We start from the raw sequence: 57,450 nt of genomic DNA, 5'->3' as shown, positions 1-57,450 counted from the left end.
ATTCGGTCGCCGCGCGTTCGGCGGCGCCGAGCCAGTCCTCCTTGACCATGCCGTTCAGGACGTAGTTCCAGCGGGCGAGGGCGGCGCCCTTGTTCTCGGGGTGGACGACCACGTCGTACGCGCTGGGGGCGTTCAGCAGCGAGGCGAGATAGGCCCCCTCGGCGGTGGTGAGCTCCTCGACGTTCTTGCTGTAGTACGCCTGGGCGGCGGCCTGGATGCCGTAGGCGTTGCGGCCGAAGTAGCTGGTGTTGAGGTAGCCCTCGAAGATCTCGTCCTTGCTCTCCTCGCGGTTGAGCTTGACCGCGATGAAGAACTCCTTGGCCTTGCGGACGACGGTCTGTTCCTGGCCGAGGTAGTAGTTCTTGACGTACTGCTGCGTGATGGTCGAGCCGCCCTGCTTGCCCTTCCCGGTGAGCGTGTTCCAGGCGGCGCGGATCATCGCCTTCACGTCCACGGCCCGCTCGGAGTAGAAGTCGCGGTCCTCGGCGGCGAGCACGGCGTGCTGGACGGTGAGGGGGACCTGTGAGAGCTGGATGTTCTCCCGGTTGACCTCGCCGTCGCGGGCGATGACGCTGCCGTCCTTGTAGAGGTAGACATTGGACTGCGCGGTGGCGCTCGCGTTGGCGGCCGGGATGTCGACGATCTGGTACCCGGCGACGAAGCCGCCGACGAGCAGCAGGGCGATGCCGAGTACGGTGCCGAGGACCATGCGCCAGGTGGGGATGATGCGGCGCCAGCCGGTCCTCTTGGGGCGCTTCGTGCGCCCCTTCCTGCCCTTCGCGCCCGGCGCACCACTGCCGTCGGCGCCCTCACCGGGCGTGGCCGCGGCGGCTGTGTGGTCGCGCGGGGCCCAGTTCTGCGGGTCGTCGTTCATGTCGGTGGTGACTCCTCGGGCGCGGTCGGTTCTCCCAATAGTGCCCGTTTCGCCAGGAAACCATCGGATCATCCTTCAGGAGGGGGCACGGGAAAAGCGGTCGCGTCCCTCGCCCGCGCTCCACTAGGGTCGTGCGCTTTGGTGCCGGAGCCCGGTGGCGGCGGGGAATGGGGGAGACGTGCGGCTCTACGCGGTGGTGGCGGCCGGTGGTTTCCGGCGCCATGCCACCTACCGGATGGCGACGGCGGCGGGTGTGTTCACCAACACCGTCTTCGGTTTCATCATGGCGTACGTCTATGTGGCGCTGTGGGACGAGCGCCCGCAGCTCGGCGGCTACGACACCTCGCAGGCGCTGACCTACGTGTGGCTGGGACAGGCGCTGCTCATGACCTGCTCCATGATGGGCGGCGGCTTCGAGGACGAGCTGATGGAGCGCATCCGTACCGGCGACATCGCCGTCGACCTGTACCGGCCCGCCGACCTCCAGCTGTGGTGGCTGGCGGGTGACGTGGGCCGGGCGGCGTTCCATCTGCTGGGGCGCGGCATCGTCCCGATGGCACTGGGCGCGCTCGCCTTCGATCTGGCCCTGCCCTCCTCGCCGTGGACCTGGCTGGCGTTCCTCGTCTCGGTGGCGCTCGGTGTGGTGGTCAGCTTCGCCGTGCGCTTCCTGGTCGCGCTGTCGGCGTTCTGGCTGATGGACGGGGCGGGCGCGATGCAGGTCGCCTGGCTGATGGGGCTGTTCTTCTCGGGGATGCTGCTGCCGCTGAACCTGTTCCCCGGGGTGCTGGGCGAGGTGGCGCGGGCGTTGCCCTGGTCCTCGCTGCTCCAGGTGCCCGCCGATGTGTTCCTCGGCAAGCACCAGGGGTGGGAGCTGCTGCGGGCGTACGCCTTCCAGGCCGGCTGGGCGGTGGCCCTGCTGGGCGCGGGCCGGCTGGTACAGACCGTGGCGACCAGGAGGGTGGTGGTTCAGGGTGGCTGATACGGCGGTGGCCGAGGATTCCGGGACGGAGCCGGACGGGGCCGCGTGGCGGGAGACGCGGGAGGCGTTCCCGGGCGGGTCCTCGACCGGCTTCGCGGGGCGGGCCCGGGTGGTGGCCGACGGACTCCGGGCGTACGGGCTGATCGTGGCGATGTGGCTGCGCTCGACGATGGCGTACCGCGCCTCGTTCGTGATGACGACGTTCGGGAACTTCGCGGTGACGGCGTTCGACTTCGTCGCCCTCATGATGATGTTCTCGCACATCGACGCGCTGGGCGGCTACTCGCTGCCCGAGATCGCCCTGCTGTACGGATCGGCGGCGACCGCGTTCGGGCTGGCCGATCTGACACTGGGGTCGATGGACCGGCTGGGCAGGCGGGTGCGGGACGGGACGCTGGACATCCTGCTGGTGCGCCCGGTCCCGGTACTGGCCCAGGTGGCGGCGGACCGGTTCGCGCTGCGCCGGCTGGGGCGGGTCACCCAGGGGCTGCTGGTGCTCGGGTACGCGCTGGTGTCGCTGGACATCGCGTGGACGCCGCTGAAGGTGGTGATGCTGCCACTGATGGTGCTGAGCGGGGCGGCGATCTTCGGTGCGGTGTTCGCGGCGGGGGCGGCGTTCCAGTTCTTCGCGCAGGACGCCTCCGAGGTGCAGAACTCCTTCACGTACGGGGGGACCACGCTGCTCCAGTACCCGCCGACGGTCTTCGCGAAGGACCTGGTGCGCGGGGTCACGTTCGTGGTGCCGCTGGCCTTCGTCAGCTGGCTGCCCGCGCTGTATGTGCTGGGCCGGGAGTACCCGCTGGACCTGCCGCGCTGGGTGGCGTTCCTGCCACCGGTGGTGGCGGCGCTGTGCTGGGTACTGGCCGGGCTGGCGTGGCGGGCGGGGCTGCGCGCGTACCGCAGCACGGGCAGCTGAGAGGCCGGATCCGGGGGATCAGGACACCGAGGGACTGAGGGACCGAAGGGCCGAGGGAGAGACGGAGCATGGGTACGGACACGGACACGGGCACGGGGAAGGACACGCGCAGCGGCGGCGACGCGGACTTCATCGCACTCGACGGCGTCGAGAAGGTCTTCGACGTACGCCGCAGAACGGGCTTCCTGCGCCGGGAGCGGCGCGAGGTCAGGGCGGTCGACGGGATCAGCTTCCGTGTGTCGCGCGGCGAGATGGTCGGGTACATCGGCCCGAACGGGGCCGGCAAGTCGACCACGATCAAGATGCTGACGGGGATCCTCACGCCGAGCGGGGGCAGCCTGCGGGTCGCGGGCATCGACCCGTCCCGGGAGCGTACGCGGCTGGCGCACCGGATCGGCGTGGTGTTCGGGCAGCGCACCACGCTGTGGTGGGACCTGCCGCTGCGGGACTCGTACCGGCTGATGCACCGGATGTACCGCATCCCGGACCGGCGCTTCCGGGAGAACCTGGACCGCTGTGTCGAACTCCTCGATCTGGGCGAGCTGTTGGAGGTTCCGGTACGTCAGCTCTCGCTGGGGCAGCGGATGCGCGGGGACATCGCCGCGGCGCTGCTGCACGATCCCGAGGTGCTGTACCTGGACGAGCCGACGATCGGCCTCGATGTGATCTCCAAGGCCAAGGTCCGGCAGTTCCTGCGGGATCTGAACGCCGAGCGGTCCACCACCGTGCTGCTGACCACGCACGATCTGACCGATATCGAGCAGCTGTGCAAGCGGGTCATGGTGATCGACCACGGCCGGCTGATGTATGACGGGGCGCTCGCCGGACTCCATGAGGTGGGCGAGAGCGAGCGGACACTCGTGGTCGATCTGGCACGTGAACTCCCGCCGATCGAGCTGGACTCGGGCTCGGCGGAGGGCGATGGGGCGGGCGAGGGCGCGGGTTCCGTCCCGGGAGTGCGGGTGGTGAAGGTGGAGGGGCCGCGGCAGTGGCTGACCTTCCCCGCGTCGATGTCGGCCGCCCCGCTGGTGGCGCGGATCGCGGAGCGGTATCCGCTGGTCGACCTGTCGGTGCGGGAGCCCGACATCGAGGCCGTGATCGCGAAGATGTACGCGTCGGCCCCCTGAGCGCCGCTGCGGGGCGCGTGCGTGCGGGGCGTGCGCGCGGGGCGCGCGGGCGGTGAGGTGGCGGGGCGGTGAGGTGGCCGGGCGCGGCGCGCGGGTGGTGTGGGCCGCTGTGCTGTGACGGGAGCGGATGCTTTCAATAGGCTGCGCGGTATGACAAGTGAACTTCCGGAAATGCGTGCCTCCGACGCCGAACGTGAGCGCATCGCCGAGACTCTGCGCGAGGCGGTGGCCGAGGGACGGCTGGAGATGGAGGAGTTCGAGCAGCGCCTCGACGCGGCCTTCAAGGCCCGTACGCATGGGGAGTTGGAGCCGTTGGTCCGGGATCTCCCGGCGCCGGGCACCGTCGTGGCACCCGTCGGCGCGGCCTCGTCCGCGCGGCCGGGTACGTCGCGGAACTGGCCGTCCCGGGTCGGGGGTCCCGCGACGTCGAACGGGGCCTTCGCGTTCTGGGGCGGGTTCAACCGCAAGGGGCGCTGGACGGTGGGCCGGAAGTTCACCGCGTTCGCGATGTGGGGCGGTGGCGAGATCGATCTGCGCGAGGCGAACTTCGAGGACCGCGAGGTCGTGATCCGTTGCTTCACGATCATGGGCGGACTGCATGTGACGGCGCCGCCGGAGCTGAACGTCGAGGTCAAGGGCATCGGCATCATGGGCGGCTTCGGCGAGGGCTCGAACGAGGGGGGCGAACCGGATGCGGACGCCCCGCGGGTGCGGATCACGGGGTTCGCGCTGATGGGCGGCGTCGGTGTGGAGCGCAAGCGGACGAAGGCGGAGCGGCAGCGGCTGAAGGACGCGGAACTGGCGCGGCAGCGGGAGCTGGACCGGGACCGGGGCGCGGACGGGGGCGGCCGCAAGGAGCTGGGCTGAGCGCCCCCGCCCCGCTCCGGCGGGGGGCAGTGCGTCAGAACGCGTCGGACCTCGGGGTTCCTACCAGGGCCTTGAGGTCGATGTGACGGCCCAGGGTGCGGTAGCCGTCGTCGTTGAGGTGCAGATGGTCGCCGGAGTCGAACGACGGCAGGAGGCGGTTGGGCGCGTACGGGTCCCGCACCGCCCGGTCGAAGTCGACGTACGCGTCGAAGACCCCGCCCGCCCTGATGTGTTCGTTGACGGCCAGCCGTACGGCGTTGCGCGCGGGGGACCAGGTCCGGTACCCCTCGTACGGTGTCAGCGTCGCCCCGACGACCCGTAGCCCGCGGGCGTGCGCCCGCTCCGTGAGGGCGCGTAGGCCGTCCACGACGCGCTGCGGGTCCGTCTCCTGCGGGGCCTGCTGCACGTCGTTGATGCCGAGCGCGACGAACACGGTCTTCGCCCCGGCCACCGACAGCACGTCCCGCTCGAAGCGGCCGGTCCCGCCCTGGCCGCCGCTCCGGGCGAGTCCGTCGCGCAGCAGCCGGTTCCCCGCTATGCCCTGGTTGGCGACGCCGTACGTGCCGCGCAGCCGGTCGCTCAGGACGTCGGTCCAGCGGGCGTTGGCGTCGGTGGTGGAGCCGCTGCCCGCGGTGAGCGAGTCACCGAGCACGACGACCGCGCCGGCGGCGGACTCGTTGCGGACGTCGACGGCGGTGAGGTAGCGCCACCGGGTGGTGCTCCAGGTGCCGTGTTCGTCGGCCAGGTAGGACGTCTGGTGCGCGTTCGGATGGAACGTGACGGGCCCGCCCCCGTGCGGGGTGCGCAGGGTGACCAGCAGGTCGGCGTCCGGGGTGACGGGCACCACGACCGGGTCGCTGATGACCTGTCCGCCCGCGGCGATGGTGACGGTGGGGGCGCCCTTGAAGGTGACCGGGCGGGTGTTGACCGTGGCCTGGTCGACGACGAGGGGGGCCGCGCCGAAGAGGTTGGAGAGGGTGATGCGTGCGGCGTCACCACCGACGCTGGTGTGCACGGTGTTACGGATGGTGCGCCCGGGGAAGCCATGCCCGGTGCCCGGTTCGGCGCTGACGGCGGCTCCGGTCCAGGTGGCGACCCAGGTGCCGGTGGAGTTGGCCGGGGCGGCGGGGTTGCGTGCCGCCGCGTGCGTCTCGGCGCCGGTGAGCGGTGCCGGGCGGGGGCCGGAGAACAGTGTCGTACCGAACGCCGCGGCGGCGGCGAGTGCGGCGGTGCCCGCGACAAGGGCGGTGAGCAGGGCATACCCCTGGCGCCTGGGCATGTGCGGTGTGTCTCCTTGTGCTGATCGGGCTGGTCCCATGATGCGACAGGCCGCGGGGAACTCGACGTGCGGCCCGGGAGTAGGTGAGGTAAGGACAATGCGTACGGCACGGGGGAGATGCGTACGCGGACGGGTGGAGCGGATGGAACGGGCCGGAGCCGGAGAGCAGGACGCGGTGCAGAAGTCAGTGGAGGGTCCACAGGGCCCGGGTGCCTCGGAGGACCCGTCGGAACCGGCGCCCCCGACCGGGCAGGGCGGTTCGTCCGGGCCGGGCGGGCACGGCGGTTCGGGCGGGCACGGCGGGCCGGGCACCGCGTCCGGCGGTGCGTCCGGGGACGGTCCGGGCGGTGCGCCGGGGTCCGGGCGCCGGGCGTCCACGCCGCTCGCCTCGTTCGCGTACACCGCCGCCGACGAGGAGAAGCGGCGCGGAGTACGCCGTATGAAGACCACAGCGACCGGCCTCCTTCTGCTCGTCGCGCTCGTGTACGTCCTCGCCACATGGGCGAAGAACGCGGGGGTGGGCGGCTGGCCGGGCTACGTCGCGGCGGCTGCCGAGGCGGGAATGGTGGGCGCGCTGGCGGACTGGTTCGCCGTCACGGCGCTCTTCCGGCGCCCGCTCGGCCTGCCCATCCCCCACACCGCCATCATCCCCACCAAGAAGGATCAGCTCGGAGCGTCACTTGGTTCCTTCGTCGGGGAAAACTTTCTCTCCCCGGGGGTCGTTCGTGACCGAATTCACGCTCTCGGAGTCGGCCGGCGGCTCGGCGCCTGGCTGGCGGAGCCGGAGCACGCGGACCGTGTCACCGCCGAACTGGCGACCGCGCTGCGCGGGGCCCTGACCGTCCTGCGGGACTCCGACGTCCAGGCGGTGGTCGGCGAGGCGATCACCCGGCGGGCGGACGCGGCGGAGGTCGGCCCCGGACTCGGCAAGATGCTGGAGAAGGTCGTCTCGGACGGCGGCCACCGCAGGGTCGTGGACCTCGTCTGCGCGCGGGCGCACGACTGGCTGGTCGAGCACGGCGACTCGGTGATGGACGCGGTGCAGGGCGGTGCCCCGGGGTGGACACCCCGGTTCGTGGACAAGCGGGTGGGCGAGCGGGTCTACAAGGAACTGCTGCGCTTCGTCACGGAGATGCGGGACATGCCCGGCCATCCGGCGCGCGGCTCGATCGACACGTTCCTGACGGACTTCGCGGCCGACCTCCAGTCCGACTCCGACACCCGGGCCCGGGTGGAGCGGCTGAAGTCGGAGATCCTGGGCCGTCGTGAGGTCCAGGACGTCATCGCGTCGGCCTGGTCCTCCGTCCGCACGATGATCATCGCGGCGGCGGAGGACGAGCAGAGCGAGCTGCGGCTGCGGGCCCGTGCCTCGCTGATGTCGCTGGGCGCCCGGCTGGCGACGGACGAGCGCCTCCAGGCCAAGGTGGACGGCTGGCTGGAGGACGCGGCGGCGTACGTCGTCACGACGTACCGCGCGGAGATCACCTCACTGATCAGCGACACGGTGGCGGGCTGGGACGCGGACCAGACCTCGAAGAAGATCGAGGCGCACATCGGCCGTGACCTCCAGTTCATCCGGATCAACGGCACGGTGGTCGGCGCGCTGGCGGGGCTGGTGATCTATTCGGTGTCGCGCGCGGTGGGGGCGTAGGCGATCGGGGCGTAGGGGCGTGTCCGCGCGGACGCGGGCCGGGGCCGGCGCGGGGCGGAGATGAGCGGCGCGGAGACGAGCAAGGCGGAGGACGAGCAAGGCGGAGGACGAGCAGGGCCGCGCGGACACGCGGGGCGGACATGAGTGGGCCGGGCGCGCGTTCTGCGCCCGGCCCACTCATGTCCGCGGCCGCTCCGTTTCGGCGGTTCCTCGTCCGGCGGCTCTTCGTCAGGCGGCGCGGCGGGTGACCGCCCACGACGCGGCGGCCACGCCGCCCGCGACGGCGAACACGGCGGGCCAGGCGCCGACCTTCTTGGCGAGCGGGTGCGATCCGGCGAACGCGGCGACGTAGGCGACGGTCAGCCCGGCGGCCGCACGCGGTCCCGCCTGCCGGTTCCACTCGTACGCGGCGAGCGACCCGGCGGCGGCGAGGGCGACCCCGCCCAGCGGGCGCTTCTTGGTCCAGCGGGCGACGCCGTAACCCCCGACGAGTCCGCTCGCCGCCACTGCCGCTGCCGGAACCTTCGCCATTGCCGCCACCTTCGCTCTCGTCTTCTCGACTCTCGCCACCGAGGCCGTCGTCAGGTCTCGCCACCGAGGCTAACGCGCTGCCTCGGACACAACCCGTGCGCAGGGGGTGCACAAGCGTTTACCCTGGAGGTGAACGCTTGTGCACCCCTCTCGCTCGCGCACCTCTGCCCTCTCCAGCCCCAACCGAACCAGCCCAGCCCAGCGCGGACCGAACAGGCCCAGTCCGAACCGCCTCAGACCTTGACCGGCCCGGCCCAGACCGGCCCGGCCCAGACCGGCCCAGACCGGCCCAGACCGGCCCAGACCGGAAGCACCCCCGACCCTCCCCGCCGGACGCCGTACGGAGATCGCATGCCCGCGGACCCACCAGCAACAGCCGCCCCCCACCCCCGCTTCGCCGTGGGCGTCCTGGCCTTCTGCGGGGTCGTCGTCGCGGTCATGCAGACGATCGTCGTCCCGCTCCTCCCGCACATTCCGGAGCTCACCGGTGCCACGCCCGCCGCCGCGAGCTGGCTGGTCACCGTGACACTGCTGACGGGTGCGGTGTTCACGCCGGTGCTCGGCCGGGTCGGTGACATGTACGGCAAGCGGCGCGTGCTGGTGGCCTCGCTCGGGGTGCTGGTCCTCGGCTCGGTGCTGTGCGCGGTCAGCTCGCACATCGGCGTACTGATCACCGGCCGGGCGCTGCAGGGCGCGGCGCTCGCCGTCGTCCCGCTGGGCATCAGCATCCTGCGGGACGAACTGCCTCCGGAGCGCGTGCTGTCCGCCGTCGCGCTGATGAGTTCGACGCTCGGCATCGGCGCGGCCGTGGGCCTGCCGGTCGCGGCGCTCGTCATGGAGAACTTCGACTGGCACACCATGTTCTGGGTCTCGGGCGTCATCGGCGTCATCGACATCGTGCTGGTGCTCCGGCTCGTACCGGAATCACCGCTCCGCTCCCGCGGCCGGTTCGACGCCGTGGGGGCGCTCGGACTGTCGGCGGCCCTGGTCAGCCTGCTGCTCGCGGTCACCCAGGGGGCGGACTGGGGGTGGACCTCGGCGCGTACGACCGGGCTGCTGGCCACCGCCGTGGTCGTCGGCCTGTTCTGGGGGGCGTACGAGCTCCGCGTCGGCAACCCGATGGTCGACCTGCGGGTCTCGGCCCGCCCGGCCGTCCTGCTCACCAACGTCGCGGCGCTGCTCATCGGCTTCGCGTTCTACGCCAACTCCCTGGTCACGGCGCAGATGGTGCAGGAGCCGAAGGCGACGGGGTACGGGCTCGGCGCCTCGCTCGTCGTCAGCGGGCTGTGCCTGCTGCCCGGGGGCCTGGCGATGGTGGCGCTGTCGCCCGTGTCGGCGCGGATCTCCGCCGCGTACGGACCCAAGGTCAGCCTGCTGCTGGCCGCCGCGATCATGACCGTCGGATACGGGGTGCGGTACTTCACGAGCCACAGTCTGTGGCTCATCATCGCGGGCGCGACGGTCGTCGCCTCGGGCACCGCCATCGCGTACTCGGCGCTGCCCGCGCTGGTGATGCGCGGGGTCCCGGTGAGCGAGACGGGGGCGGCCAACGGTCTGAACACGCTGATGAGGTCGATCGGGCAGGCGTTCTGCAGTGCGACGGTCGCCGCCGTCCTCGCCGGCCTCACCTTCGAGGTGGGCGGCGCCACGGCACCCACGCTCCAGGCGTACCAGCTGGTCTTCCTCATCGCGGCGGGCGCCTCCCTGCTCGCCCTCGCCGTCACGCTCTGCCTGCCGGGGCCGGGCGGCCGGGGGAAGACGGGTACGGTCGGAACGACCCGCGAGAACCGGAAGGCCGGTGCGCGGACGATCCCGATCCAGGAGGGCGCATGACCGGCGGCCGGTCCACGGAGGACACACGGGCGGGGGCTCCCGGCTCCGATTCCGGCACGGGCAAGGACGCGATCCTGCGGGCCGCGCGGCGGGCGTTCACCCAGCGCCCGTACGCGGAGGTGACCATCAGGGCGGTCGCGGCCGATGCCGGGGTCAGCCCGTCCCTGGTGGTCAAGCACTTCGGGCGGAAGGAAGACCTCTTCAACACGGTGGCCGACTTCGGGCCCGCCGCCGAGGAGCTGTTCGACGCCCCGCTGGAGGGGCTCGGCCGCCATATGGTGCTCGCGCTCGTACGCCACCGGCGGGAGCGGCAGCGGGACCCGCTGCTCCGGGTCGTCTTCTCCCTCGGCAACACCGACGAGCGCTCCCTTCTGCGCGACCGCTTCCACGAACAGATCACCCAGCACCTCGCCGCCCGACTCCCCGGTCGCGAACGCACCCTGCGCGCCGAACTGATCGCGGGCCATCTCCTCGGCCTGGGCGCCACGCTCAGCCTCCACCGTGAGGGCGCGGGTTCCACGGCCACCGCCGAACACCTGGCGGACCTGTACGCTCCGGCGCTCCAGACCCTGGTCACGGGCACGGCCGGTTGACGGGCGAGGACGGTGACGGGCGAGGACCGGAAACAGGCCGTCCGGCGGCTTCGTTAGGGTGACCGGTATGAAGGATCAGCCCACCGATCTCGACGTCTCCGCCCTCGCGGACACCCTCGCCGCCTGGGCCGTGGCCCCCGCGTCGCTCACCTACACGCCTGTCGGGTTCGGCGATCACCACTGGACCGCGCTCGACGCCGACGGGCGGCGCTGGTTCGTGACGGTGGCGGACCTGGCGCACAAGCCGTACTGCGGCGAGGGCGTGGAAGCGGCCTGGGAAGGGCTGCGGCGCGCGATGGACACGGCCGCCTCCCTGAGCGCGGAGGCGGGCCTGGACTTCGTCGTCGCGCCGCTTCGGACGTCCGGGGCCGGGACGGGAGCGGGAACAGGGCCGGGGACAGGGCCGGGAACAGCGTCGGGCGCGGAGGCAGGGATGGGCGCGGGGCCGGGGTCGGAAGCAGGTGCGGGGGCAGGTGCGGGGGAGACCGTGCGCCGGCTCGGGGACAGGTACGCGGTGAGCGTCTTCCCTCATCTGGACCTGCCCGCAGGACACTTCGGGCAGGTGCTGCCACCGGAGCGCCGCCGCACGCTTGTGGAACGGCTGGCGGCACTGCACCGTACGCCGCCGCCGGACGCAACGCCCGTACACCGGCCGGGACTTCCGGATCGCGCCCCGCTGGACGCGGCGCTCCGCGCGCCTCACGACGCCTTCACGCCGGAGCACGGCCCGTACGCCGAACGCTGCCGCGCGCTCCTGGCGGACAGTGCCGTGCGGCTCCGGCTCCGGCAGCGGCTCGCCGAGTTCGACGAGCGGACCGAGCGGCTGATCAGGCGGGCGCCCGCCACGGTCGTGACGCATGGCGAACCGCACCCCGGGAACGTCATGGACCCGGGCGGCCGGACCCTGCTGCTCGACTGGGACACCGTCGCCCTTGCGGTGCCCGAACGGGATCTCTGGCTCTGTGCCCCGGACCCTGACGACCTCGCCCGCTACGAGGAGCTGACCGGCCATCACCCGGACCGGGAACTGCTCGCCCACTACGCGCTCCGCTGGGACTTCGACGATGTGGCCGCCTGCCTCGACGTGTTCCGCGCACCGCACGCGGCGACGGAGGACGCGGAGCAGGCGTGGCAGGGGCTGACGGGAGCCGTGGAGCGCCTGAGCCGCGGCTGAGGAGCCGCCAACCACTGAGCCACCGCTGAGCCGCCGCTGAGCCGCACCTGAGCCGCACCTGAGCCGCCACTGAGCCGCGGCTGTGGCGCCCACCGAGCTGCGGCCGTCCGGGGTGCTCCGCGGCTGAACGTCGGTGAGCACCCCGGACGGCTCAGGCCGTGTAGCCGTCCGGGCGGACCAGGAGCGTGTCCCTCCGGTCGCTCGCCCAGTGGACGACGGCCGTGCGCTCGTCACCCGGTTCCGTCCGCCCGCGCGGCAGGACCCGTACGAACTTCCCGGCGCGCAGGGCCTCGTACATCCGTCCCTCCTGGAGCCGGATGTCGGGGACCCGCCTGACTCCCGGTCCGTACGCGTAGCCGATCCCGCTCAGCCTCCCGAGCAGGCGCCGGGTGGCGGCGGCGGGCAGCCGGCCGACGGTGAGGGCGGCGACGGTACGCAGCGCGCGCCAGGCGGGGGTGTGCGCCATCGCGAAGCGCAGCATGCCGCCGCTGCTGCGGATCACGTCCCGGCCGATCGGGTGCCGCTCCGCGTGATAGGTGTCCAACAGCCCATCCGCTTCCTGGCCGTTGATGACGGCGGCGAGCTTCCAGCCCAGGTTGGCGGCGTCCTGGAGGCCGGTGTTCATGCCCTGGCCGCCCACGGGCGAGTGGGTGTGCGCGGCGTCCCCCGCGAGCAGCACGCGGCCGACCCGGTACCGGGGGACCTGTCGCTCGTCGCTGTGGAACCGGGACGTCCAACGGACGTCGTGCATACCGAAGTCGGTGCCGAAGACCTGCTCGACGACGGCGCGCACCTCGGCCAGGTCGACGGGCTCGTCCTCGGCGGCGTCGGCGTGGGCACGGAGCCAGCCGCCCACGCGCCAGTAGCCGTCGCCGAACGGGGCGGCGAAGGCGACGGCCTGCCCCGAACCGCTGACCGCCACCGCGCGGGCCGGCTCCTCGGTCAGCCTGACGTCGGCGAGCACGATCGACTTGATCACGGAGTGACCGGGGAAGGGCAGCCCGATCGCCTCCCGGACGGCGCTGTGGATGCCGTCCGCGCCCACCACGTAGGCGGAGCGAAGGGTTTCGGCGGTTCCGTCCTGACCGGCGAACTCGACGGTGACGCCCTCGTCGTCCTGCGAGACTCCGGTGACCCGCGCCCCGTGCCGGAAGGTGACCCCGTGCTCGACCGCGCGGCGCAGCAGGAGCTTCTCCACCTCGAACTGCGGTGTGGCCAGCAGGTACGGGAAACGGGTGCGGAGCCTGGAGAGGTCGAGGGCGAGCGAGCCGAAGAACCGTAGTTCGGTGACCTTGCGCCCGGTCGTGACGAGCTCGTCGGCGAGGCCCCTCGCGTCGAGCTGTTCCATGGTGCGGGCGTGCACGGCGAAGGCGCGGGTCAGGTTGCTGATGCCCGCGGGGCGCTTCTCGATGACGGTGACGGGCACGCCCGCGGCGGCGAGGTCGCCGGCGAGCAGCAGTCCTGTGGGTCCTGATCCAACGATGGTGACGGTGCCGTTCATGGTGGCCTCCCGTGGTCAACGCCAGTTGGTCAACGCTTGTGGGTCAACGACTGTGGGTCAACGCTTGTTGTCAACGGTAGAACGCTGCCCCGGGGCTGTCAACGCTTGTTGGCCTACAGCTGTTGGCCTCCGCTTGTTGGCCTTCGTCCGTTGGCCTACGGTTGTTGACATGACGCGAGACGTGAAGCAGGACCCGACGCCGGAACCGCGGTCCCGCCGCTCCGACACCACCCGCGCGAGCATTCTCACCGCGGCACTCGAACGCTTCGCGGCCGATGGATACGAACGAGCCACGATCAGGGCGATCGCCAAGGACGCGCGTATCGATCCGTCGATGGTGATGCGCTACTACGGCAACAAGGAGCAGCTCTTCGAGGCCGCCTGCACGGTCGACCTGCGCCTTCCCGATCTGTTGACGGTCCCCGAGGCGGAGGTGGGCCGCACGCTCGTGGGCCACTTCGTCGACCTCTGGGAGCAGAACGGCGCCCTGACCGCGCTGCTCAGGGTCGGCGTCACCAATCAGGCAGGCGCGGAGCGCATGCAGGAGATCTTCAAGCAGCAGCTGCTGCCGCTGGCCGCCCGGATCTGCCCCGCCCCGACCACGGCCCCCGTACGCGCCGCCCTGGTCGCCTCCCAGATGCTCGGGATGGCCCTGACCCGCTATGTGCTGCGGTTCCCGGTCACCGCCGCCATGACCCGTGACGAGATCACGGACTGGCTGGCCCCGACGGTCCAGCGCTACCTGACCGCCGAAAGCCCGGCCACCGTGCCACCGGCCGCCGCGACCCCGACCGCCGCGACCCCGGCCGCCGCGACCCCGGCCGCCGCGACCCCGGCCGCCGCGACCCCGGCCGCCGCGACCCCGGCCGCCGTGCCACCGTCCCCCGTACCGCCGAGTACCCACTGACGCGGCCGCACGACCCCGGGCTCAGGCCAGGGCGTTGAGGGCCACCTCGGCGGCACCGGCGATGAGGGCGTCGTCGCGCTCCGCGTCACGCGTGTCACGCCGGGAGAGAACGGCGATGGTGATCGGCGCGGCGTCGGGGGGCCAGACGACGGCGATGTCGTTACGGGTGCCGTAGCCGCCGGTACCCGTCTTGTCGCCGACCTGCCAGCCGTCCGGGGCGCCGGCGCGGATGGTCCGGTCGCCGGTGGTGTTGCGCTTGAGCCAGTCGGTCAGCAGGGCGCGCTTGTCGGGGGAGAGGGCGTCGTCCAGGACGTAGGCGCGCAGATCGGTGGCGAGGGCGCGCGCGGTGCTGGTGTCGCGGAGGTCACCGGGCACGGCGTCGCTCAGCTCGACCTCGTAGCGGTCGCAGCGGGTGACGCGGTCACCGAGGGCGGCGAGCGCGTTCTGCAGCCCGCGGGGGCCGCCGAGTTCACGGAAGAGGAGGTTGGCCGCACCGTTGTCGCTGTACCGGATGGCGGCGTCGCACAGCTCCCGCAGGGTCAGTCCGGCGCCGACGTGCCGTTCGGTGACCGGCGAGTGTCCGACGGGGACCTCGCGCCCGTACCGTACGCGCCGGTCGAGCTGCTTGAGGGAGATCCTGTCCATGACGGCCGCGGCGAGCAGGGCCTTGCAGGTCGAGGCGTAGGCGAAGCGCTCGTCGGGCCGGTGGGTGACGTACCGGCCGGTGCCGGTGTCGAGCGCGTAGACGCCCAGCCGGGCATCGTACGTGCGCTCAAGTGCGCGGAAATCACGCTCGGTTCGACGCCCGGCCGGCCGCTCCGGGCTGCCGGAGCCCGACCCCGACCCGGTTCCGGAGCCGGAGCCGGTTCCGGAAGGAGTCGCGGCCTTCGGTCTGCCGCTGTCCGTCCCGCACCCGGCGAGGGGGAGCGCGGCGAGTCCCGTCAGGGAGGTGAGTGCGGTGCGGCGGGGAACGCGGGTACGCATGGTGGGCGGACTTCCGTTCGTTCGTCGGGCCCATCGGCGGGAGCGTGCGAGGAGCATGACCGGAGACCGTCACAGCGGGCAGGACGGGACGAGAGACGGCGGGCATGACCGGAGGAAAGACCGCGGGCAGGACCGGAAGCTCGCACCCTTCCGCTCCCCACGCCCACGGACCTGCGGACCTGCGGACCTACGGTGCAGGGGGAGCGTCAGCGGCAGAGGCCGCCGCGTCCACCAGTGCATCGAGCGTGGCCGCCAGCTGCCGGCGGATCTCCGGATCGGTGCTGATCCCGTCCGCGCCGACGGTGTTCCGGTCGAGCGAGACCCGTACGCAGGCCGCGTCCACGACGGCCCCACCCGTGTAACCGAGCACGCTGCGGAGTGTCGCCGATGCGCCCTCCCCCCGGCCGGGCGCGGCGGCGTTCAGCCAGGCGACGGGCTTGTCACCGATCTCGGTGCCGCCGACGGTCCAGTCGAGGAGGTTCTTGAACGACCCGGGCAGCGTCCCCGCGTACTCCGGCGTACAGATCAGCAGCGCGTCGGCGGCATCGATCGCGGCCCGCATCTCCGTCACCGGCTTCGGCAGTGGATCGGTGTCGTCGTCGGGGTTGAAGTGGGGCAGCTCCCCCAGGCCCTCGTAGAAGACCGTGCGTACGGAGGCGGGGGCCACGTCCCCGGCGGTGCGCAGCACGGTCTCGTTGGAGGACCCGGCCCGCAGGCTGCCGGACAGCAGAAGGACTACGCGTGAGGTAGGCATGTCCTCAGAACTCCGGACGGCACCGGACTTGTTCCGTCAGCTCTGCGTGAGAAACGCGGCAGACCGGCACGGGTCGCACACCAGGACGTATCCGCAGCCTCCGCCGAAGTTGGCGGCGGTCGCGTTTTCGTTGCCCTCCTCCAGATGCCCGACGAACGTCATGAGCTGCCCGCAGCCGGGGCACGCGGGCCACTGGTCCTCGTAGAGCCAGTCCGCCTCACCGCCCAGCGACCCCAGCACCAGGCGCCCCCTGCCGCTGCGCAGGCGGTACTGCTCGCGCGCGTCGTTGTACGTGTCCTCGTCGACGGTCTCCAGCTTGATCGCCGAGACCGCGCCCAGCAGGGTATCGCCCTCGGCCGGGACGGCTGCCGGTACCAGCCCCTCGCGCGGGAACAGAAAGGCCCGATTGCCTCCCTCGAAGGCCTCCCACTCCTCGCACAGGCCGGGGTCGTTCTCGCACTGGAACACGGACACCACCCCCTGTTCGACCGGCAGGTGCGCCAGGAACTTCATCGCGCCCTCGCAGGTATCGCAGTGCGGCCACGAGAAGTCCGCGGGGACGAGAGGTATCCCTCCGGTGCGCGGCTCGTCCGCCGTCTCGTCGGTCGTGCCGTTGTAGATCATCAGTGTCTGTGCCATGGGGCAGGAGCATACGGAGGGAGTGTGACAACGGACCTGTGGGCTACGGACTCGTGGCCATGGACCTGCGATACCGGTCCACGCGATACCGGTCCACGCGATACCGGTCCCGGGGCACCGGTCCACGCGACACCGGTCCTGCGACACCGGTCCTGGGCACCGGTTCTGTGATCCCTCAGGCGGGCACCGGCTCGATCCGCGACGCCCGCTTCCCGGCCCGGTCCAGGCTCAGGCGCACCAGCATGACGACCAGTGCGGCGACGGCGAACCCGGCTCCCGCCCAGGGCAGTTGGCGCGTACCGGCGGAGGAGATGACCCATCCGCCGACCGCGGTGCCGAGGGTGATGCCGAGATTGGAGAAGGAGATGAAGAGGCTGTTGCCGAACTCGGGGACGTCGCGCGCGTCGCGGCCCAGCCAGCTCTGGGTGACGATGAGCCCGCCGGAGTGCACGGCTCCCCAGACCAGCACGCCCACGACCATCGGGGCGAACCGTGGCCCGATCGCGTACACGAGTACGTAGACGAGCAGGCAGAGGACCGGATAGGCGAGCGCGGTACGGGTGAGGTTCCTCTGGAGCAGGCTGCCGAAGGCGAAGTTGCCGAGGAACATCACGATGCCGAAGGCCATCAGCATGGCGCTGACCCACGAGCCGTTCATGCCGGTGACCTCGCCCAGGTACTCCGCGAAGTAGCCGTAGACGGAGAACATCGACGCGAAGACGAACACGACCGACGTGATGGTCAGCCACATCCGGGACTGCTTGAGGACGCTCAACTGGGTTCCGTACGAGACGCGTTGTCCGACCGGCATGTCCGGGAGCAGGCGCAGGATCCCGAGGAACGCGATCAGATTGACGAGCGCGGCGAACCAGAAGGACGTGGAGAGCGACAGGTGCTCGGCGAGGTACGAGGTCAGCGGCACCCCGAAGGCGAACCCGACGGTGACGCCGGCGAAGACGGTCGTCGTCGCCCGCGTGGCGGCCTTGGATCCGTCCGGGTCCTCCGTGTCGGCCGTGCCCTCGCTGTCCTTGCTCATGGCCATGCGGGCGGCGGTGGCCAGCGCGACCGAGAAGAAGACCGGATGGAAGATGGCCGGGATGATGCGGAAGGCGAGCATCACCTCGTACTGGGTGGTGAGGGCGTACACGGCGTTGGAGAGGGCGAACACCGCGATCGCGGCGGCGAGCACCTTCTTGCGGTTGATCCCGGAGGCGAGCAGTGTCGTGAAGGGCCCGGTCACCGCGATGACCAGGGCGAACGCCCCGACGAGCCAGCCGGCGGTGGAGGGCTGGACGCCGAGCTCGGCGGAGAGCTGGGGGAGCACACCGACGATGCCCATCTCGGTGGTGATGATGCCGAACACGCCCAGGGCGAGCACCAGGACGGCGGCGGAGGTCTTTCTCATCACGGCCTTTCTTTAAATCTAGAAAAGTAGATATATGGAGTCGCCGGAGCGCCTCCTGGGTGCGCGGGGGCGCAGGGGTGCGGAGCGCGGCGGTCGGGCGTGGGTGTACGGGCCGGGGGCGGGGCGCTGGGAGCGGGGGTGCTACAGCTCGTCGCGTACGTGGGCGGCGAACTCGGCGATCACCGGCTCGTTGCGCCGGTAGTACGTCCACTTGCCGACGCGCTCCGAGGTGAGGAGGCCCGCGTCCCTGAGGGTCTGGAGGTAGCCGGACACCACGGACTGGGCGAGCCCGGCCCGCTTCTGGATGTCGCCCACGCACACGCCGATGTGGAAGCCCAGCCCCTGTTGTGTGTAGGAGTCCTCGTCGAAGTACTTCTCGGGGTCCTTCAGCCACTGCATGAACTGCAGCCGGGAAGGATTGGCGAGGGCCTTGTGCACGGCCAGGGGGTCCATGGGGCGCCTCTCTGCGAGTCCTCGGATCTTCGAATCTTCGAATCTTCATGAGCCCATCGGCCTCACGCTATGTATCTAGCTTTCTCGATATGTAGGAGCAAGTCAAATCGCGTGTACGAGGACAATGGGCGGACCGGCGGCAGGCCCCCAGGGAACGGCTGCACCGCCTGACCGCCGCCATCGACCGGGTACACACCACGGGAGGAACGTTTGGCACGCACGGCTCACCACTTCCCCCCGTCGCAGACGAGGAAGACGTTCGACGAACGCTTCGGCGGCCCGTGGCACCGCGTCGTCGTACGCGACCTGCGCTACAGCGCCCGGAGCCTCGCCGAGGCGGCGGACGAGTGCCGCAGACCGCGGCCCCGGGCGGTGCGCCGCCACGTTCAGGTGTACAGCTTCCCCCGCCACAACCGCGATGCGAGCGTGGGTCGTTGGTCGGCCCAGGAGGAGCGCCGGGCGAGACAGCGGCTGCGCTCGCAGGTGGGACGGCTGCGGCGCCTGGTCAACTCCGGTCCGGACGGCGGCATCGGCGTGGACATGGCGGACCTGGTGGAGATCCCACCGGCGAATCACCGGCACGGCTCGCTCCGGCTGGCGTAAGTCCCGCTCGTGTGGTGGGAGATGAGGCCGGTGCGGTACGGTGACGGGGTAATCACCCTCTGTGCGTACGTAGGCGCATGGAGCGGCCCCCGGTGGTGCTGTAACACCACGCGAGGGCCTACACCACCAGTGCCACTGCGAGGCAACCGGAAATGCTGCGTCATGTTATCGCGCCCTCTTCGGGCTATACGAAGGCATCGAACAACGTCGTGCGTACGCGGCGGATGAGCAGCGATGCGAAGATCCTTCTCCTGTATGTCCAGGGCCTGCCCGAGTCCGCCAGGAACCGCCCTTTGAGCGAGCTGGCCAACCGGCTGGACATGACGGGCCGTTCGTACCAGCGGGCGAAGAGGCAGCTGATCGAGAACGGTTTCGTGCACGAGTGGAGGAGCCAGATCGAGGGCGGCCGCTGGACCACCGAGCAACTGTTCACGAACATCCCGCTGACGAGCGCCGAGGCAGCGACCCTGAGAGAGGGTCCCTCCACGTTCCCGCCACCGAGTGAGCAGTCTCCGACGGTCGGTCGGCCGACCCCTCGGCAGACTGCTGGCTATCAACCGGTAGAAGACGACAGAGATAAGACCACTCCCCACCCACCCTCCGAAGCGGATCCGGACCCGCAGCCCACCGCACAGGCTCCGTACCCCCCGAATCCCTCCCCGGGCTCTTCCCCGGCCCCACCCGAGACACGCTCATCCCCGAACCAGGCGATCTCCCCCTCGCCGAACCCGGCCCAACTGGCCCTGGCCGAACGCATCCTGCTCTCCCTGCGCCACACCCGCCGCGAACTGCACCTGGGAGTCCGCGAGGCACGCGACCTGGCGCTGGAGGCGGTGAAGTGGCTGGAACGCGGCCTGGGCGAGGCCGACCTTCGCCAGGCGTTACTGGCCGAACGCCCGGAGGGCGGCGTCCGCTCGGCGGTCGGCTTCCTCCGCTACCGCCTGACCCAGAAGTGCCCGGAACCCGCTCCCGTACCCGTACCCCGCCCCGCTTCCGCTCCCTCCCCGGCCTCCTCCCCGGCCCCCTCCCCGGTCCGCGACCTGATCGCCTGCGCGGGCTCGGGCTGGGGCTCCGACTCGGGCTCCGAATCCAGCTCAGGCTCCGGCGAGGAGCACGTCTTCCGCCCCCTGGGCGACGAAACGGAATGCGCCGAGTGCCGCCGGGCCACGGCGTACGAGAACTGGCTCCAGGACACCGGCACCCACTACTTCCCCGAAGGCACCCCCTGGCGCGAACGCTTCGCCACGGTCAGAGCCGCAGAAGGCCTCGCACCAGCGGCGTTGGGGGGCGCGTGACATGGAGCCCTCCCGTCGCGGAGTCCTGGGCGCCGGTCTCTTCTCCGTGGCACTGACGATTCCCGGGTGGCCTGACGTGATCGGCCGGGCGGAAGCAGCCCAGTCCGGGCGTCTCTCGCGCATAGGGATGAGTGAAGTCGACATGGTCGTCGCCATGACCGAGCGGGTCTCGGACCTGGACGATCAGTTCGGCGGCCGTCATGCCCGCCCGATGGCGGCATCGTTCATGGTCAACACGGTGGCGGCCTACTTGCGTGCTGACGCTCCCACTCCGGTCCGGCAGGCGATGCTCTCCGCGGCTTCGGATCTCCTCTATCTGACCGGCTACATGGCTGTCGACGAAGGCCTCCACGGCCTTGCACAGCGGTACTACATCAAGGCGCTCGAACTGGCCGGTGCGGCTGAGGACCATCTCACCTACTGCACCACCCTGCGCGGAATGAGTGTGCAAGCTGTGGACCTTGGCCATGGAACGAAGGCCATGCAGCTGGCCGATGCCGCCGCTGCCGCGTCTCCGCAGGCCGGACCGAGGATGCGTGCCTTTCTCGCCGGACAGCAGGCTCACGCAGCCGCTCAGACAGGTGACCGTGTCAGCGCGATGCGATTCATCCGTGAAGCGGAAACGGCCATGGACCGTGCGGAGTCCCGCAGCGCGCCGTTCGGTTCGTACGACCCCTCATCCCTCAACTACCACATCAGTCAGGTGCGTTATGGGCTCGGCGACGTCTCCGGCGCCGTCGAATCCATGCAGCAGTCCGACAGGCTCCGCTTCGGCGTCTACCGTCGCGCACGGGTCCGGCACAGGGCAACGCTCGCGGAACGGCAGCTGGAGCTCGGCCATCTGGAAGCAGCCTGCGCGACCTGGAACCAGGCACTTGACGACTACCCCATGGTTCAGTCCGGGCGCGCGGACGACCGTGTACGAGCGATGTTCGGCCTTCTGCGCCCCCACGTGAAGAATCCGACCGCCCGGGATCTGTACAACCGGGCACGCGGCATTGCCCCGTCTGCCCTCGCCGGCTGATCCGGCGAGGGCAGACGGGTCACGACGTACGCCGGCTCACGGGTATCGCCGAAGCCTGGTCGCGAACGACCTCGATGAACTGCTCCCAAGCAGTGGCTCCGAACGTCAGCCGAGGGCCGGCCGCCCGCTTGGAATCACGGACCGCCACGCCCAGGGCAAGACTCGCGACCTCCAGGCACTCGGTGGTGTTGCCGCCGCTGTAGGAGGACTTGGACCAGGTCAGAGCCTCGTCGGACGGGATATGGGGAACCATTGGATCTCCTTGCGTACGCGCTCGATCATGGCCGAGGGAAGCTGTTGGGCACGGCCCGAGTCGTACGCTGGGTGGCGAAGGGCGGTGCCGTATGTCGGACGAACTCGCTGACAACCTAGGGAAATACCGGCGGGTGAGTGGGCTCAGCCAGGAGCAGCTCGCGCGTCGGTCGGGGCTCTCGGTCGGCCTCATCCGGCGCATCGAGCAGGGTGCCGATGGGGTGCGGATGGAGACACTTCATCAGATCGCCAGGGCCTTGGGGGTAAAGACGTCGGACCTCATGGCGGCCGGTCCGCCGGAGCCCGTCAGGCATGACGATCCGAACAGCTTGAATCTGCGCGAGTTGCGCATCGCGCTCACTCCGGCGATCGGTCTTGTCCCCGCGAGCGCGCCTGCCGGTGAGGAGCCGGACCTGCGTCGTCTTCGGCGCATGACGCACGACCATGCGGTGCTGTACTTCGGTGACAGCTACAAGAGCATCGCGGCCGATCTGCCCGCGCTGATTCGCGCGGTGAGTGAGGCAGTCGCGTACTACGAATCGGGTCAGGACCACATCGAAGCCCTGGTCGCCCGATCGGAGGCGCTGCAACTGGTCGGGCGCTACCTGACGCAGATCCGTCAGTACGACCTCGCGCACGGTGCCATTCGGGAGGCCATCTCGGACGCGCGGAGGGCCGAGGCGCCGCTGACGGCCGCGTCCGGCGTCGGCGGGATGTGCTGGATGCTCATGCGTACCGAGCGCTTCGACGAGGCCGAGGAGATCGCTGTCGCGACGATGGACGTTGTCGAGCCGAAGATCAAAGGTGCCTCGCCCGACGAGTACGCGACGTGGGGAGGCCTGGCGATGGAGGGTGCGGCGGCGGCTGCCCGTAACAACCGTCCCGAAGAGGCGAAGGCGCTGCGCCGCGCTGCCGGTACCGCTGCCAGGGCCGTGGGTGCGGCGCACCGGAACCTTCTTCGCCACTGGTCGATGTTCGGTCCCGTGACCGCGTCCATGAAAGAGCTTGAGGACTTCATGATCGTCGGCGACGCGCGATCAGTGGTCCGCAAGTCGAGCGAGGAGGAGAGCCTCCAGCCCAAGAGCTGGAAGCGGCTCGGGAAGCCGAGCAGCAACGACGGGAATCGGTACTACCTCGAACTCGCGCGGGCTCAGGTGCGCACGGGTGACCCGACCGGTGCCATGGAGGAGTTGGCCCGGCTCGACCATGTCGCACCCGAGTGGTTCCGTCACCAGTCGTCGGCCGCGATCACCTTCGAGGAGATCACCAAGAGGCGCCGCACGCTCACGACAGAGATGAGGGAAGTGGGCACCCACCTGGGTGTCCTCGCTTGACCGCATCGCAGCCGGGCGGAGAAGCGGCGGGCTCAGGCGGTGAGTTGTCGCAGCCCCAGGGCGGTGACGAAGCTGGACCAGGTGTGGCGCCGCACTGTCAGGTGTGGTCCCCGAGCCTGTTTCGAGTCGCGTACGCCCACGGCGTTGCGCAGGTCGGCGACCTCGACGCACTCGGTGCCGCTTCCGCCGCTGTACGAGGACTTGAACCAGTGCGCGTTCTCTTGATCCATCAAAGCTCCCTGCAGGCCCGATCCAGGAGCGCGGCAGACATGTCGATGTCCAGTGCCTGTGCGCGCAGATACTCGAACGCCATTTTATAGCGCGCCAGTTCTTGCGGCTTCTCCATGAACAGGCCACCACCGATGATGTCGACGTACACGACGTCGAGTTCGGGCGTCGGCCCGCCGAGGACGACGAAGCTGCCGACCGCGGCTGCGTGGGCACCGGCCTCGAACGGAAGTATCTGGACGGTGATGTGGGGTCGTTCGGTCAGGTCGAGCAGGTGCTTCAACTGCTCGCGCATGACGGAGCGGCCGCCCACGACACGACGGATGACCGCTTCGTCGATCACTGCCCAGATGTGTGGGGGCTCGTCCCGCGCCAGAAGTTCCTGACGTCTCATGCGGATGTCCACCATGTGGTGGATCTCCTGCTCGGTGCTCCGCATCTCCGAGGCCCGGTGCACAGCCTCCGCGTACGCGCGTGTCTGGAGGAGGCCGGGCACGTACATGCAGGCGTAGTGGTCCTCGCTGACCACCTCGTCCTCAAGCGTCAGCATGAGATTCATGGACTCGGGGATCGGATCGGCGAGCGAACGCCACCAACCCTGAATCCGGGCGCCCTTGGCCAGCGCGACGAGCGACGCACGCTCATCGTCCGATGTGTCGTACTCGCGGCAGAGAGCGTCGACCGCCGGCCACTTGACCGTGCCTTCCTTTCTCTCGTAGCGACTCAAGGTCGCCTTGGAGATGCCGACCAGGGCCCCTGCCTCCTCCAGGGTGAGGCCCTTGCGTTCACGAAGACGGCGTAGGTCCGCGCCGAGTTGACGTCTGCGGGTGGTGGGCCCGACTGGCATGACTGTTGCCCTTCGCGTAGATCCCTCAGAGGGTGCACGGTGAGGTGTTCGGCGGGCAAGACAGCGTGCGCCGGGGGCGTGCACTGCTTGGAGTGCTCCCGTTGACGCAGTCTGAGAGTTCCAAAATGAGAGTTCCACTGTCACTCTTCTTGTGTGGACAGACACGTTGGGTGACTGTCGGTGTCGCGGGAGTGGTGATCTGTATGGGTGGCTGTCGCTTCGGTGTGATTCGGAAGGCGTGGGCTCTCCCCTTCCTGGCGGAACCTGCGGAGTTGGCGGGCCTGCGCCGCGCGATCGGTCTGAACCTGGCTCTCTGGGGCCTCGGTGGCGTGGTGCATGACGCACAGCTCTGCGTCTCCGAGTTGGCGGCGAACGTGATCAAGCACGTGGGGCCGGGCACCCCGGCCCGGCTGGCCGTTTCGATGAACGGGAGTCGCCTTCGTATCGAAGTGAGCGACCCGGACACACGCGTGCTTCCCGTCCTCCGTCCGGTCGCGGACGGATCGGAGGACGGGCGGGGGCTGGCCCTGGTGGACGGGGTCGCCGAGCGCTGGGGTGTCGACCTGCGCGGCGACTCCAAGGTCACCTGGTGCGAACTGGTCACCGGTCTGCGTTCGTCGGTCGACCATGCCGAAGGGCCGCAGGTCGCCAAGGCCGAAGCGCTGCTGGGTCTGATGGGGTCGGTGGTCGAGCCGGAGGACGCCTCGTACGGGCGGCTCGGTGTGGCGAGGGCGGAGGAGTCCGCGATCAACCTCATCGCGGACCTCCTCCACTGGCTACGGGCCCACGGCTGCGACCCGGACGGAGCCCTGGACCGTGCGCAGACGCACTTCGAGGCCGAGCTGGGCGGAGTCGTGTGAGGGGGCGATCAGGCCCGCAGCGCCTCGCTGAAGAATCCGATGGAAGGATCCTCCGGAGTGCCGATCAGCAACGCCCGGTCGAGCAGCCCGTTGTTGTACTCGCAGCTGGTCTCGGGCAGGAGGACGCAGGCGTGGCAGGCCGCCAGGTTGATGCCTCCCACGCCGCTCGCCTCGGACTCCACGCAGAGCGGGTCGGCCGAACACCACTGGGCCCGGACGAGTGCCGACCGCAGGGACAGGGCCAAGTGGTCCGGTTCGCCCTGGGCGACCAGGCCACCGAGGCTTCCGGCGGAATCGCTCGTCGCCGTGGCGACGAGGATTCCCGCCATGGTGTCGTCCGCGTACAGACGCTCGCGCAGGGACGCGGCGGGGTAACCGCCGTCCAGGCTCCACTCGTTGATCAGTGCGTGCGCCAACGTGTGCAGGAGAACCATGCGCGGAGTGGCCGGCGAGTCGGGAACACTCGCCGGATCCTGGGCCCGTTCCCGCATCATGCGCAGGTGGTTGGCGCGCATCCGGTCGACCCTGGCCGCGACGGCGACGCTCCGTGCCCAGGAGTCCAGCCGCTGCTCGTCGAGCCTCAGGAAGACGCCTTCACCCTGGACCTCCATGGCGGGCAACCAGTCCATCTCGGCGAGCGACAGCGCCGCCTCCTGGACGTCCGTGCGTGTCTCGGGTGTGTCGACCCGCGAGAACGCCTTGAGCGCACGGACCTCCCGCAGCCGCTTGACCAGCATCGGGCCCTCCAGCCCATAGGGAGTCAGGACGGACGCGGAGGACCGGGGAGGTTCGCAGACGAACTGGTCCTCGTGGTCGGTCTCGCTCTCGGCTCGGCCCGCGATCAGCCGTTCGTACTCCTGCTTCCGAAGCGCTGTGCAGGCGTCGTCCTTGACCTGTTCCTGATCGGGTGCCGCATCCTCGTGATTCTCCCCTTCGAGGAGCGCGATGACCTTGTCGACCGAGAAGTCGTACTTCTTGGTGAGGGCGACGGCCTTGAGGAAGACCTTGATCCCATGGGTGTCCCCGTCCGCGTACATCGTGCGGAGCTCGTCCATGTGCGGGGCGAGCCGGGAGAAGTGTCCGTCGCTCCACGGCGGGATCGACAGCGCCGTCCGCACGATGGGCTGCCAGGCCACGGACGAACCGCGCTGGAGCGTACGCGGACGCTCCGAGCAGGACTCGGCGGGAGCGTCCTTCAGCCAGGGGCGCTTGCCACCGCAGAACACCTTCAGATCGGACAGCGCGGTGCCGCGGAAGGCGCCCTCCATGGACACCTCGGGGATTCCGCAGGTGCAGGAGATCAGGATCGAGCGGAGCGAAGCGGTCCTGCCGCTGGTCCGCAGCCGCATCCGACCGCCGCAGAGACCGGAGTCGCCCTCCTGACGATTCTTGCGGTGCGCCCACTTCCAGTACGGGAAGTCGTCGATGTGTCCCTTGGAGCAGGCCATGACGAAGCGCGAGGGAACGAGGTCCTCCCCGCAGTCGCCGCACTCGTTCTTCCCCGGCGGGGAGTTGAAGAGCCGAACATGCTGGAGGGACTGACAGGTCGGGCACGAGTGCCACAGAGGGAAGCGGCGGACGTGTACACCGTCCTTGCTCGTGTCGTCCGAAGCGGGCGGCAGACGGAACGACTTCACCCCGAGCACCCGGGCCAACCGGTGCTCGTGGATCGTCGGCGCCTCACTGATGTTCCACGAGTCGATGCCGGTCACTATGAACGACTCGTTGTCGACGGCGACGAGCGAACCGACACCGTACGTCGTGATCATCTGCGCCCGGCGGACGGAGCCCCGACGGGGATAGCTGCGCTCGGGCGCACCGGCCCGGCGGCGCCGGGAGGGGGGAGGGGTCATCGGGTTGCCTCCATGAAGAGAGCGGACTCGGCGTCGACATCGCGCAGGCTCCACAGGGTGGGCCACGCCTCCTCGTTGTCGTCGTCGAACGCGCACAGCAGGGACGGTGTCCTCCTGCCGCGCTTGGGTTCGTAGGTGAGCTCGCCATGGAGCTCGGCCTCTTCGGACCACCACTCGACGAACTCGTCGAACGCGTCGGCCGTCGCCGCGTACTCGTCCGGGTCGACCGCCTGGACCCGGGCCAGGAGCGCCGTCCTGACGATCCGGTCCAGTTCGTCGCGGAACTCGTCGATCCGTCCGGCACCGTCATCGGGTCGGGCCGCGGGGATCAGGATCCGGGCGAGCGCGACGACCACCGCGTGCAGACCGCGCTCGCGGGAGCGGGAGGAGAAGGGCGTCACACTGGTCGACTCGACCTCGCGGTACAGCGCCGAGTGGAAGTGCTGGAAGCTCTCGTAGTGCGAACGGTCGCGCGAGCGGTTCGAGTTGAGCATCACGGCCACCAGGCCGGGGTGGCGGCGGCCGACCCGGCTGGTCGCCTGGATGTACTCGGCAGTGGTCTGCGGCTGCCCCATGACCGCCATCAGACCGAGCCGGTCCACATCGACACCGACCGAGATCATGTTGGTGGCCAGGAGGACGTCCACGACATCGGGATGGGGGAGCCGTTGCTCGACCTGCTTGAGCCGCTTGGGAACCTCGCTGGAGTTGGCCCGACTGGTCAACTCGGTCTGTTCCACGATCTTTCGCTGCTCGCGACCGTCACGTTCGGCCAGGTAGCCGAGATAGGCGTCGACGTCGTCGTGGACCTGAAGTTCGGCGGCGGCCAACAGTCGAAGGCTGTTGAAGTAGCCGACGAGCGTCCAGTAGGCGTCGCGCACCTCATCGGTGGCATCGGCCTGTGCCGCCCGGTGGAGGAGGTTGGCGTAGGTGCGGATGAGAAGCGTGGACTGGCTCGTGCTCGGAGTGAGGAGACCGACGTACTGGCGGCTCGCCTTTCGCTCCTTGGGCGTCTCCACGGCGAACCAGGAGTCGCGGGCGTCAATCCCCGCCGGCGGGAACTGGGCGACCTCGCGGGCGAACAGTTTCCTGCCCTGGTCCGAAGCTCGGCGGATCGTCGCGGTCGAGGCGATCACCTTCGGCTCGTCGGCCAGCAGGTCCACGGCCGTCTCGTACAGACCGGTGAGCGTTCCGAGGGGACCCGAGATGAGGTGCAGTTCGTCCTGGACGATCAGCTCCGGAGGCGGGGTTCTGTCGGAGCGGTCGCGGTTGAACAGCGCGGCTGTCTGCTCCCGCCACGGCATGGCGGCGAACTTGTCGACGGTGGCGATCACCAGCGTGGGGCGCGCGTCGTAGACCGCTTCGTCGATCAGATGGACCGGGAGCCCGTGGTGGAAGTCGCACCAGGTGTCCGGGCACCGGACGTGCATGCGCTTCGCCGGCTCGTCGACCTCGTACTGATGCGCGTCCATGCGGGTGCCGCACCACGGGCACGCGTGCAGCTGGACGGGATTCCTCTCCTGGAGCTCCTTCTCCTTCCGCAGTTCGGCGAGGCTCTCCTCGGCCACCGACAGTTTGTTGGGGGTGGCGGACTGGCCGACCCACATGCCGATGGAGATGGGATCCGTCCCCAGCGTTTCCTTGTCGCCGAGGCGGATGCGCTCCATGGCGCAGATCAGAGCCGCCGCTCGTTCGAACTGCTGCAGGGTGAGCAGCCTCAGCGTGTAGCGCATGAGGACGGTGACACCCCCTCCGTGCTCCTTCAGCCGGATGCGCCGCAGGAAGGTCGTGAAGGCGATCAGACCGAGGTACGCCTCGGTCTTGCCACCACCGGTGGGGAACCAGAGCAGGTCGGCGACCGAACGGTCCTGGTGGCCGGGGTCCACGATCCCTTCGAGGCACAGGAGCATGAAGGAGATCTGGAACGGACGCCAGCGCCCGACGGACTCGTCAGGGGAACCTTCCCTTCCCTTCTTCACCCACTCGCTGCGGGAGCGCTGCTGGGCCATCGCCCGATTGGCCAGCCGGAACGCCCGCATCGCGTCGCTGTCGGTGCCGAGAACCCGGATGCCACGACGCATCCGGGCGAGCGCCGTGCGACAGTGCTCGATCTGCGCGCGGGCCGGTGCTTCGTGCGGGGTGCCGCGAAACGCGCCCGACTCCGCCTCCTTGCGATCGATCCACTCGGCGTACGCGGCCGTCAGATCGTTGAGCGCGGCCAGGATCTCGCTCTCGGGCCCGGTCGCCAGGCCCTGCATGGTGAGGGCCGAATCGTCGATGTCGGGGTTGGAATCGGTCAGCAGCACGTCGTGCGCCGGGACGAACTCGGTCCGTACGGTGTCGATGGCGGCGCGCTCCGTATGGGGCACGCCGATGGGCGGGGGCGTCCAGTCCCACTCGGCCGAGCAGCCGTGTCCCACGGCGAAGGTCGGGGCGTGCCGGTGCAACAGCCTGCTCGTCGCCACCTCCGCGTCGATCACCCGCCGCTCGGAGGGGCGTTCGACGAAGCCCGGGGTGCCGGACTCCGTCTTGACGGTGAGGCGGGGCTGGTACAGACAGAAGGCGTCCTGCAGCGCCCGCTTCCCCACCAGGTGTGAGTTGATCAACGTCACCGTCACCGTCACGGTCCCGCTCGCGGGAGCCACCGGCCGGACCACGACGTCGATGGCGACACCGGGGTGCAGATCGTCGATCCGGTATCGACGGGGCACGGACACGTCGATGGTCTCCGGGCGCAGGGTCAGCGGGCGCCTGCGCCAGTGCTCCCTCTGCTCGGAGACGGTGCGGGCCCGGGCGCGCTCGGCGGCGACGGGACGTCCGTCGGCGTCGACCGGATCGTAGACGGCGGCTTCCGTGCGCACGACGAGGCGTCGCGAAACGGCGGGGTCGACGGCGAACGTCAGACCCATGGACGAGGGGCGCCGGTCGCCGACGTGGGCGACACCGAGGTCGGGGGCGGACTCCTCGATGTCCCTGCCCCTCCTCGCCAGCGGCACGTCGTCCAGGCCCTCGTTCTCGGCCGCGTCCTCACCGAGGGCCCGCTCGGCGTCGTCGTCCGAGGCGCGCGGGAACAGCACCCCGATCGGATAGGTGGTGATCGGCGGGTCCTGTGTCAGGACCTCGTCGGGTGATCCGGGACCGAGCAGGTCCCTGCGGAGCTGGGCGACGAGGCCGTCGCGCAGCTCGTAGTGCGCGGAGTGCGGGTTCGTTTCGTCGGTCATGCGTCGTTGCCTTCCTGCGCGGTCTTCCCGGCTCGCCTGTACCGACCGAGTCCTGTCATACGGGGCACCGTCCAGATGCCGTGATCCCCCAGTCCGGCGCGGGAGCCGGAGGCGACGCTTCCGGCGACACTCTCCAGACAGTCCACCCGGAATCCTCCGATCTCCACCGGCCAGCTGACGTCCCAGGTCCTGCTGATCTTCAGAGAGGTGTGGAGATCCCTGCGGAACCGCTCCGAAGCGACCGCGATCGGTCGGTCCCGGTGAAGGACGGTGTACGGGGGGCTCTGGTCGGCGGCCACGGGCAGCCCGTGCTGGGCCCGCAGAACCAGCGAGTCACCGGGGGACACCGCCGACGCCAAGTAGTCCTGCACGCCCGCCGCGTCGTCGTCGAATCCGTCCGTGCCGGGCGGGTGCTCCCGGCACATGTCGCGTCCCGAGGCGGCGATGCCGTCACGGACGTACGACTTCCAACCGCCCAGGTACCAACGGTCGGTCGACCTGTCACGACGGATCAGCGCCGTGTCCGGCGCCGCGATGCGGAACAGGTCGTCCCGCGGTCGGGTCATCGCGACGTAGAGCGAACGCGCCTCGGCCGCCGGGTCGACATGGGTGTGCTGCTTGCGCAACTCCGCCATCGGGGACGGGTCGAGCACGATCACCCGATCGAATTCCAGACCCTTGGCGCGGTGCACGGTCGACACGACCAGGCCGGCGGGTTCGACGGCTGCCAGGTCGTCGGGGAAACGCCCCTCGGCGATCAGCCGTCGCACGGCCGACACGTCCATCAACCCCCTGGGGGCACGGGCGGCACCCCGCAGGGAACGCCAGATCCTCGCACGGTCCCCGACCGGCGCCACCGGGCTCGCGGAGAGCAGCGCCAGGAAGCGTTCCTCGGTCAACGTGGTGGTGCCCGTTCCGCGCAGAACGGAGGCGACCCAGGCGGGAACGGGACGATCCTGCAGGGCCCGCTGCACCCGGTGCCGGACCCCGAGCGAGAACAGCTTGTCGGACAGCACGAGCGCCTGCCGATTGTCCCTGCAGAGGATCGCGCAGGTTCCCGGGTACGACTGCAGTGACTCGACGGTGAACGGGGCCTCCGGATCACCGAAATCGGGGCATGAACGAAGCAGGTCGGTCAGCTTCCGGTGATAGTCCTCACCGGCGGCATCGGACTCCGCCGACTCCGAGGGCAGCCGCCGGAGCGCGCCGCCCAGGGCCAGCGCGGTGCGCGCCTCGTCCGTACGGGCCCGGAAGTTGGTGGAGAGATGCAGCTCCACCAGGTCGTCCGGGTAGGAGGCGCGCAACCAGTCGAAGAAGTAGTTCGTCTCGGCCGCACGGGCATCCTCGTCCGACACCTGGAAGCCGAAGATCGCCTGGGCCCCGTCGCCCACCACGGTGAAGCCGCAGCTCTCCTGGAAGCGGTCCAGCAGGGTCTCCACCATGTCCCGCCGATCACCGACGAGGTCCTGGACCTCGTCGATCACCACGTGGGCGGGTGCGCCCTGCTCGCCCGCCTCGACCGCTCCTCGGAGAATGGCCTCGGTGGTCTCCCTGATCCGCTCGTCGAAACGGAGAACGCCCCAGTCACGGTCGGGCTGCTCGCTCCGCAGCACGCCGTACGCCCATGAGTCGAAGGTCTGGACCCTGACCCGACGGGCCTCGTGGGCATGCGCGGAGATCCGCTCGCGCAGCTCCCGGACCGCCGCACGGGAGAAGCTGAGGACCAGGATCTCACCGGCTTCCAGCGCCTCGTCCTCGTCACTCATCAGGGCGTCGAGGCGGCGGACCAGGGTATGTGTCTTGCCGGCGCCGGCGCCCGCCGTGACCAACAACCTGGTGTCCCAGGGGTGGTCGACCACCGCCCGCTGCTCCTCGGTGAGGGGCGGGCTGTCGAGGTAGGCGTCGGTCACTTGGCCCTCCACAGGTGCTCGAACTGCGTGAAGGCGAGCGCCTTGTCGTAGTTGGTGATGTTGTCCCGGACGTTCAGGATGAGGCAGGTCTCCTTGCCTCCGTTGCCGGGACCCCGCAGACCGCGACCGATCATCTGCTGGTACACGTTCGGGCTGTAGGTGGGGCGGGTGATGACGACGGCACGCGTGGCCGGCGCGTCGAACCCCTGCGTCAGAACACCGTAGTTGGTGAGCACACGCACGCGGCCCCGGCGGAAGTCGTCGATGCTCTTCCTGCGTTCGCCCGTCGGCGTGGCGGAGTCCACCGAGGCGGCGGTGATGCCCCGGTCCTTGAGCTTCGCGGCCAGGAACTTGGCGTGCGCGACGGACGTGGCGAAGACCAGCACCGGCCAGTCGGCGGGCATGGCCTCGATCTCTTCGAGGATGCGCCTGTTGCGGTCGTGGTCGTCGGCGAGACGCTGCTCGGCGGCCTTCGACAGCAGGCTCATCTGCTCGGCCCGCTCCTTCTCGTCGTTGGTCAACACGATGGTCCCGCCGGTGAGTTCGCGGTGATCCACCTTCGCCAGCATGCGGAGCTTCTGAAGCTCCGCGTACGGGTCGTCCGAGTCGAAGACCCCGTCGTCGAGCCGCTGCGCACCGAATCGCTGGACCAGTCGCCGGGTCTCCTCGTCGTTGGTGTTGCGGAACGGGGTGGCGGTGAGCCCGAGCAGGTGGCGACGTGTCTCGCGCGAGGTGAGACCGAGGTGCGCGAGGATCTCCGTGTACTGCGGAGAGATCGCCACGTGCGCCTCGTCGACGATCACGAGGCACGCCTGTCGGAGCCAGGCGTACGCGTCCTCGCCCAGGCAGTTGCGGAGCTTCGCGTCCGTCGCGACCACGAGATGGGGTCGGTCGACGACCGGGCCGGCCTCGTTGGTCGTCCACAGCCTGCTGATCGTCAGCGGGGACTCGGCCCCCACCTTCGACCAGACGAAACTCCAGCTCTGGACCGCCTGTTCGCAGAGCTCCTCGGTCTGGGCGATCCAGAGAATGGGACCTTCCAGCTCGCCCATCTGCTTGACCCAACGAATGACCGCTTCGGCCGCCACCCGGGTCTTGCCCGCACCGGTGGGCAGCGACAGCATCCCGCGCTGCGGGGTGAACCGGTCCAGCATCGCGAAGACCTTCGTGGCCAGGCGTTCCTGGTAGTCGTGCAGACGGGGGAACTCCGTGGGGCCCGGAACCTCGACCCTCGGGGGCAACGAGGGGGTTCTGGTGCCGGCGAAGGAATCGGGGAAGCCGAACTCCGAGACGAACCTCACCGCGGACGAGGAGCCGGTGAAACCCGACGGGGCATGACTCGGATAGGCGGACAGGAGATCGCGGGTGTGCATGTGCAGGACGCTGTCACCGTGGGCGTTGTACGCCATCCGCGCGATGCGACGGGCCGACGGCTCGACGTCGCCGAGTTCGGCGCGCTCGCTCTCCATCAGGCCCGGCGGCAGACCCGCGCGCAACGCCGTCGCCCCGATGAGCAGTTCCAGCTTCTCCTCGACGCTCTCCGCCTCCCGGACCCGGCGGAGGGAAGCCTGGAGTTGCTGGTCGGCCTCCTGGCGTTCCTGTGCGTCGAGAACCGCTCGGCACCCCGCCTCCTTCAGCCCCCAGCGCAGTTCACGGTCCACCGCCATCAGTGCGGCCAGTCGGTTCTCGGGTTCGAGGACGAGCACGGTGGTGCCCTGGAGCGCGCTGCTCAGGGGGGTGGCCCGGGTGCCCTGCGGCGTACGGATCAGCTCCTCCAACTCGGAGCACGGCAGCAGCCGGTAGTTGTTCACCGAGTTGCCCATGCGCTGCCGGAGCGTGGGGAACTCGTCGTGCAGGAGGGTGGGCTCGCCGATACCCACATGACGGGTCTCCTTGCTGATCACGTCGGCGTAGCGCAACATGCCCCACGTCTTGACCAGGAGCGCGGCGTCCTCCGGGCTTCCGGCGAAGAGGGCGGGCAGCTGCTCCGCGCGAAGCGCGCGATACTCCGCGTCGGTGGCCGCGACCGCGATCTCGTGGTCCTCGCGTGCGGACCACTCCGATCCGACGCGGCAACGGGTCAGCTCCCCTTCGGGGAAGTCGACTTCGAGGCGGGTCAGCATCACATAGGTGCGACCGACGAAGGTGTCGTCGTCGCTGGTGCCGAGCTGTTCGAGGAGACGGGCCCACTGATTCGCGGGGACATCCTCCACCACGGTCGGAAGGTGCAGCTTGCGGGCTTTCTCCGCACTGATGTCCGCGACGGGAAGGACATCCGCGTACGCGTGGAGCTGCGGGCCCACCGCGCCGGCGAGCGGCACGACACCCTGTGAGGTGGGGACTCGGCCGTGTCGGGCGAGCATCCATCGCAGGGGGGAGTAGACGGTCTTGAGTGTGGAGACCTGGACGCCGAACTGCATGTTCCAGGTGTCGATGACACCCGCGTCGGGCAGCGCCTTGACGAAAGCACCCCTGCCTTCCTCCGACAGCCGCTCCAGGAGATGCAGCGGCCCCCCGACTGGGGAGCCCTCCAGCTTGAGCCTGCTGAAGGAGGGACGGCCGGCGCTGCTGCTCAACGTCCGGCAGTAGCTCTCGTACATGGCTGTGCGGTACTCCTCGTACCACTGCTCGTCCGCCGGACGGTGTCCGGTCGTCGGCAGCGCGCGCAGGCCGAACTCGTGGAAGACCATCCTGTCGTCGGAATGGAACTCCAGGTCCACGGCGACCGAGCCGTCCCGGCTGCCGTCACCGGGTACTACGTCCCCGGGGAGCAGGCAGTCCCGCATGGGATGGAAGCGCCCGTCGACGGTCCGTACGTACAGGGTCGCCAACGGGTCGGCGACGCGGGCGGTGACCTCTCCGCTGACCTGACTGCCGCCGGCGCTGTGGAAAAGCTCCCAGAATCGTGACCAGTCCTGCGGACCGTAGTGGGCGAAGCCCTGTTCGAGGACGCCGATGAAGCGACCTCGGGAGTCCGCCTCGCGGATGCCGATCTCGTTGAGATCAATGATCAGGGACTGGTCCTCGGACAGCTTCTGATCGACGTACGTCGTTCCGTCCCGAAGCCCGTCCTGAACGGCCCTCCGGAAGACCTTGCCCACGACGGCGGGAACCATCCCGCTCTCCTCGGTGAGCACGATGCGCGCGGCGCGGGCCTCGGCCGCGAACGGGGACGCCTCACGGATCATCGCGGCCAGGATGCGGATCGCGACGGCGGAGGCCTCGGCCGTGCCGTCGGCGACCAGCGCCTCCAGCCACTCACGGACGGTCGCCCGGCCCTGGCGGGTCTCGTCGAGGACGTGTCCCACCTTTCCGGCGCGGAACTCGGCGGCCTCCACCGAGGGGTGGATCCAGTGCGTGGGGCGCCCGGGATAGGCGTTCCACATGCGGAGCCAGTCGAGCCTGAGCGCGACCTTCCCCATCGGGGCCGGGTGGATGCGCAGATCCCGGGGGACCCGCAGGACACCGTCCTGATCGGGGAGCGAGGGCAGCTGGGCCGTCAACTTCCAGATCTGTTCGGTCAGATACTTGTCCGCCCAGTTCAGGGTCTCCGAATCCCGGGACCGGCCGGGCAGGAAGGGCAGATAGGCTCCCGGATCCTCGGCGGGGGCCAACCGCGGAAGCGATTCGACCACCAGCCGCGCCGCGACCTGGATGATCTCCTGGTTGAAGGGGCTGGAGTCCAGAAGGTTCTGTCTGTCCTCATTTGTCTTCCAGGCGCCGTTGAGAATTCCGCCCAGGGTCATGGGGTACTTGGTCGGGAAGAACGACCAGAACTCGCCACGTCCCTTGGGGGCGGTCAGCACGGTGTCACCGGTGTACTCGGGAACGGCCCAGGCGATGTCGATCGTCCCCCGGTCGTGCATCTCGCCCGCGCTGGCCCTGGCCACCTCGGTGGGACGGTGGGCGTGCGAGAAGACCTTCCAGGTGGACCGCGCATCCGGCTTGCCGGTCCGCGCCTCGTGGACGATGTGGACGAAGCCCTCGTGCTCGACCGTGATCTCACGGCGGACCTGCGGCATCGACCGACGGTCCTCCAGCACCACGGTCCCCACATGGTGGGAGAAGAGCTGGAACCGCGCGGGGAACTCCCGCTGGATGTCGGGCTTGCCGGCGGACGTGTGGATGTCGTGGCCGAGCCGTTCCGCGGCGCCCGGCAGCAGGGGAAGTCGTACCACGGTGGTGGCCCAGTCCAACAGGCCGGCCAGCACGGGATCCGCCGCGCGCTCCTTCGAGGCGTCCAGCGGACGGGCCATCCGCAGGACCGGTGCCTCGAACTCCTCGTCGGCCGCGCCCCCGCGCGCCTTCCTGATCTCCTCGTACGACCATCCCCGGTCGAATCCGAACGAGCCGGACGTGCTGAAGAATTGAGGAGTGTCGGTGACGGCCAGGATCGACTTCACACCGACCCCGAATCGGCCGATCTGGCCCCCGCGCTTCTTCGACACACCCATCCGGAGAATGGTCTCCGCGCCCTGGGCCGTGACCGCTGTTCCCTCGTTCGCGCAGTAGAGGTGTGTGTTCGTGAGAACGACATGCACCTTGCCGCCGGGGGAGTCGGCGATCTCGTCGGCCGCATTCTGGACGAGCTCGAACAACTGCCGGTCCCCGTAGCCGCCCTGGGTGATCCGCCGCTCACCGTTGGCGTGTTCCAGGATCAGGCCCGGATCGACCCTGTAGGTCTCCAGGACGCGAGTCGACTGCTCGATGATCGTCTCGATGACGGACGGGTCGCCCGAACCGCCCGTCACGTTGGGGTAATTCACAGTGAATCCATTTCATGGCCGTGAGCTGGATGAAACGCGGGAGGAGCCGGCGGACGGCCGCTGCGGGGGTGCGGCCGTCCGCCGGATGAACGATAGACGCGGGTTTTGGGCCGGGGAGCCGGTCAGTCCAGTTCGATGACAATCACGAGGACGACGCGCCGCCGACGACGCGGGGGCATGCGCCGGGTGCCGCCCCGGTTCGGCGGGTGGTTGACGGTCACCCGGGAGCGGCGGGGCGCGTGGCGACAGCGGCGACGGGGCTCCCGCCGACGCTCGTACGCCGAAGACTCGTTCGACTCCGACTCCTCGGTGGCCTTCGCCGCGTTGCGGGCGGCCTGGGCGTCGCGGCGGTGCCGAAGATACTCGATACGGGCACGCGTCGTGCCGATGGCGTCGAGGAAATCGGACTTGAGCTGCGGGTCCTCGAAGGAGTCGTACTGGTCGACGATGTCGAATTCGTTGGGCATGACTGATGTACCTCTGCTCTCGTGTTCTGTGTACGTGATCGAATCGGGCGGTATCGAAAGATGGCGCACATGCAGAGAGGCTGAATACACACGAGAGGAGAGAGGCGTGAATTCCGCGCGGAACGATGGAATCGGGGTTATGGAACTGCCGGACGGTTGAGTGGTGTTGCCGCCGTCATGGCGACCGGTGCGTGAATCAAACTCCGTTCCACCGAATCGAGCAAGGGTTTTTGAAGATTCGGCCGAAATTGCGTATCGGGCATGATTTTGGTGTCCGGGTACGCAAAGGAGGGCTCCCGAATTCGGGTGCCGATCGGGGCCGAAAAGGCCTCGCCCACTTCGACCGTACAGGGCTATTCCCGCACTCCGCAAGGGTGTTCGTCGCATGTTTGTCGCAGGCCGGGTTCGGTGCATTTCGGGCAATAGTTGCAAAACGGCATGCGAGGGCATTCCTCGCATTATTCGATCCCGTGACACATTGGGGCATTTGAACGATGTGACGGTGAGAACCTTCCTCGGACCCACGGGGGATGTCAATCAGGATTGTCGCCCGCGTGTCGCTGTCAAATCTGCGTGTACGGTGGACTCCATGGGCAGTGCAGGAGCTGAGGAGTGGTGACGATGGACACCGGCATGGACTTCGGTCCCTGGCTCGCACGACAGCTGAAGCAGTCGAAGATGAGCCAGGCCGATCTCGCTCAGGAGATCGGCCTGACCCGGGCGGCCGTCTCGGCCTGGATCACCGGGCGGGCGACTCCCCGCGAGGAGACGATCGCCAAGATCGCCGAGGCGCTGGGGACGGATCTGGGGACCATCCACACCCGGACCACCGACACCCTGGCCGGCCTGCCGGTCTCCTGGTACCACCGCCCCGGATACGCGGACGGGGGACGCGAGTTCGGCAACGCGGCGGCCTTCGCGTTCCGGGCCGATGTCGGAGTGCTGGCCCGCGAGGCCACCCAGAACAGTCTGGACGAACGCCTGGACCCAGCCCAGCCCGTCCGGGTGCGCTACACGCTGCACGAACTGACCGGAGAGTCCTTGGCCCGGTTCAAGGAGGAGATTCGCTGGGACGACCTCCTTCCGCACTACGAGGCGGCTTCCGCGCAGGACCAGAAGGTCGGCCGGACGATCGCCGCCGGGCTGCGCGACATGTACGAGCGCGACCGGCTGGTCCTCCTGCGCATCGACGACTACAACGCCTCCGGTCTGACCGGCGACGACTACGAGACCGGCCGCTTCGCCGCGGTCGTCCGTCGTCAGCTCGACAGCCACAAGTCCATGAGCGCCGCCGGTGGCTCGTACGGTCTCGGCAAGGCGACGCTCTGGGCGACGAGCCGACTCGGCCTGGTGCTCATGAACTCCACGCTGTCGGAACCGCACGAGGGACGGACCGAACGGCGGCTCATCGGCCGACTCGATCTGCCCTGGCGCGAGGTGGGCGGAACACCCTGGGCAGGTCCGGCCTGGTTCGGCCGGCCGGATCCCGACGCCGACGATGTGAACGTCGCCCGCTCGTGGTGGGCCGACGAGGGCGGAGCCGAGCGGCTCCATCTCTCCAGGGAGAGCTCCGAGCCCGGCACGTCGTTCCTGATCGTCGGGGCCCACGACGTGGCGAGCCTCGCCGAGGAGACGGAGAGCGGCGATGTCGAGGACAGCGACAGCGTGCATCGGATGCACCACCGTCTGCGGGAGGCACTCGGCCGGAACTTCTGGGCGGCCATGACCGGTGGAGCGACCGGGCGACCGTTGCTGGAGGCCTCCGTCCGGACGCTCCGCAACGGCGAGGAGATCATCGCGGAGACGCGGGTCGATCCCCGGGGCACCCAACCTTCCCGCACCCGCGCACTGCAGGCGTTCCTGGACGGCACGACCGTGGAGCGGTTGACGGAGTCCGGACAGGTGGCCATGACCACCGTGCCCCTGGTGGTGCCGGGGCGCGCGGGACGAAGCGACGGGGAGCACCGGGCCGTCGTCCTGGTGACCGCGGCCGAGGACGGCGACGACGGGAAGTCGAACCGGGTGACGACCATGCGGGGCAACCGTATGACGGTCAGGAGCGGGTGGGTGCCCAACCTGCCGGTAGGGACGAATCCCTTCCAGGCCGTGCTGCTCGCGGGCAGGGCGGCGGGTGACGACGCGCCCTTCGCGGACGAGGCGGAGGCGTTCCTCCGAGCCGCGGAACCGCCCGAGCACGACAAGTGGGGACAGACGGAAGAGCTGCGGATGCTCTACTCGCCGTCCGCGTACCGGCGCATCGCCACGCTCACCACCGAGACGAACAGAGCGGTGCGCGATCTGGTCGCGCTTCCCGCCAAGAAGCGCAAGGGCGGCTCGGAGCGGCTGCGCAAACGGCTCGCCGTGGGAGGCCGTAAGGTCGCCCGGCCCGTGTCGGCGGCCGGTCCGCCGACCCTGGAGGAGCTCGATGCCCGGATCGACGACGACGGCGCGTGGTGCGTCACGGGGGAGATCAAGGTTCCTCTCGGAGGAGACTCCTGGCGCCCCGTCCCGGTCGCGAAGCTGGAAGTGCGCTCCGGGCCGCGACCGGTTCTGGGCTGGTCCGAACTCGTCGCCGTGCACAACTGCGAGGTGGTGGACGGGGCGATCCACATCGCGCCCGGCGCGCGCGGTGCGACCTTCCGGGGAACCACCGACGTATCCACCCATCCGGTACGGGCCGTGTTCAGCGGACTCGTCGTGGAGCTGCGCACCGACAAGGGGGTCCAGGCATGAAGGTCTATCCGTACAAGCGACTTCCCGGTGTCGTGTCGCTCCGGGTCGAGGCCGTCGAACTGCGGGGGCCGGGCGAGATCCGGGAACCGCTGGACACCAACGCGTTCTCGACCGTCGACCAGGTGGTCGCGCCGGGAGTGGCCGGGCGGGACGACTGGGAGAGCGCCCGGCTGAAGCTCTCCGCCACCGTGCCCGGCAGGGCGACCGAGCCCGACGGCCCCTGGTCGGACGTGGCGGTCGTCGTCGTGCTGAGTGAGGGCGCGACCAACACGAGGAACACGGCGTCCCTGAGGCCCGGGGCCGATGGGGGCCGCCAATGGACGGGCCATCTGGATCTGTGGCGTGAGGACCATCTGGACCGGGCCACGATGTCTCTCCATGTGGTCGCCACTGTCGACGGCGTGCCGGGACGGGAGATCGCGACCTCGGACAAGGACTGGATCGTCGACCTGAAAGCCGATGCGCCCCTTCGCGAGCGGGAACTCGAAGTCCATGAGGTCGGATTCCGCGAAGGGCCGGAATGGCTGCGACGCTTCCGTGAGGTGCCGTGGATCGTCGACACGTCCGGCGACCTCCCGGCCGTACACGTGAACACCGATTTCGAAGGCATCACCGAACTTGTCGATGGCAACGGCACATCGGTCGACAACCTTGTCCGTGATCTTCTGATCGCCCAGATGTGCACGGATGTGTGGACAGCCGTCTTCCACACCGCCATCGGCGACCTGGAGATCGAGGAGGACGGAACGCCGCTCTTCCCGCGCGACTGGCGCGGTGAGGTGCTCCGCGAGATGCTGCCCGACGTCGTGCCCGACCGCTCCCTGGAGGAATCCCTGCGGGAGGTCCACCGGCGACGCACCGGAACGGCCGGCTGGACCGACCTCCAACCCCGCATCCACTACGCGGCGACGCGCAGGGCGGAAGTGCCCAAGGCCCTGACCGCCACCATCCGTGGCCTCGAAAGCATCCACCGGGGGACCGACGCATGACCGAGAAGCCGAACCACCTGCCCGAACGTCTGGCCCTGCTCGCGGACCTCAACGCCGCGCAGTACATCGGTGAAGGACTGCTCACCGGCAAGGAGGACGTCCCCGCCATCGGGCTCAACAAGGTCACCGAACCTCTGCCGTACGCGGAGGCGAGCCGTGCCGAGCTGGGGCCGGTCCGTGGTCTGGTCGACGACGCCATGCATGTCTTCGGTGACGGGAAGCCGACGGCGGCCGACGCCTGGCTGGCCCCTCGGCTGCACGCGACGCTGAGACTCAGCCGACGCGAGGCCGCCGACCGACGGTTCTGGAACTACCTGGCGCTGGGTGTGGCCCCCGACTACGTCGTCTGGCGTCACACTTCCGAGCCGAAGAAGGACGAGCTGCCGAGGGCCACCGCCGCACGGTTCAGCGGACCGGCGTACACACAGGCGTTCGCCCGGCTGTGGTGGGCGGCCGAACTGTTCCGCGACGGTCCCGACTACGCACCGGTCGAGACCGTGTGCGCGCACCAGGACATGCTCAACAGCGCCCTGAGGCTCGACGTGATCGACCACCGACCCACGGCGCAGGCGATGGCGCGCCTGATCGAGCGCGGCACGGTGAGGACCGGCCGGGAGATCAACGCGTTGGCGGCGGTGATCAACGCTTCGGCGGCCACGCTCATGTACGACGTCATCGCTCCGGACATCGAGCGGGACGGCCGGCCTCTGCGGGGCTGGATCGAGGCGGCGGAGTGGGCGGCCGCCGTGCCGCGCCGGACGCTTCCGGAAGGCCCCCCCGAGGAGAAGGCACCCGAGGCGTCCGTGGTCGCACTGGCCGACCTGTTCGCGAGCCTCTTCGCCGAGGCCCCCGTACGCGGAAAGGCCACCGTCGACGCGGCGTGAGGGCGGGCCGGGGCCTCAGGCGTCCTCGTCCTCGACCGGGGACGGGGTCTGCGGCTTCCAGCCCTTGAGCTCGCCGTACCACTCCTTCCTCGGCTTCTCGCGCAGGAGAGCCATGCTCAGGATGTGGAGGGAGAGACGGGGCGGGATGGCGTTGCCGATCTGCTGGGCCACATCGGTGGACCGCCAGGGGTACGCGGCGGGGAAGGACTGGAGGAGCCCGGCCTCTTCGAACGACAGCCGTTCCAGTTCCTCACCGACCTCCTTCGCGCCCGCCTCGCCCTTGAGCAGGTAGAGCCGGTTGCGTCGTACCTTGCCGGTGATCGTCGGCGCGGGCTCGTCGGAGGTGCGGCGTCCTCGGTTCTTGGGGTCGCCGCCGGAGCCGTAGTTGGAGACCATGACGAAGTCGTCGGGACGGGTCGCTTCGAGCGCGTCTCCCATGGACACCCAGGGCTTGATGGGCTCGTCCTCCTCGCCGTCGGGCAGGGTCGAGAAAAGGGAATCGTCCTCCTGGCCGCCCGTCGTCGTCAGCCTTTCGGCGCCCTTCACGTACCTCTGATGCGTCGCTTTCGGGAAGCGCACCTCACGACGCTCGTTCCCGGGGTCGTACTGCGCGATCAGCACGGCCCGTCGACGGGCCTGCGGGACACCGAAGTCCTCGGAGTGCAGGACGTGGGCGTCGGCCGCGTATCCGGTCCGCTTGAGGATCTTGACGTAGTGCTTCCACACCGGCAGAACGGTGGGTACCTGCTCCAGGACGACCACGTCGTACGGTCGACCGCGCCTGAGCTTGGCCTCCATGATCCAGCGCAGGGGCTGGAGCACGAATCCGGTGCGCTCGTCCGACATGAGGTCGGTCTCGGCCTTGACCTCTTCCCACGCCTTGTCGAACGAATCGATGTCCTCGTGGTCGGCCAACCGCGTGGCCAGACGCTCCACGTCGTCCAGCGCCTCGTGACCCTTCCGGTTGCCCGCGACGGAGAAGGACTGGCAGGGCGGCCCGCCGGTGAGCACCGTCGCCTCGACGACCGACGGGTCGCACGGGCCCAGCGCGGCGACGTCCTTGACCTCGGTGGTCAGCAGACCGGCCGCGTCACGTGTCCGGCGCGTGGCGTCGTCCCACTCGACGCCGATGCTCGCCACACCCTCGCCCGCCATGATCGTGGCGGCGATGTCGAGACCGCCGGGCCCGGCGAAGAGATCGACGATCCCGAATTTCGCAGGCGGAAGTGAGGGGTGTGCTGGGCGGGTCATGGTGTGAAAGTGTAGCCGGCGTTCAACCTCTCTCCGTCCAGCACTTCGGGGTCGGTCGACCCGCTCGGGATCATGCGTCCAGGGCCGCCGCGACGGCCCGGCCGAGTGCCGTTCCGACGGGCGGGGGTGAGGCGTGGCCGATCTGGCGGTAGCGCGCGGTCTTCTTCCCGGCGAACGACCATTCCCGGGGGAACGACTGGAGAAGCGCGGCCTGCTCGACCGTGAGTTTGATCAACCCTGAGGGGGAGTCGTCCGGTCCGGGAACCTCGTCGGCCAGCGCCCCACCGTTGACCCCCATGCGTTCCCAGGCCTTCTTGGTCCCCGTGAGCCCCAGGTCCGCGCCTCCTCGCTTGTCCGAGCCACCCACCAGGGTGGGGGCGACACTCAGCGCCTGTGCCGCCCACGCGTCCGCACCGGGCCAACCACGAGCGGCCATGGAGCGGCGCAGCGCGCTGCCGACCGGGACATGACTGTCGACCGTGGGCGCCGGCGGGCGGAACGCGTCGAAGTACCGCTCCTTCAGCGCGACGAGCACGCCCTGTTTGCGGTCCTGCGGCACGCCGAAGTCGGCCGCGTTCAGGACGAACCAGCGGAACCGGTACCCGAGGTGTTCCAGCTCCTTGCGGATGAATTCCCGGACGGCCTCGAAGGACGGGGAGTCGACCAGGCCGGGCACGTTCTCGATGAGCAGCGCCCGCGGTTGGACGGAGTGTGCGAGCAGCACCGCCGCCTCCAGCAGGCGCAGCTCCTCCTCCGTCTCCGTCCTCGCCGCGGTCGCGCTGGACTTCACGCGCGGCAGCCCGGCCGACAACAGGTCGACGTCGTAGGTCCGCGGATGCTCGTCCGGAACGAAGTCCAGCAGATCCATCTCCAGGACGTTCCACGCGGGCCGGTTCCGGCGAAGCGTCTCGCAGGCCACCGGCTTCCGGTCCAGAAGCAGGACGGGGTCGAAACCCGCCCCCTCCAGCCCCAGAGCCAATCCGCCCGCGCCCGCGCACACATCGACGAACCGCAGTTTGCTCATAGGTCCCCACCCTTGTGTCGTTTCGGCCGTGCCTGTCGCTCCCGCTCGACTGCCGCCGCCACCTTCTCGGCGGCACCGGCCGGAGGTTCGTGCTCCCAGAACCGCAGTACGGTCCAGCCCGCCGAAGCCAGGTGCTCGGTCGTCTCCAGGTCCCGCGCCATGTTCCGGTCGAGCTTGTCCCGCCACCACTGGGCGTTCGACTTCGGTTGCGTCGCGTGCACGGGGCAGCCGTGCCAGAAGCAACCGTCGATCATCACGGCCACCTTGGCCCGGGTGAACGCGATGTCGATGGTCCGCCGGGGCATGTCCGGCACGCGCACGTTGACCCGGAAGCGGTACCCCTCCGCGTGCAGCAGCTTGCGCACCGCCACCTCGGGCGCGGTGTCGCGGCTCGCCTGGCGGCTCATCCGGGCGGAGACGCCGGGGGACGAAGGTTTCGCCGTGCTCATCACCACCAGTCTCCTACGTTCCGTCCGTCCCGCGTTCGATGATCGCCGAATCTCTCCTGGTGGAGTCGATGGTCCGGAAGCGCACCAGGCTCCGCTGCGGGCCGGTCGACGACCTCGGCGGAACCAGGGAGAAGGCCATGACGAGGTGCTCGGGGTCGATCGCTCCGGCGGCGGAGATGCGGGGTGCCCTGTCCTCCACCACGGGATACAGGACGAGTACGCCGCGTCGCTCGCGTACGAGCGATTCCACGATCTCGTTCCCCGTCCCCTTCTCGGTGTCCCTCGCGCGGGCGATCCGCAGCGCGGCCCCGCGGTGCTTCGGTTCACTGATGGCGCCGAAGAGGTCGCCCCGGCGCCTCCTGCGGTGGGCGAGGGAGAGCGGGCGGGAGCCGAGGACCGTGGCGGCGACGCGGCGGGCGGACATCTGCTGCGGAGCGATCACCAGCCAGTCGTCGATCCCCGGGCCGTGCTCGCCCGCGGTGAGCAGGGATTCCAGGTGCGGCGAGAACTGTGCGGGGGCGGACCACCGCAGATCGCACAGGACCCTGATCAGGGACTCGTGGTCGAGCGTGCCGAGCAGCGCCTCGTAGCTGTCACGGCCGCCGTGGGTCATGGTGACAGGGGTGGGGTCGAGCGTGTCCAGGACCGGTCGCCACACCTCCGCGTTGTGCCGCAGGTCGGCGGTGGCCGTCGGGTAGGCGGTCGGCTCGACCCACTCGCCGGGGGAGCGGATCTCCACCAGCTCCGCGTTGAACATCTTGTTGCGGGCGGACGGCTTGATCCAGGAGAGGTGCTGGGAGACCAGGGGCGGGATCTGGGCCGGGGTGACCTGGGGTTTGCCGTCGATCAGGGTGGCGTAGCGGGTGAGCTGGGCGCGGAACGTCTCCTCGTCGCGGCAGATCGCCTCGAACGCCTCGTACAGGTCGACCGTCTTCGTTCTGCCCATCGGCTCCTCGCGGCCGATGTAGAGGCGGACCAGGTCGCGGTAGCCGGGGCGGAAGCCGAACCAGCGGCCCATCTGCATCAGAGTGTCGGCCTGCTGGGTCTTGCGGCGGTAGTACGTCACCGTCAGGCCCTCGACCGTGAAGCCCCGGGAGAGCTTCGTGCCGCCGACCAGGATCTTCCAGACGTTCGGGGTGCGGTCGAAGTCCAGGTCCGGCTGGGCGTAGTCGCGTTCGGAGTCGCCGTTGACGACGAGCACCGGGGTGCCGCCGGAGTTGATCAGCTGGCGGGCGCGGAAGACGTGCGGCTTCAGGTCCTCGTACGACGTGGGCGTGGGCAGTCCCTCGTCGGCGAAGCGCCGGAAGTCGGAGAGGAGGAGGGCGGCGAGGCGGTCGTGGCCCTCCTGGCCGGTGTAGGACGCCTTCTCCCACAGGGTCCTGATGCGATCGGCGAGGATCTTGTGCTCGGCCATGCGGACGGACTCGTGGACCAGCATCGTGTGGTGGCGGAACGGGCCGTCCGGGACTCCCCGGGCCGCGCGGTACAGCTTCAGGGCCCCGGTGAGGAGGAAGGCGTCCAGGGCCTCCTGGAGGCGGTCGCCCCGGGCGTCGTCGTGGATGCCCCGGATGTGGGACTTCTCGGCGCCTCCGGTGGCGGACTCGTCGGTCCGGTCCAGGTCGTGGAAGTCCTGCACGCCCATGTAGCCGGTCGGGCGCGGCAGCGAGATCAGGAAGTCGCGCGGGAAGATGTCCTCGCCGTCGCCGGGGTCGACGAAGACGTTGGCGAACGGGGTGGCCGTGTAACCGACGTACTGGGCCCGGGGCAGGAGGCCGAGCAGCTGGGAGATCTGGCTGTTGATGGCCGTACGGGCGACCTTGCCCTCCTCCCACTTCTTCGGGTCCGTCGTGTTCACCGAGGCCTGGTCGGACTCGTCGTCGATGATCAGCGCCGGGATCTCGGAGAGGATCATCGGGCCGATCTTCTTCAGGTCCGTGATGAGCTTGCCCAGTACGGACTTGTTCTTCTTGACGACCATCACGCGGGCGGCCGCCCGGTGCAGGTTGTCCGGCGCGTACAGCGGCTGTGTGCGGTCCTGCTTGTCGATCTCCAGGGCCCGGATGCCGGTGGCCAGACTCTGGTAGTCGTCGTCGCGCGTGGTGAGGCGTTCGATGTCGAACGCGCCCTGCGTGGACGGGCGTCCGCCGTGGCTGACGAACTTCGCCGGCCAGTCCTCGTCGTCCTGGTAGTCGACGCCGATCAGCGCGTCCAGGTCCGTGGGGTCGGCGCCGCGCAGGATGTTCTCCTGGCCGATCAGCTCCATGTCGAGCCGGCGCTGGGTCTGGCCGCGGAGGAGGTTCAGCGTGCCGCCGAGGACGATGACCAGGCGGTAGCCCGCGTCGATGGCCTTCGCCGTGACGCCGGTGAAGTTGGCGGTCTTGCCCGACTGGACGTAGCCGACGACCAGGCCGCGGGCCCCGTACGCCTCGGTGCGCGTGGGGTCGGCGAGGCGCTCGACCACGGCGTGGCTCGCCTCGTCCAGACTGGAGACCGCCGCGTCCGACCAGCCCTTGCCGCGCAGCAGCCGCTCGTACGCGTCCCAGTAGAAGGAGCGGGCGGCAGCGGTGTCACGGGAGTACCAGGCGGTCGGCGTCGTGCTGATGACGGTCGGGCCGGGCTCCTTGAAGACCGGGACCGCCCCGTCGAGCGCCTTGCGCAGGTCGGCGCCGAAGCCCAGGCGGGTGTACGTGTCGGCGCGGCGCTCGTCGGTACGGGGCGGGGCGGACGACCACTCGGCCCGCTCCGCCAGGTCCCAGCCGGTCAGGGTGCGGTGCCACAGAGCGGTGAGTTCGTCGCCGGGGCCCGCGCCGATGACGCGGTCCGCGAAGTGGCTCAGTCCGGTGTCGGCGGGTTCGTCGGCCTCCGCGAGGGCGAACGCCAGTTTGGCGAAGTGCTTGGGGCCCCGGCGCATCGCGCCCAGGACATCGCCGTGGAGGTTGAACAGGTGGTCGGTCATGGTGTGCTCACGCTTCCTCGGGTGGGTACGTCCGGACGCGGGTCAGCGCGCGAGTTCGCAGCGCGCGGCCGTCACCAGGACGCTGTTCCACAGGGCGACGTTGTCGGTGTGGACGGCCCGGACGCGTTCCTTCTGGAAGATCTCGTTGACCATCAGGTAGAGCATGCTCTTCACCACCGGGGCGTCGTTCAGGCCGCCGCGCCGCCCGCCGTTGAAGACCTGCCGGTACTCCTTGTTGAGCCTGATCTCCCGTTCCTCGCGGTCGAGTTCGAAGAACACGTCCGAGGGCAGCGCGTCCCAGCGGAAGGTGATCGGGTCCTCGCCCTCCAGCTCGGGCAGCTCGTCGCGCAGGGTGCGCTTCAGCCGCGGGTCCAGGCCCTTGCCGGGCGGGATGACCGCCTTGCGCTGCGGCTCCGTGGCCCGCCGGGCCGCTTCCCGGTATGTCGCCTCCGCCTCCTGGAGATACGTGGCGAAGCTGTGCCCCGTGCCGTCCACGGCCTTTTCGAGACCGCGGGCGAAGGCGGGAGTGACCGTCACCCCGTCCTTCTTGACGGTGAGGCTGAAGACGTCGTTCGGCCCGGACGGCAGGTCGACGGCGATACGGGCCAGGGCGAGGTGTCCCTCGGCACTGCGGGTGCTGTTCCAGCCGCCCGCCTGGACGAGCCGGTCGTTGCGGTAGATGTAGAAACCCTGGCGTTCGGCGAGCGGGCCGATGCCCCGGTAGCTGACCAGCGGGGACTTCGGCGGCCAGATGTGGGCGGCCAGCTCCACGTCGCCGACGCCCTCGACCGGTGCGGTGTACGTACGCGGGTAGCCGGGCCGGCCGGGGAGGCGGTAGCCGAACGGGTCGATCGGCTCGACCCCTCGGTGGTCCAGCTCCTCCTTCGTCGTCACGTCCTCGACGACGATGTCGACGTTGAAGTCCTCGCGGGCGAGGAAGCGGTGGAGATAGAGCCCGAGGTGGGTCTCCAGCTTCTCGATCGCGTCGTTGAGGAAGCGGTCGGCCTGGCCCGCCGTGACGGTCTCGAACGCGCGGACCCGGTCCCAGCGGACGATCGTGCCGTGCCACTCGATCAGGCCGTCGTACCGGTCGACGAGGTCCTGGCAGTAGCCGGGGTCGACGATGTCGCACGTGAAGTCGGCCTGGGCGCGGGCGGTCAGCCAGCGGCGTCCGGCCGACGGGCTGCGCTTGGTACGGCTGATCACGGTGAGCGAGTCGGCGTGCGAGAGGGACGCGGCCTTGAGACCGGCGCCGAAGTGGCCGAGCGCGCTCTTCCCGTACTCCTGCCGGCCGCCGACCGTCATCGCGGTGTCGAGCGCCTCGTCGTTCATGCCGGTGCCGTCGTCCACCACGAGCAGGCTGACGAGCCGGTCCTCGTCGCGGAGGAAGCTGATCACGACACTGCGGGCGCCCGCGTCTATGGAGTTGTCGACCAGGTCGGCGATGGCCGCCTCGAAGCCGTATCCCTGGTGGGTCAGCGACTCGACGTAACGGGCGGCGGGCGGGAGCCGCTTGCTGCCGGTCGTCGGGATCTCGTACTGCCAGTCCGCGGACGGCTGGTAGGGCGGCATGAAGACTTCCTCGCGCACACGGAACGGGGCCTGACGGGGAGGCGCGGCCCCAAGACGATTGTTGAATTGTGATCGTATGGCAAAGGTCGGACATCCGTGAATCCTCACCACTCGTTCCACAACGCGTGGCCGGAAGTGAACCTTGAGTGAGAGGGGGTGTCGGTGCGGCTCCCTCGCCATTGTGCGGAACAAAGCAGTGCCTTGTGTCAACTCCCGTGAAATAATGGCTTGTTCGGTGGAGTCCGGCAGGGCGGGCGGCGACGGTGCCGATGGGGGCGGGCGGATGACTGACAGCGGGAACGCCGGTGGGCGGGGCGACGGGCAGGTCACGGGGGGTGGGGAGCGGGGCGGGACCGTCGCGTTACGGATCACGGTGAGCGGTACGCACCGGCGCAGGGAGGATCTGGCGGCGCTCTGCGCCTGGCTGGAGAACGCGCCCGCGCTGACCGAGGCGCGAGGGTGGGCCGGGCTGGAGGTGGAGCGGGGGGACTCGCTCACCCAGAGCGAGTCCATGAGCGGTGAACTGGTCCAGGACATCCTGCTCATCGTGGCCGCCGAGGCCGCCCGGCCGCTGGCCGACATCGCGTGGAACTCGGTGACGACCTGGCACCGCAATCGGCGCCGGCTCGCCAACAGCGAGGAGGATCCCCGCGTCAGCCTCGCGGCGGACGGCTTCGAGGACGACCCCGCGCTCAACCGGGACACGGACGACCCACCGGCGCCCGACGACGATCCGGACCCCGGCGCGGGGGAGCACGGGCACGGCGGTGAACGGCCCGAGGGGGTATAGGCGTCGTGTCGCCGTACAACACACGCGGCGCGGGGAACCGCGGCAAGCGGCACCGCGCGGTGCTCATCGGCGTGGACTCGTACGACCACGAGATCGACCTGCCCGCGGTGACGCAGAGCCTCCGGCTCATGGCCGAGGCGCTCACCCACGCGACATCCGGCGTGCTCGACGGGTCGGATCTCGTCATCCTCCCCGACCCCGCCGAGAGGGAGGGGAGTTCGGGGGCGGCGCGGCCGGTGGATCCGTTCCAGGCGCACGCCGCGCTGCGGGCCGCCCGTGACGAGGTGGACGGGCTGCTCGTCGTCTACTTCGCCGGGCACGGCATCGTCCGCAGCGACGGCAGCGATCTGCATCTGCTGTTCACCTCCTCGCGCGTCACCCAGGACCCGCTGCACCCGTTCGTGGACGCCCTGTCCTGGCGGAACGGCGTGATGGCCGAGCTGCGGAAGGCGAAGGCCGACTGGGTCGTCGCCATCCTCGACTGCTGCTTCGCGGGCAACGCGCTGAACGAGTTCACGCCGGAGGTCCGGCAGAACTTCGCCGTGCTCATGGCGGCGGAGCCGGGCGTGGAGATCCCGCCGGGTGCCGAGGGCATCGGCACCGATTTCACCGTCGCCCTTCACGGGCTGCTGACCGGGCGGACCGCGGCCGACGAACCGGTCAGCTTCACCCGGATCGTCCCCGAGATACGGGAGGCGATGGCGCCCTTCAAAGCCGTCGACGGTCACCGGTGGGTTCCCGAGGAACGGCGGCACGGCGATGACGTCCTGCTCGCCCTGACACCGGCGAGCCGGCGGGTGAACTGCGTCCTCCCGCCTCCGCCCCATCTACCACCGCCCGTGCCGCCCGAGGCCGACGGTCCGGGTGAGCCAAAGCACGAGACCGCCGAGTCGGGTGAGCCCGGACCGGAGGCCGTCGAGCCGGACACGTCCAAGCCCGCGCCCATCGAGCCGGGTGAGCCCAAACCCGCCCCCGTCGAGCCGGACACGCCCGAGCCCGCGCCCGCCGAGTCGGGTGAGCCCAAGCCCGCGCCCGTCGAGCCGGACGCGCCCGAGCCCGCGCCCGTTCGCGCTGAGCAGGGCGGTGCCCTCGATCGGGTACGTCAGCGTCTGCGGGCCCTCCGCCGGAAACGGGCCATCGCGCTCACCCTCGCCCTCGCGGTCGGTGCCGGAGCGGTCCTCTGGGCGGCCCCGGACTGGCCGCCGGGCGGCGGACGCGGCGGCTGCACCCCGCCCATGGAGCTGCGGGTCCTCGTCGACCCCGATGTCCTGCCCACCGTGCAGAAGGCCGCCGACGCCTATACGAACAGGGACGCGGAGGGCTGCCGCACCGTCGGAATCGGTGTCTACGCCGGCAAGTCCACCGACGCGGTGGACGCGTTCCGGTCCGCCGCCCTGTGGCAGTCGCCGCTCCCCACGTGCCCCGTGTCCGGGGACTGCCTGCGGCCCCAGCGGGACCTCGGCGCGCAGCCGGACATCTGGATCCCGGCGGCCGGGAGCACCCTCGCGCGGGTGCGGGAAGGGCAGAGCGGGTCCGCGCGGGAGACGGTGAGGCTCGCCGGGCTGGGGCCGCTGGCCTTCACCCCGATGGTGCTCGCCGTTCCCGACCTCGGGCCCTCGGTGGCCGGTGCGCGGACCCGTGCCCCGCTCGGCTCGCTCATCGCCGGGCTGAGGATCGGCCGGCCCGCCGGTGAGGAGCCGTTGGAGGTGCTGCGGCCCGATCCCGAGGGCACGGACGGGGCGCTGCTGTCCACGGCCGCGCTGTACGACTCGTTCTCCGCCGGGGAGCCCTCCGCCGGGGAGCCTTCGGCCATCGAGGCTGGGATGGCCGACCGGCTCCGGCCGATGCCCGGCACGGCGCGCGACCTGATGTGCGCGCTGTCCGACGGGTCCCGCAACACCCTGGAGAACCGGGCCGCCGTGCTGGTCCCCGAACAGACCATGGCGCTGTTCAACCTGCCGTCCAAGGTCTCCGTGCAGGGCACCCGCCCCTCCTGCGCCAGCGACACCCTCCAGCACCGTACGGCCCGCTACCCCACCGACGTACCGGTGCTGGAGCTGCCGTTCGTCCGGGTCACCTGGACCGACGCCGACCGGGACACGAAGGCGCGCGAGCGGGCGGTGAAGGACTTCTACGACTGGCTGGTGGGGGACCCCGACGCACGGGCGCTCTTCGTGCGGGACGGGTTCCGGGATGTCGAGGACGGCAAGCCGGCGCCACCGGGACCCACCTCGCCGCTGCGTGCTCCCGCCAACGACGGGGCGGTGAGCCTCGACATCCCGGATTCGGACTCCCTCATGTCGGTGGCCTCGATCGCCGGTGCGCTGAGCAACTACCGGAAGGCCCTCGGACCCGGCCGGGTCCTCTATCTGCTCGACAACTCGACGTCCATGGAGGACAAACGGGTCTGGTCCGGGCCCGGCCGCGCCAAGGAGCTGGTGACCCGGTCGTTGCGTTCGCTCGGTACGTCGGACCAGTACGGGGTGTGGACGCTGGCCCCCGAGAAGAAGGCGAAGAAGAAGACGGATCACCCGGACGTCGTCCGGTACGGGAAGAACCCGCTGACCGGTGCGCAGAAAGCGGTCGGGGAGGCGAAGGCGGTGAACGCCGACGCGGACATCGTCACCGGGCTGACCGACGCGCTGGGGACGCTCCGGAGCGGCTCGTCGGGCGCCGATCCCCGGCTGATCGTTCTGATCACCGACGACGAGGACTCCTCGGAGCTGAAGCGGAAGGACATCGAGGCGGTGGTGAAGGCAGCGGGTCAGGGGGCGCGCGTCCGTGTGGTCGCGGTCTCCCTGCGCCCCGACGGCTGTGCGCCGGGACGGCTCAACCAGCGGCTCGCCGAGGTCACTGGGGGGCGCTGCCTGGATCCGTCGGACAGCATCGCGACGGAGCTGACGGCCGAGGTCGCGAAGACCGGTACGGGGGACGCGGAATGAGTACGACGGGAAGAGACATCCGAGGGAGCCGGTGGCACCGGACGCGTCGCCTGCGCCTCGTCGCGCTCGGCGCGCTGTTCGCCCTCGCCGCGCCGGCGTGCTCCGGCGGCTCCGGCGGTGAAGGGCCCGGCCCGGACACGAGCGGGAAGGGTCCCGGTACGACGGCCGCCGGGCCCATCGTCGTGGCCAGCGGTCTCGATGTGACCGGCTCCGGCGGCGTACGGCAGCAGCTCATCGAGGAGTGGAACCGGCAGCACCAGGACGATCCCGCCCTCCGGGCCAAGCTCGTCGAACTCCCCGGCGGCGCCGACCAGCAGCGCAGCCAGCTGCTCGGCGCACTCCAGTCGGGCAGCGCCGCGTACGACGTGGTCAACCTCGACATCACCTGGATACCCGAGTTCGCCGAGGCGGGTCTCATCCAGGCACTGCCCGCCGACGAAGCGGACGATCCGGACTTCATCCCCCGGGTGCAGAGCACCACGCTCTGGGAGGGCCGCAGTTACGCCAGGCCCTTCAACAGCGATGTCGGGCTGCTGTACTACCGCCGCGACCTGCTCCAGAACGGCGGGATCACCGAGGACCGGATGCCCAACAGCAGCTGGACCTGGGAGAGCCTCTACGCCTCCATCACCACCCTCGACAACGGCACTCTCGACCGGGAGCGCGGCGAGGCGGGCTGGACCACCCAACTCCGCCAGTACGAGGGGCTGACCGTCAACACCATCGAGGCCTTCGCCGCCGTCGGCGTGGAACTCGTGCGGGACGACGGCACGTACCGGTCCGACCCGGCGGAGCTGAAGAAGGGCCTCAACGAACTGCTCCGGCACGCCGACAACGACCGGCTGCTGCCCGCCGCGCTCTCCTCGGACGAGAACGCCACCCTGGCCGACTTCGCCGCCGGACGCGTCGCGTACCTGCGCCACTGGCCGTACGCCTACGGGGCGTTGCAGAGCCTGCTGAAACCCGGGCAGTACGCGGTCACGGCCCTGCCCGGCCACGCCGTGCTCGGCGGCCAGAACCTCGCCGTCACCGCGGACTCCCCGCGAGCGGAGAACGCCCGCGGGCTGACCAAGTTCCTGACCTCGCCGGAGAGCGAACGCTGCCTGCTCGACGCGGGGTTCGCCGCCACCCGCACCTCGGCCTACGAGCCCACCGCGATGTCCCGGCCCTGCTGGCCGGCGGTCGCCGCGGCCCTGCGCCCGGCCGGCAGCGCCCCCGGCGCGCCCGTGACGGGCGAGGGCAGCGCGCAGATTCCCACGGAGTCCGCCCGCGCCGCCTTCACCCGCACGCTGAGCGAGGCGCTGAAGACCGCGGTGCAGCGGCCACGCACCCCGTACTACGGGGCGTTCACGCAGGTGCTCCAGTCGAAGGCGCACGATCTGCTGACCGAGGGTTCCCCCGACATCGACGCGGCCGAGGAACTCGACAAGGCCCTCGAAGCCGCCTTCGAGGGCCGGTAGCCGGGGCATCGGGGAATACGGGGCTTCGGGGATACGGGCTTCAGTGGGGCCCGGGGCTCCGGGGCTCCGGGGCTTCGCCGGGCCCCGGCGGGTCACGGGGTCACGCGGCCCCGTGGCACTCCCGGTACGTGTTCCCCGAGCCGCACCAGCACGCCGCGCTGCGGGCCGGCGGCCAGGGGACGGCGCGGCCGCGGGCGGCGAGGGTGGTGGCGTACTGGGGGAGCAGATCCGGATCGGCCGGGGACGCGGCCTCCGACGCGGCGAACGCCTCGTACGAGGGCACCGTGCCCGTGACGATGCCGAGATTCGGCGTGCCCGCCGCGTGCAGATCGCGCAGGGCGGCCTCCAGGCGGTCCAGATGGGTCTCGTGCGTGACGTACTCGGTCGCCAACCCCGGGTACGCGGTGAGCAGTTCGCCCAGCTCCTCGGCGGTCCAGTGCAGGACGGCGACCGGGAACGGCCGGGACAGCGCCGTGCGGTAGGTGCCCAGTTCCACACGGAGCCGGGTGATCTCGGCCTTCAGCTCACCGGGGTCGGAGGAGCCGAGCGCCCACACCCGCTTCGGGTCGTGCAGCTCGTCGAGCGGGACGGCGGCCGTGTGCAGGGCGTCGGCCAGCTCGTCCCAGGGGTCGTGTCCGACGCCCATCAGCCTGCGTACGCGATGGCGTCCGGTCAGCAGGGCCTGGGTGGCGTACGGGACTTCCTCGCCCGGCGCCAGCAGCAGGGTCAGCGCGGTCGAGAAGAAGTCATGGGCCGACTCCAGCTCGTCATGGGCCTCCAGCGTCTGGGCGGCGATGTCCCACGGGGCCGCCTCCAGCGGGCCCGCGGCGCGGATGCCGTCGATGATCGCGCGGGCCTCGGCCTCGTGCCCGTACTCCCAGAGGTTGGCCGCCTTGAGGGCCTTGACCAGGTGCGGGTTGTCGACGGTGGCGCCGGGGGCGGCGAGGAGTTCGTCGTAGAGGGTGCTGGCGCGGGCGCGGTCACCGGCGAGTTCCAGATGGGCCGCGGCCTGGAGGACCAGCGGCTCGCGGTCCTCGGGGTACTGCGCCGCGGTGCGCAGCAGGCGCTCGGCTTCGGTGGTGTGGTCGGCAGGCGTGTCGGGGCGCATGAACCACACGGTACTGCCGTACGGCAACGGGAGGGAGGACGGGGAGAACCCCGCCGGGTACCGGGAGAACCCTGGTGGGTTACGGGGATTGCCCCTATCGTTCGGCCCGTGCGGGAGCGGGAGCGGATACCGGTCGTGGTGCAGGGGAGCGCGCGAGGACGGCTGTCGGCCGTGCTGCGGCGACTCCCGCGGCAGCCGTGGAACCCGCGGAACCCCTGGGGCCCGCGGCGCTCGTCGAGCGTGCGGAGGACGTGGCCCCCGCGGGGCGAAGTGCCGCCCGGCTCGCGGATGCGGGGCGCCGCTGTGCGCGGACTGTGGACCGGGGCCGAGCTGGTGATCACCCTCGGCGTCGTCCTGCTGCTCCTCGTCGCCCATCAGCTGTGGTGGACCAACCGGCAGGCCCGCGAGGGCGCCGAGCACGAGGTACGCGCGCTTCAGCGCGACTGGCGGCAGGACCGGCCGCAGGACCCGGACGGCGCCGGCGCGGGAACCGCACCCGACGCAGCGCCCGATGCGGCCCCGGACACCACCCCGGACGCGCCGCGCGACGGGCGGCCCGCGCGCACCGGCCCGTCCTCCGCCCCGCGCTGGGACCAGGCGTACGCCGTCCTGCGCATCCCGCGCATCGGCCTCACCGCCCCCGTCGCCCAGGGCATCAGCAAGGGCGGCGTCCTCGACAAGGGATACGTCGGGCACTACCCCCGCACCGCGCAGCCCGGCCGGCCGGGCAACTTCGCGGTCGCCGGACACCGCAACACCCACGGCGAACCGTTCCGCCGCATCGACCGGCTGCGCCGCGGCGACCGGATCACCGTCGAGACCCGGGAGGCCGTGTACACGTACACCGTCGACAAGAGCCTCGCGCGGACGACGGCGTCGGACAGCGGGGTCATCGCCACCGTGCCGCGCAGCAATGTGCGGACGTCGGCCGGGTACAGCACCCCGGGGTACTACCTGACGCTGACGACGTGCACGCCCGAGTTCACCTCCCGTTACCGGCTCATCGTGTGGGGCAGGCTCACCGCGATGCGCCCGAGGTAGCCACGGGGGCCGGGGCCCGGGGATAGGGTCCCGGAGTGCTCAGAGTCCTCAAGACACGTCCGCAGTTGCTGTGGCTGCTGGTCCCCTATGTGCTGTACCTGGGGGCGCTGCCGTTCGTGAACCGGGTCCAGCCGGTGGTGTTCGGGCTGCCGTTCCTCTTCGTGTGGCTGCTGGGGGCGACCCTGCTGACACCCGTGGCGGTATGGCTGACCTGGCGGGGGGACCGCCGGTGAACGCCGCCGTGGCGACCTCCGTCTTCGCCGTCTTCATGGTCGCGACCGTCGCCCTCGGCCTGCTCGCGATGCGCGGGCGCGGCGGCGGCACGGGCGGCCTCGCCGAATGGTCGGTCGGCGGCCGGAGCCTGGGGCCCGTCTTCATCTGGGTGCTGATGGCCGGTGAGGGCTACACCAGCTTCAGCTACCTGGGCGCCGCGGGCTGGGGCTACAACTACGGGGCACCCGTCCTGTACGTCGTCGCGTACATGTCCTGCGGATACGCCATCGGCTATGTCGTCGGCCCGATGCTGTGGGCGTACGCGCGCCGGCACGGTCTGGTCGGGATCACCGACATGGTGGCGCACCGCTTCGGGCGGCCGTGGCTCGGCGCGGTGGTCGCGGTGCTGGCGACCGTGTTCCTGCTGCCGTACATCCAGCTCCAGATCACCGGCATGGGCGTCGTCGTCTCGACCATCTCCTACGGTGCGATCAGCCTGAACTGGGCGTACTTCGTCGCCTTCGCCGTCACCACCGGCTTCGTCGTGGTCAGCGGACTGCGCGGCAGCGCGTGGGTGTCCGTGCTGAAGGACGTCCTCGTCATCGCCACCCTGGGCTTCCTCGCCCTCTACGTCCCCATGCACTACTTCGACGGGTACGGGCCCTTCCTCGACCGGCTCGTCACCGAGAAGAGCGAGTGGCTGACCTTCCCCGGCCACGGCGACAGCGGACTCGGACAGGCGTGGTTCATCAGCACGTCGTTCCTGAACTCGCTGACCGTGGTCATCTTCCCGACCACCGTCGCCGGGTACCTCGGGGCGCGGAACGCGGACGCCCTGCGCCGCAACGCGATGTATCTGCCCGCGTACAACATCCTGCTGTTCGTGCCGATGCTGCTCGGCATGGCCGCGC

General features: G+C 70.3%; 45 protein-coding genes and 1 pseudogene (2 of these 46 running past the window's edge). 23 read left to right on the top strand and 23 right to left on the bottom strand.

The genetic code is table 11. The features are described from left to right. A protein-coding gene (locus tag OHA98_RS33660) for a transglycosylase domain-containing protein (protein ID WP_266931410.1) crosses the window boundary here: on the bottom strand, positions 1-874 show its start. 1,529 nt of this gene lie to the left of the window's left edge; 874 of the gene's 2,403 nt are visible here — the first part of the coding sequence; it begins with the start codon at positions 872-874; the stop codon falls past the left edge of the window. A 178-nt stretch (positions 875-1,052) separates the two neighbouring features. Here OHA98_RS33660 and OHA98_RS33655 point away from each other — a divergent pair, with 178 nt between their 5' ends. The 4 genes from OHA98_RS33655 to OHA98_RS33640 all read left to right on the top strand — a co-directional run bounded on the left by OHA98_RS33655 (position 1,053) and on the right by OHA98_RS33640 (position 4,763). Continuing rightward, positions 1,053-1,853, top strand: coding sequence for an ABC-2 family transporter protein (locus OHA98_RS33655; protein WP_266931408.1), 801 nt, complete (start codon positions 1,053-1,055; stop codon positions 1,851-1,853). 109 nt (positions 1,854-1,962) lie between these two features. Further along, positions 1,963-2,769: an ABC transporter permease gene (locus tag OHA98_RS33650; RefSeq protein ID WP_266932516.1), complete on the top strand. Its 807-nt coding sequence runs from the start codon at positions 1,963-1,965 to the stop codon at positions 2,767-2,769. Positions 2,770-2,837: 68 nt separating this feature from the next. Then, complete coding sequence (locus OHA98_RS33645; protein ID WP_266931406.1) at positions 2,838-3,896, top strand: ATP-binding cassette domain-containing protein; 1,059 nt, start codon at positions 2,838-2,840, stop codon at positions 3,894-3,896. A 171-nt stretch (positions 3,897-4,067) separates the two neighbouring features. Next, positions 4,068-4,763, top strand: a complete 696-nt coding sequence (locus tag OHA98_RS33640; RefSeq protein ID WP_266932514.1) for a DUF1707 domain-containing protein — start codon at positions 4,068-4,070, stop codon at positions 4,761-4,763. 34 nt (positions 4,764-4,797) lie between these two features. Here OHA98_RS33640 and OHA98_RS33635 read toward each other — a convergent pair whose 3' ends face one another. Then, positions 4,798-6,042, bottom strand: a complete 1,245-nt coding sequence (locus tag OHA98_RS33635) for an SGNH/GDSL hydrolase family protein (RefSeq protein ID WP_266931404.1) — start codon at positions 6,040-6,042, stop codon at positions 4,798-4,800. 142 nt (positions 6,043-6,184) lie between these two features. On the opposite strand from OHA98_RS33635, the gene OHA98_RS33630 reads away from it, so the two are divergent. After that, positions 6,185-7,693, top strand: coding sequence for a DUF445 domain-containing protein (locus OHA98_RS33630; RefSeq protein WP_266931403.1), 1,509 nt, complete (start codon positions 6,185-6,187; stop codon positions 7,691-7,693). Positions 7,694-7,921: 228 nt separating this feature from the next. Here OHA98_RS33630 and OHA98_RS33625 read toward each other — a convergent pair whose 3' ends face one another. Beyond that, positions 7,922-8,224: a hypothetical protein gene (locus OHA98_RS33625; protein WP_266931401.1), complete on the bottom strand. Its 303-nt coding sequence runs from the start codon at positions 8,222-8,224 to the stop codon at positions 7,922-7,924. 351 nt (positions 8,225-8,575) lie between these two features. Here OHA98_RS33625 and OHA98_RS33620 point away from each other — a divergent pair, with 351 nt between their 5' ends. The 3 genes from OHA98_RS33620 (at position 8,576) to OHA98_RS33610 (ending at position 11,824) form a co-directional block, all read left to right on the top strand. Next, a complete protein-coding gene (locus tag OHA98_RS33620; RefSeq protein ID WP_266931399.1) occupies positions 8,576-10,057 on the top strand; it encodes an MFS transporter in 1,482 nt (493 codons plus the stop codon). After that, positions 10,054-10,650, top strand: coding sequence for a TetR/AcrR family transcriptional regulator (locus OHA98_RS33615; RefSeq protein WP_266931397.1), 597 nt, complete (start codon positions 10,054-10,056; stop codon positions 10,648-10,650). The genes OHA98_RS33620 and OHA98_RS33615 overlap by 4 nt, the downstream gene beginning before the upstream one ends. 67 nt (positions 10,651-10,717) lie before the next feature. Further along, positions 10,718-11,824, top strand: a complete 1,107-nt coding sequence (locus OHA98_RS33610) for a phosphotransferase family protein (protein WP_266931395.1) — start codon at positions 10,718-10,720, stop codon at positions 11,822-11,824. A 151-nt stretch (positions 11,825-11,975) separates the two neighbouring features. Here OHA98_RS33610 and OHA98_RS33605 read toward each other — a convergent pair whose 3' ends face one another. Next, positions 11,976-13,325: an FAD-dependent monooxygenase gene (locus OHA98_RS33605; RefSeq protein WP_266931394.1), complete on the bottom strand. Its 1,350-nt coding sequence runs from the start codon at positions 13,323-13,325 to the stop codon at positions 11,976-11,978. 169 nt (positions 13,326-13,494) lie between these two features. On the opposite strand from OHA98_RS33605, the pseudogene OHA98_RS33600 reads away from it, so the two are divergent. Next, positions 13,495-14,085 (top strand): annotated as a pseudogene (locus OHA98_RS33600) (TetR family transcriptional regulator); the annotation flags it as partial. Between the two features lie 168 nt (positions 14,086-14,253). Here the strand turns inward: OHA98_RS33600 and bla are convergent. The 5 genes from bla to OHA98_RS33575 all read right to left on the bottom strand — a co-directional run bounded on the left by bla (position 14,254) and on the right by OHA98_RS33575 (position 18,467). Continuing rightward, positions 14,254-15,216 carry a class A beta-lactamase gene (gene bla, locus OHA98_RS33595; protein WP_266931392.1) on the bottom strand — a complete coding sequence of 321 codons (963 nt, stop codon included), beginning with the start codon at positions 15,214-15,216 and terminating at the stop codon, positions 14,254-14,256. Between the two features lie 187 nt (positions 15,217-15,403). Continuing rightward, positions 15,404-15,970 (bottom strand): NADPH-dependent FMN reductase, encoded by a 567-nt coding sequence (locus OHA98_RS33590; protein ID WP_266931390.1) that lies wholly within the window; start codon positions 15,968-15,970, stop codon positions 15,404-15,406. Positions 15,971-16,006: 36 nt separating this feature from the next. Continuing rightward, positions 16,007-16,609, bottom strand: a complete 603-nt coding sequence (locus tag OHA98_RS33585) for a hypothetical protein (protein WP_266931389.1) — start codon at positions 16,607-16,609, stop codon at positions 16,007-16,009. A gap of 175 nt (positions 16,610-16,784) precedes the next feature. After that, entirely contained in the window at positions 16,785-18,014 is a 1,230-nt protein-coding gene (locus tag OHA98_RS33580; RefSeq protein WP_266931388.1) for an MFS transporter, read from the bottom strand. A 141-nt stretch (positions 18,015-18,155) separates the two neighbouring features. Beyond that, positions 18,156-18,467 (bottom strand): helix-turn-helix transcriptional regulator, encoded by a 312-nt coding sequence (locus tag OHA98_RS33575; RefSeq protein WP_266931386.1) that lies wholly within the window; start codon positions 18,465-18,467, stop codon positions 18,156-18,158. Positions 18,468-18,677: 210 nt separating this feature from the next. On the opposite strand from OHA98_RS33575, the gene OHA98_RS33570 reads away from it, so the two are divergent. The 3 genes from OHA98_RS33570 (at position 18,678) to OHA98_RS33560 (ending at position 21,389) form a co-directional block, all read left to right on the top strand. Beyond that, positions 18,678-19,070, top strand: a complete 393-nt coding sequence (locus OHA98_RS33570) for a hypothetical protein (RefSeq protein WP_266931384.1) — start codon at positions 18,678-18,680, stop codon at positions 19,068-19,070. A gap of 152 nt (positions 19,071-19,222) precedes the next feature. Then, complete coding sequence (locus tag OHA98_RS33565; protein WP_266931382.1) at positions 19,223-20,365, top strand: hypothetical protein; 1,143 nt, start codon at positions 19,223-19,225, stop codon at positions 20,363-20,365. A 1-nt stretch (position 20,366) separates the two neighbouring features. Beyond that, positions 20,367-21,389, top strand: a complete 1,023-nt coding sequence (locus OHA98_RS33560; protein ID WP_266931380.1) for a transcriptional regulator — start codon at positions 20,367-20,369, stop codon at positions 21,387-21,389. Between the two features lie 19 nt (positions 21,390-21,408). Here OHA98_RS33560 and OHA98_RS33555 read toward each other — a convergent pair whose 3' ends face one another. After that, positions 21,409-21,642, bottom strand: a complete 234-nt coding sequence (locus OHA98_RS33555) for a DUF397 domain-containing protein (protein WP_266931378.1) — start codon at positions 21,640-21,642, stop codon at positions 21,409-21,411. A gap of 91 nt (positions 21,643-21,733) precedes the next feature. Between OHA98_RS33555 and OHA98_RS33550 the strand changes: the two genes are divergently transcribed. Then, complete coding sequence (locus OHA98_RS33550) at positions 21,734-22,975, top strand: helix-turn-helix domain-containing protein (RefSeq protein WP_266931376.1); 1,242 nt, start codon at positions 21,734-21,736, stop codon at positions 22,973-22,975. 32 nt (positions 22,976-23,007) lie between these two features. Here the strand turns inward: OHA98_RS33550 and OHA98_RS33545 are convergent, their stop codons facing one another. Both OHA98_RS33545 and OHA98_RS33540 read right to left on the bottom strand, forming a co-directional pair. Next, entirely contained in the window at positions 23,008-23,205 is a 198-nt protein-coding gene (locus OHA98_RS33545) for a DUF397 domain-containing protein (RefSeq protein ID WP_266931374.1), read from the bottom strand. Then, entirely contained in the window at positions 23,205-24,050 is an 846-nt protein-coding gene (locus OHA98_RS33540) for a helix-turn-helix transcriptional regulator (RefSeq protein WP_266931372.1), read from the bottom strand. Before OHA98_RS33540 ends, OHA98_RS33545 begins: the two co-directional genes overlap by 1 nt. A 203-nt stretch (positions 24,051-24,253) precedes the next feature. Between OHA98_RS33540 and OHA98_RS33535 the strand changes: the two genes are divergently transcribed. Next, positions 24,254-24,910, top strand: a complete 657-nt coding sequence (locus OHA98_RS33535; RefSeq protein WP_266932512.1) for an ATP-binding protein — start codon at positions 24,254-24,256, stop codon at positions 24,908-24,910. Positions 24,911-24,918: 8 nt separating this feature from the next. On the opposite strand, the gene drmB is transcribed toward OHA98_RS33535, so the two are convergent. The 5 genes from drmB to OHA98_RS33510 form a co-directional block, all read right to left on the bottom strand. Continuing rightward, a complete protein-coding gene (gene drmB / locus OHA98_RS33530) occupies positions 24,919-26,763 on the bottom strand; it encodes a DUF1998 domain-containing protein (RefSeq protein WP_266931370.1) in 1,845 nt (614 codons plus the stop codon). Next, a complete protein-coding gene (locus OHA98_RS33525) occupies positions 26,760-29,984 on the bottom strand; it encodes a helicase-related protein (protein ID WP_266931368.1) in 3,225 nt (1,074 codons plus the stop codon). Before OHA98_RS33525 ends, drmB begins: the two co-directional genes overlap by 4 nt. Beyond that, positions 29,981-31,894 (bottom strand): UvrD-helicase domain-containing protein, encoded by a 1,914-nt coding sequence (locus OHA98_RS33520; protein WP_266931366.1) that lies wholly within the window; start codon positions 31,892-31,894, stop codon positions 29,981-29,983. The genes OHA98_RS33525 and OHA98_RS33520 overlap by 4 nt, the downstream gene beginning before the upstream one ends. Next, positions 31,891-36,660: a DEAD/DEAH box helicase gene (locus tag OHA98_RS33515; RefSeq protein WP_266931364.1), complete on the bottom strand. Its 4,770-nt coding sequence runs from the start codon at positions 36,658-36,660 to the stop codon at positions 31,891-31,893. The genes OHA98_RS33520 and OHA98_RS33515 overlap by 4 nt, the downstream gene beginning before the upstream one ends. A gap of 122 nt (positions 36,661-36,782) precedes the next feature. Beyond that, positions 36,783-37,127, bottom strand: a complete 345-nt coding sequence (locus OHA98_RS33510) for a hypothetical protein (protein ID WP_266931362.1) — start codon at positions 37,125-37,127, stop codon at positions 36,783-36,785. A gap of 621 nt (positions 37,128-37,748) precedes the next feature. Between OHA98_RS33510 and OHA98_RS33505 the strand changes: the two genes are divergently transcribed. The 3 genes from OHA98_RS33505 to OHA98_RS33495 are packed head-to-tail and all read left to right on the top strand — an operon-like array spanning position 37,749 to position 41,733. After that, positions 37,749-39,860 carry a helix-turn-helix transcriptional regulator gene (locus OHA98_RS33505; protein WP_266932510.1) on the top strand — a complete coding sequence of 704 codons (2,112 nt, stop codon included), beginning with the start codon at positions 37,749-37,751 and terminating at the stop codon, positions 39,858-39,860. Next, complete coding sequence (locus OHA98_RS33500; protein WP_266931360.1) at positions 39,857-40,849, top strand: hypothetical protein; 993 nt, start codon at positions 39,857-39,859, stop codon at positions 40,847-40,849. The genes OHA98_RS33505 and OHA98_RS33500 overlap by 4 nt, the downstream gene beginning before the upstream one ends. Continuing rightward, the gene (locus OHA98_RS33495) at positions 40,846-41,733 is read left to right on the top strand and encodes a DUF6339 family protein (RefSeq protein ID WP_266931358.1); all 888 of its coding nucleotides are present in this window, start codon (positions 40,846-40,848) and stop codon (positions 41,731-41,733) included. The genes OHA98_RS33500 and OHA98_RS33495 overlap by 4 nt, the downstream gene beginning before the upstream one ends. A gap of 15 nt (positions 41,734-41,748) precedes the next feature. Here OHA98_RS33495 and OHA98_RS33490 read toward each other — a convergent pair whose 3' ends face one another. The 5 genes from OHA98_RS33490 to OHA98_RS33470 form a co-directional block, all read right to left on the bottom strand. Beyond that, complete coding sequence (locus OHA98_RS33490; protein ID WP_266931356.1) at positions 41,749-42,984, bottom strand: DNA cytosine methyltransferase; 1,236 nt, start codon at positions 42,982-42,984, stop codon at positions 41,749-41,751. Positions 42,985-43,054: 70 nt separating this feature from the next. Continuing rightward, positions 43,055-44,008, bottom strand: coding sequence for a DNA cytosine methyltransferase (locus tag OHA98_RS33485; protein WP_266931354.1), 954 nt, complete (start codon positions 44,006-44,008; stop codon positions 43,055-43,057). After that, positions 44,005-44,457, bottom strand: coding sequence for a very short patch repair endonuclease (locus tag OHA98_RS33480; RefSeq protein WP_266931353.1), 453 nt, complete (start codon positions 44,455-44,457; stop codon positions 44,005-44,007). Before OHA98_RS33480 ends, OHA98_RS33485 begins: the two co-directional genes overlap by 4 nt. A 13-nt stretch (positions 44,458-44,470) precedes the next feature. Continuing rightward, the gene (locus OHA98_RS33475; RefSeq protein ID WP_266931352.1) at positions 44,471-47,413 is read right to left on the bottom strand and encodes a Z1 domain-containing protein; all 2,943 of its coding nucleotides are present in this window, start codon (positions 47,411-47,413) and stop codon (positions 44,471-44,473) included. A gap of 42 nt (positions 47,414-47,455) precedes the next feature. Beyond that, complete coding sequence (locus OHA98_RS33470) at positions 47,456-48,985, bottom strand: ATP-binding protein (protein WP_266931350.1); 1,530 nt, start codon at positions 48,983-48,985, stop codon at positions 47,456-47,458. A 283-nt stretch (positions 48,986-49,268) separates the two neighbouring features. Between OHA98_RS33470 and OHA98_RS33465 the strand changes: the two genes are divergently transcribed. Genes OHA98_RS33465 through OHA98_RS33455 form a run of 3 tightly spaced genes read left to right on the top strand, consistent with a single transcriptional unit; the run spans position 49,269 to position 54,177 of the window. After that, positions 49,269-49,775 (top strand): hypothetical protein, encoded by a 507-nt coding sequence (locus OHA98_RS33465; protein WP_266931349.1) that lies wholly within the window; start codon positions 49,269-49,271, stop codon positions 49,773-49,775. Positions 49,776-49,780: 5 nt separating this feature from the next. After that, complete coding sequence (locus tag OHA98_RS33460; protein ID WP_266931347.1) at positions 49,781-52,717, top strand: substrate-binding domain-containing protein; 2,937 nt, start codon at positions 49,781-49,783, stop codon at positions 52,715-52,717. Beyond that, positions 52,714-54,177 carry an extracellular solute-binding protein gene (locus tag OHA98_RS33455; RefSeq protein WP_266931346.1) on the top strand — a complete coding sequence of 488 codons (1,464 nt, stop codon included), beginning with the start codon at positions 52,714-52,716 and terminating at the stop codon, positions 54,175-54,177. The genes OHA98_RS33460 and OHA98_RS33455 overlap by 4 nt, the downstream gene beginning before the upstream one ends. A gap of 100 nt (positions 54,178-54,277) precedes the next feature. On the opposite strand, the gene OHA98_RS33450 is transcribed toward OHA98_RS33455, so the two are convergent. Next, positions 54,278-55,285: an SEC-C domain-containing protein gene (locus OHA98_RS33450; protein WP_266931344.1), complete on the bottom strand. Its 1,008-nt coding sequence runs from the start codon at positions 55,283-55,285 to the stop codon at positions 54,278-54,280. Positions 55,286-55,573: 288 nt separating this feature from the next. On the opposite strand from OHA98_RS33450, the gene OHA98_RS33445 reads away from it, so the two are divergent. The 3 genes in view from OHA98_RS33445 to OHA98_RS33435 are tightly spaced (at most 35 nt apart) and all read left to right on the top strand, a layout consistent with a single transcriptional unit that may run on beyond the window. After that, complete coding sequence (locus OHA98_RS33445; RefSeq protein WP_266931343.1) at positions 55,574-56,326, top strand: class E sortase; 753 nt, start codon at positions 55,574-55,576, stop codon at positions 56,324-56,326. Positions 56,327-56,361: 35 nt separating this feature from the next. Next, positions 56,362-56,559: a DUF3311 domain-containing protein gene (locus OHA98_RS33440; RefSeq protein ID WP_266931342.1), complete on the top strand. Its 198-nt coding sequence runs from the start codon at positions 56,362-56,364 to the stop codon at positions 56,557-56,559. Then, positions 56,556-57,450, top strand: partial view of a sodium:solute symporter gene (locus OHA98_RS33435; protein ID WP_266932509.1) — the 5' portion only. Its footprint extends 608 nt past the window's final position; the window shows 895 of its 1,503 coding nt (coding positions 1-895); its start codon is at positions 56,556-56,558; the stop codon falls past the right edge of the window. Before OHA98_RS33440 ends, OHA98_RS33435 begins: the two co-directional genes overlap by 4 nt.

The sequence above is a fragment of the Streptomyces sp. NBC_00654 genome (genome assembly GCF_026341775.1).
Classification (GTDB): Bacteria; Actinomycetota; Actinomycetes; order Streptomycetales; family Streptomycetaceae; genus Streptomyces.
The sequence above is the reverse complement of the archived record's forward strand: the minus strand, read 5'-3'. Positions and strand labels throughout refer to the sequence as shown.

What these genes read in the sequence shown, in the direction of transcription:
- OHA98_RS33540 (WP_266931372.1), bottom strand. Translation starts at nt 24,050, where the DNA reads ATGCCAGTCGGGCCCACCACCCGCAGACGTCAACTCGGCGCGGACCTA.
- OHA98_RS33590 (WP_266931390.1), bottom strand. Translation starts at nt 15,970, where the DNA reads ATGCCTACCTCACGCGTAGTCCTTCTGCTGTCCGGCAGCCTGCGGGCC.
- OHA98_RS33485 (WP_266931354.1), bottom strand. Translation starts at nt 44,008, where the DNA reads ATGAGCAAACTGCGGTTCGTCGATGTGTGCGCGGGCGCGGGCGGATTG.
- OHA98_RS33500 (WP_266931360.1), top strand. Translation starts at nt 39,857, where the DNA reads ATGAAGGTCTATCCGTACAAGCGACTTCCCGGTGTCGTGTCGCTCCGG.
- OHA98_RS33550 (WP_266931376.1), top strand. Translation starts at nt 21,734, where the DNA reads ATGTCGGACGAACTCGCTGACAACCTAGGGAAATACCGGCGGGTGAGT.
- OHA98_RS33475 (WP_266931352.1), bottom strand. Translation starts at nt 47,413, where the DNA reads ATGACCGACCACCTGTTCAACCTCCACGGCGATGTCCTGGGCGCGATG.
- OHA98_RS33565 (WP_266931382.1), top strand. Translation starts at nt 19,223, where the DNA reads ATGCTGCGTCATGTTATCGCGCCCTCTTCGGGCTATACGAAGGCATCG.
- OHA98_RS33585 (WP_266931389.1), bottom strand. Translation starts at nt 16,609, where the DNA reads ATGGCACAGACACTGATGATCTACAACGGCACGACCGACGAGACGGCG.
- OHA98_RS33615 (WP_266931397.1), top strand. Translation starts at nt 10,054, where the DNA reads ATGACCGGCGGCCGGTCCACGGAGGACACACGGGCGGGGGCTCCCGGC.
- OHA98_RS33640 (WP_266932514.1), top strand. Translation starts at nt 4,068, where the DNA reads ATGCGTGCCTCCGACGCCGAACGTGAGCGCATCGCCGAGACTCTGCGC.
- OHA98_RS33445 (WP_266931343.1), top strand. Translation starts at nt 55,574, where the DNA reads ATGCGGGGCGCCGCTGTGCGCGGACTGTGGACCGGGGCCGAGCTGGTG.
- OHA98_RS33575 (WP_266931386.1), bottom strand. Translation starts at nt 18,467, where the DNA reads ATGGACCCCCTGGCCGTGCACAAGGCCCTCGCCAATCCTTCCCGGCTG.
- OHA98_RS33535 (WP_266932512.1), top strand. Translation starts at nt 24,254, where the DNA reads ATGGGTGGCTGTCGCTTCGGTGTGATTCGGAAGGCGTGGGCTCTCCCC.
- OHA98_RS33555 (WP_266931378.1), bottom strand. Translation starts at nt 21,642, where the DNA reads ATGGTTCCCCATATCCCGTCCGACGAGGCTCTGACCTGGTCCAAGTCC.
- OHA98_RS33560 (WP_266931380.1), top strand. Translation starts at nt 20,367, where the DNA reads ATGGAGCCCTCCCGTCGCGGAGTCCTGGGCGCCGGTCTCTTCTCCGTG.
- OHA98_RS33510 (WP_266931362.1), bottom strand. Translation starts at nt 37,127, where the DNA reads ATGCCCAACGAATTCGACATCGTCGACCAGTACGACTCCTTCGAGGAC.
- OHA98_RS33620 (WP_266931399.1), top strand. Translation starts at nt 8,576, where the DNA reads ATGCCCGCGGACCCACCAGCAACAGCCGCCCCCCACCCCCGCTTCGCC.
- OHA98_RS33470 (WP_266931350.1), bottom strand. Translation starts at nt 48,985, where the DNA reads ATGCCGCCCTACCAGCCGTCCGCGGACTGGCAGTACGAGATCCCGACG.
- OHA98_RS33505 (WP_266932510.1), top strand. Translation starts at nt 37,749, where the DNA reads ATGGACACCGGCATGGACTTCGGTCCCTGGCTCGCACGACAGCTGAAG.
- OHA98_RS33495 (WP_266931358.1), top strand. Translation starts at nt 40,846, where the DNA reads ATGACCGAGAAGCCGAACCACCTGCCCGAACGTCTGGCCCTGCTCGCG.
- OHA98_RS33610 (WP_266931395.1), top strand. Translation starts at nt 10,718, where the DNA reads ATGAAGGATCAGCCCACCGATCTCGACGTCTCCGCCCTCGCGGACACC.
- OHA98_RS33635 (WP_266931404.1), bottom strand. Translation starts at nt 6,042, where the DNA reads ATGCCCAGGCGCCAGGGGTATGCCCTGCTCACCGCCCTTGTCGCGGGC.
- OHA98_RS33545 (WP_266931374.1), bottom strand. Translation starts at nt 23,205, where the DNA reads ATGGATCAAGAGAACGCGCACTGGTTCAAGTCCTCGTACAGCGGCGGA.
- OHA98_RS33450 (WP_266931344.1), bottom strand. Translation starts at nt 55,285, where the DNA reads ATGCGCCCCGACACGCCTGCCGACCACACCACCGAAGCCGAGCGCCTG.
- bla (WP_266931392.1), bottom strand. Translation starts at nt 15,216, where the DNA reads ATGCGTACCCGCGTTCCCCGCCGCACCGCACTCACCTCCCTGACGGGA.
- OHA98_RS33455 (WP_266931346.1), top strand. Translation starts at nt 52,714, where the DNA reads ATGAGTACGACGGGAAGAGACATCCGAGGGAGCCGGTGGCACCGGACG.
- OHA98_RS33605 (WP_266931394.1), bottom strand. Translation starts at nt 13,325, where the DNA reads ATGAACGGCACCGTCACCATCGTTGGATCAGGACCCACAGGACTGCTG.
- OHA98_RS33480 (WP_266931353.1), bottom strand. Translation starts at nt 44,457, where the DNA reads ATGAGCACGGCGAAACCTTCGTCCCCCGGCGTCTCCGCCCGGATGAGC.
- OHA98_RS33580 (WP_266931388.1), bottom strand. Translation starts at nt 18,014, where the DNA reads ATGAGAAAGACCTCCGCCGCCGTCCTGGTGCTCGCCCTGGGCGTGTTC.
- drmB (WP_266931370.1), bottom strand. Translation starts at nt 26,763, where the DNA reads ATGACCCCTCCCCCCTCCCGGCGCCGCCGGGCCGGTGCGCCCGAGCGC.
- OHA98_RS33625 (WP_266931401.1), bottom strand. Translation starts at nt 8,224, where the DNA reads ATGGCGAAGGTTCCGGCAGCGGCAGTGGCGGCGAGCGGACTCGTCGGG.
- OHA98_RS33525 (WP_266931368.1), bottom strand. Translation starts at nt 29,984, where the DNA reads ATGACCGACGAAACGAACCCGCACTCCGCGCACTACGAGCTGCGCGAC.
- OHA98_RS33490 (WP_266931356.1), bottom strand. Translation starts at nt 42,984, where the DNA reads ATGACCCGCCCAGCACACCCCTCACTTCCGCCTGCGAAATTCGGGATC.
- OHA98_RS33630 (WP_266931403.1), top strand. Translation starts at nt 6,185, where the DNA reads ATGGAACGGGCCGGAGCCGGAGAGCAGGACGCGGTGCAGAAGTCAGTG.
- OHA98_RS33645 (WP_266931406.1), top strand. Translation starts at nt 2,838, where the DNA reads ATGGGTACGGACACGGACACGGGCACGGGGAAGGACACGCGCAGCGGC.
- OHA98_RS33465 (WP_266931349.1), top strand. Translation starts at nt 49,269, where the DNA reads ATGACTGACAGCGGGAACGCCGGTGGGCGGGGCGACGGGCAGGTCACG.